The sequence below is a fragment of the Dinoroseobacter sp. S76 genome (assembly GCF_049801095.1).
Lineage (GTDB): Bacteria > Pseudomonadota > Alphaproteobacteria > Rhodobacterales > Rhodobacteraceae > Dinoroseobacter.
In genome coordinates this window covers 110,464-166,437 of sequence record NZ_JBNAGH010000002.1, presented here as the reverse complement: position 1 = coordinate 166,437, position 55,974 = coordinate 110,464, and the positions used below count along the sequence as shown (strand labels likewise).

The following is a 55,974-nucleotide window of genomic DNA, read 5'->3' as shown; positions in this document are numbered from 1 at the left end:
GCCGAAGTCAGGCCCAGCCCGTTCAGGGCGCGGAAATAGTGCTTGGTCGAGGTGATCTGCTGCTCGAAATCGAGCTTCGGCGCCATGTCGAGCAAGGCGTAGAGCGGCTGCGCATTGGGCCGCGCGAGCGCCAGCCCTGTGGGATTGCCCTGATCATCCCGTTCCAGACGACCGGACACGAAGGGCTCGTAGTAGTGGCCGTCGATCCCGAGGGCGCGCAGGGCCGCCTTGTTCAGCCAGGCGCGGTCATAAAGATGCAGGACATAGACCGGCACCTCGGGGGCGACGGCGTTGATCTCGTCGATCGTGGGCAGGCGCCGCTCGGCGAACTGATCGGCGGACCAGCCGCCCACCACGCGGATCCATTGCCCCACCGGGGTGCGCTGCGCTTGCGCCTTGAGCATGCGCAGCCCATCCGCAAGGGACGGCACATGGTCCCAGCGCAGTTCCATGGCGAAATTGTTGCCCTGGCGGATGATATGGGTGTGGCTGTCGATCAGGCCCGGGATGACGCGCTGGCCGCCCGCATCGATCATCTTGGTCTCGGGCCCCTTATGAGCGCGGATCTCGGCCTCCGTCCCGACGGCGAGGATCAGGCCGTCCTTGACCGCGATGGCGCTGGCCTCGGGATGCTCCGGGTCCATGGTGGTAACTTTGCCATGGGTCAGGATCAGGTCGGCAGTGGTCATGAGGCGCTCCTATGGGTCAGGGACCCGTGCGGGTTGTGTCTGGGGGAGAGGGCCGCGCCGCCCGGGCGTTTCCGGACGGCGCGGGCGATCCGCTATTCTGCGGCAATCGGGGCGAGGGTCTCGCCGCTATGGGCGGTGCGGGACGGGGCCTTGTGGACCATGGTATAGGCGTAATCCACGCCCATGCCGTAGGCGCCGGAATGCTCCTGCACCAGAGCGATGACCGCGTCATAGGTCTCCTTCCGGGCCCAGTCGCGCTGCCATTCGAGCAGAACCTGCTGCCATGTCACGGGGATCACCCCGGCCTGCACCATGCGGTCCATGGCGTATTTATGGGCGTCTTCGGAGGTGCCGCCGGAGGCATCGGCCACCATGTAGATCTCGTAATCCGTATCCGCGAGACAGCTCAGGGCGAAGGTCAGGTTGCAGACCTCGGTCCAGAGACCCGAGACCACTATCTTCTTGCGCCCTTCTGCGGCGCCCTTGGCCAGCGCATCCCGGACCTTCTGGTCGTCCCAGGAGTTCATGGAGCTGCGCTCCAGCAGCGGTGCGTCAGGCTGCACATCCAGAAGTTCGGGATAGGTGTGCCCGGAAAAGCTCTCGGTTTCGACGGTGGTGATCACGGTCGGGATGTCAAAGATCCTGGCCGCCTTGGCGAGGCCCACCGTGTTGTTCTTGAGCGTCTGGCGGTCGATGGATTGCACGCCAAAGGCCATTTGCGGCTGGTGATCGATAAAGATGATCTGACTGTTCTGCGGTGTCAGGACGTCGAGTTTGGACATGGGGGTCTCCTTCTTGTCAGGGGAACGGGTCTTGGGGTGAACGGGAGCGGTGGCTTGTTTTGCTCGGGTGGTTCTGCGGATCCGGGGTGAGGGTTTGTGATCGGTACGGGACGCTCAGCTTTTGTCGCTGGGCCCGTCCTCGGGGCGCTCCGGGATTTCAAAGGATTTGAGGTGCAGCGCATGGGCGATGGGCTGGGCATGGCCCTTGATCCACTGGACCGCGGCCTCGCCCGCCAGCATGCCTAGCAGACCGAGCAATGCGATGATCGGCGGAGCGGGCGAGCGGACGGAGACCAGCCCATAGATCACGCCCACGGCGATGCCGACCCCGAGTGACAGCAGGTACGGTGTCCAGCTCATGCGGCCTCCGCATCCGGGCGGGTTTCGAAAAGCGCGGCCAGCGCCAGCGCTTCCTCGCGGCGCAGCTCATGCCCGCCCTCATGGGCCACAAGGCGCAGATCCGCCCCCTGCTGCCGCATCCAGGTCTCCAGCCGCTCCGTCATCGGCCAGGGGCAGATCGGATCGCGATGGCCTGCAGTGATCAAGACGCGAGTTCCGGCGAGCCCCGGGGCCGGGTCCGGCTCCCAGGGGATCAGCGGATGCAGAAGCCCGACCCGGTCAAAGAGCTCGGGGTGCCGCATCACAACCGAGGCGAGGATGTTCGCGCCGTTGGAGTAGCCAAAACCATAGACCGGTCGGTCCGGGTGCTCGGCTTTCCAGGCGGCAATGAAGCCGGCCATCCTCTCTGTCGCTCGGGCGAGATCGGCCATGTCATAGACCCCCTCGGCGGTCCGGCGAAAAAACCGCGCCGCGAGGCCTTCGGAGACATCGCCCCGGGGCGAGACCACGCCCGCGCCGGGCACAAGCTCCTGGGCGAAGGCGAAGAACTGATGTTCGTCGCCGCCGGTTCCATGGAAGGCGAAGATCAGCGGGGCCGCGCCTTCCGGCGGCTTGGTGCGGGCGTGATAGGCGAGCATGGTCATGGCGCGCTCTCCTCAGGCAATCTCGGGGAGGCGCTTTTCGATTTGCGCGCGGTAGGGGCGGTAGCGCTCCGGCAGCTTGAGGGCCTCGCCCAGATGGGCCGTGTCCTCGTCCCGGTCAAAGCCCGGCTCGTTGGTGGCAATCTCGAAGAGAACCCCGCCGGGCGTGCGGAAATAGATCGCCCAGAAATAGTCCCGGTCGATCACGGGCGTGACCTGATACCCCGTGGCCATCAGCGCCTCGCGCACCTTGAGTTGTGCCGCGCGATCCTCGACCGCGAAAGCGATGTGGTGGACCGAGCCCGCTCCCTGATGGGCGTGCTGCGCGCCGGGCAATTCTTCGAGATCGATGGTTCGCGCCGCATTGCCGCCCTCGATGCGGTAGCGGGTGACCGCGCCTGCGCTGGCCTCTTTTTCATAGCCCATGAATTCCAGAAGCTCGCCGGTCGCCGCCGCATCCCGCAGCCGGAAGCGCGCCCCGTGAAAGCCGAGGATCCCCTCGCCGGAGCCGATCCCTGCAGCGGTCCAGGCGGCGCGGCCTTCGGGTTCGGCCTCGACAAGGGCAAACCCGTCTCCATCGGGGCCGTCAAAGGCAAGGCGCGCTTCGCCGAGGAAACTGTCGGATGTGAGGCCGGTGACCTGCTGTTTCTCAAGGTAGTCGCGCCAGAAAGGCAGCGCGCCCTTGGGCACCGCGAATTCGGTCACGCCGACCTCGCCCACGCCGCGCTGGCCCTTGGGCATGTTGCCAAAGGGGAAATAGGTCATGACCGAGCCGGGCGTGCCCTGGGCGTCGCCATAATAGAGGTGATAGACCTCCGGCGCGTCGAAATTCACCGTCTTCTTGACCCGGCGCAGCCCAAGCGAGTTGGTGAAGAACCGGTTGTTTTCATTGGCATCCGCCGCCATCGATGTGACGTGATGCAACCCTTGGATCAGCTTTTCCACTCTCTGGCTCCTGATGTGTTCTGGTGCGTTGTCCCAGAGCTAGGGCCTGGCATTGTGCATGACTATGGAAATGAATTTGCATATATTATTGCACCAGAGATAATGGTGACCCCATGCAGGATCTCAAACCCATTCGCGTATTCCTCGAGGTGGCCCGGCTCGAAAGCTTCGCCGCCGCCGCCAAGGCGCTGCGCATCACACCGGCCTCGGTCACCCGCATCATCGCCAAGCTTGAGGAGGAGTTCGGTCATCAGCTGCTGGTTCGCACGACCCGTCAGGTGGGCCTGACTTCCACCGGCGCGCTGGTGGCGGCGCGCTATCGCCCCTTGCTGGAGGCGTTCGACCGGGTGGAGCGGGATCTGGAGCGTGAGATGCAGCCCCATCGCGGCCGTCTGTCGGTCAATGCGCCCATGTCCCTCGGGCTGCGCGTTCTGCCGCGTCTGATCGACAGTTTCCGCATGGCCTATCCCAATATCGACCTGAACATGCGCCTCACGGATCAGCTGGTGGATATCGTATCGGAAAGCTGCGATCTGGCCATCCGGGTCTCCGCACCCCCGGTGGATAAATCAACAATCTGGCGCAAGCTCTGCAAGGTCCCGGTGCGCGCCGTCGCGGCCCCGGCCTTGTTCGAGCGCTATCCCAGACCGCGCACGCCCGAGGATCTCGACCCGCAGATTTGCCTCTCCTATGGCGAGGAGGATGTGCCGGAGGTCTGGAACTTCGAAAAAGGCGCGCTGAAGCGACCGGTTGCGACCGGTGCCAGGGTGCATAGCAACAATGGCGATCTGCTCTTTGAGCTGGCTCAGGCCGGGCTCGGCATCGTGGTGCTGCCGGAGTTCCATATGGGGCAGGGGCTGGCGGAGGGGCGCGTGGAAGAGGTGCTGCCGGATTGGTCTTTGCCGCCGCTCTGGCTGTCGCTCTACTATCCGCCCTACGAGGCGCTGCCCCCTTTGGTGGCGACTTTCGCGGATTTCTTCGAGGCGTTTCTTGCCGATATGGGCGGGTTCGATTTCTGAGCTAAGGCCCCCTAGCGCCAGAGCTGATCCTGCCGGTGCTGGCTGATCCGTTTTGACAGGTTCTCGAATTGCGACACGACAAAGGCCTTGAACCGGTCGGCGGCCGGGTTCCGGATCGCTGCTTCATTGGACAGCACCCCGAGCATCCGGTCCGGATGGCCGATTTCCAGCGGCAGGGCTGAAATCTGGTTCTGGGCCTTCATCTCGAACACCACAGAATAGGGCAGCACCGTCAGGTTGTCGGACCCGGCCAGCACGCTCACCACCGAGGCCAGCGAGCCGCCGGAGAAATTGATCCGAAAATCCTTGGCCCCGATCCGGGCGAGCGCGCGCTGCAGATCGCGGTAGAGCGGGCTGTCCGTGGGCGGCGCGATCCAGGCGTATTGCGAGATATCCGGCAGCGTCACGGATTTCTTGCGCAGAAGCGGATGCCCGGTCCGGCAGGCGATCACGTTCTGACCGGAGAGGATCGGCTGAAACCGCAAGTCATCGGGCACCTGTCCCTGCTGCAGCGGGACAATGGCCAGATCGAGCGTGCCATTGCGCAGCCGCTCGATCAGCGCGTCGGCATAGCCATAGCTCTGCTCCACCAGCACGTCGGGCATGTGCTGTTGAAACCGGGCGATCAGGGCGGCGATCACCCCGTCCATGAAGACCGGCGTTCCGCCCACGCGGACAAAGCCCGTATGCCCGGTGCGAAAGCGATCAACCTCCTGTCCTGCGGTGCGCGTGGCCTCGCGCACGGCCCGGCCCAGAACGGCGAGGGACATGCCGAGATCCGTGGGCTTCAGGGGGCGGCGTCCCGGATGAAAGAGCGGCGCGCCGATCCGGCTTTCGAGCTGCGAGACCGTGCGCGAGATCGAGGGCTGGGACTTGCCGAGCGCCTCGGCGCCTTCGGTCAGACCGCCATGGTCCACAATGGCCGCGAGGATCTCCAGATGGCGGGGATCAATCTTCATAACTTTGAGTTATATAGTCTGTCTGTAATTCGATCAAATTCGAAAACGGGCTCTGCTACCCCTGTCGTCACGCAAGGAGGTGGGGAGCGTCGATGTCTTTCTTTCAGCGCGAATTTGTCGCCAATAGTGCTCAGGTCCGGGTGCGGTTCGGGCCCGGCGTGCGCCATGAGCTCGGCGCAGAGATTGCCCGGATCGGCGCAAAGCGCGCCCTGATCCTGTCCACGCCGCAGCAATCCGAGACCGCGCTCGCCTTTGCCGAGCGGATTGGCGCGCGGGCCGCCGGCGTCTTCACCGGCGCCCGGATGCACACGCCGGTCTCGGTGACCGAAGAGGCGCTCCGGCAGGTGGCGGAGGCGCGGATCGATTGCCTTGTGGCCGTGGGCGGGGGCTCCACCACGGGGCTCGCCAAGGCCATCGCCTATCGCACGGACCTGCCGCAGATCGTGGTGCCCACGACCTATGCCGGCAGCGAGGCCACGCCGATCCTGGGTCAAACCGAGGCGGGGCGAAAGACGACCCTGAAGGACCCGAAGGTGCAGCCCGAGGTGATCCTCTATGATGCAGAACTGGTGGCGAGCCTGCCGGTGCCGATGACCGTCACCAGCGCGCTCAATGCCATCGCCCATGCGGCGGAGGGGCTATATGCGCAGGATCGCAACCCGCTTTCGACCGCGCTGGCGCTCGAGGGGGTGCGCGCCCTTGTGACGGCTCTGCCCCGGGTTCTGGAGGATCCCGCTGATCTCGATGCGCGGGGCGAGACGCTCTATGGCGCCTGGCTCTGCGGGACGGTTTTGGGGCAGGTGGGCATGGCCCTGCACCACAAGCTTTGCCACACGCTGGGCGGGTCCTTCGATCTGCCCCATGCGGAGACCCATGCGGTCATCCTGCCCCATGCCATCGCCTATAACGCCCAGGCTGCAGCGGCGGAACTGGCCCCCATGGCCGCGCTGTTCGGAGCCGAGAGCGCGGGAGCGGGCCTGCACGCGTTCGCCACGCGGATGGGCGCGCCCACGCGGCTTGCGGATCTGGGTCTTGCCGAGGCGGATCTGGGTGCCGCGGCCGAAATCGCGACGCAGAACGCCTATTGGAACCCGGCACCGCTGACGCAAGCGGGCCTGCACGCGCTGCTGGAGGCCGCGTTCCACGGCCATGCGCCAAACACATAACACACAGAATTCTGGGAGGATTTCACATGATTTCACGGAGGACCCTGCTGACCTCGACCGCCGCTTCGGGGGCCGCGCTGGCCATGGGTGGCCTGGCCGCGCCGGCCATCGCACGGGGCGCCAAGATCAAGATCGGCTATGTGACGCCGCAATCGGGGCCGTTGGCGGCCTTTGCCGAGGCCGATCCTTTCATCCTCGACGGGTTCGCAGCGAGCGAGGCCGGAGCGAACTTCGAAGTGATCGTCAAGGACAGCCAGTCCAACCCGAACCGCGCCGCCGAAGTGGCGCAGGAGCTGATCGTGGATGACGAGATCGACCTGATGCTCGTGGCCTCGACGCCCGAGACCACGAACCCGGTCACCACCACCTGCGAGAATGAGGAGATCCCCTGCATCTCGACCGTGGCGCCCTGGCAACCCTGGTTCATCGGGCAGCAGGGCAATCCCGGCAATCCCGAGAGCTGGCAGCCCTTCAACTACGCCTATCACTTCTTCTGGGGGCTGGAGGATGTGATCGCGGTCTTCACCAATATGTGGGCCCAGCTGGAGACCAACAAATCCGTGGGCGGGCTGTTTCCCAATGATGGCGATGGCAATGCCTGGGGCGATCCGAATGTGGGCTTCCCGCCGGTGCTCGCCGCGCAAGGCTACGGGCTGAGCGATCCGGGGCGGTACCAGAACCTGACCGATGACTTCTCGGCGCAGATCAACGCCTTCAAGGCCGCCAATGTGGAGATCGTGACAGGTGTGGTCATTCCGCCGGATTTCACGACCTTCTGGACCCAGGCCCGGCAACAGGGCTTTGCCCCCAAGGCCGCCTCGATCGGCAAGGCGATCCTCTTCCCGCAGGCTGTGGAGGCCCTCGGCGAGACCGGCCACAACCTGTCGTCGGAGGTCTGGTGGTCGCCGACGCACCCGTTTGCCTCCTCCCTGAACGGGATGAGCGCGGGCGATCTGGCGGCGGGATTCACGGCGGCCACGGGGCGGCCCTGGACCCAGCCGATCGGATTTGTCCACGCCCTGTTCGAGGTGGCCGCCGATGCCATGGGGCGGGTCAGCGACACCCGGGACCCGGATGAGGTGTCCGAGGCCATCGCGGCCACGCGGCTCGACACGATTGTCGGACCACTCGCCTGGGACGGGGCCGGTCTGCCGCCCTTTGCGGCCCGGAACGTGGCCAAGACACCCCTTGTGGGCGGCCAGTGGCGACTGAAGGAGGGCGGGGGTTATGACCTTGTTATCGTTGACAATCAGACCGCCCCGGATGTTCCGACCGGCGGGGTGATGGAACCTCTCCTCTGATCCGTAAACCGGTGCCGGGCCACGCGCCCGCACCCTTTCCCGTCACATGAGATCCCGACCCTGGTCGGGGCAGGTCTTTCGCATGAGCATGTTACATCTCGAAAACGTCTCGAAAAGCTTCGGCTCGCTCAAGGTGACCGATGGTGTCAGCTTCGATGTGCCCGAAGGGCAGGCGCTCGGCATCATCGGGCCCAACGGGGCCGGGAAATCGACCCTCTTCAACCTGATCACCGGCAACCTGATGTCCGATGCGGGACGCATCGCGTTTGATGGGCAGGATGTCACGCAAGCCCCGCCCATGCAGCGTTGTCTCGGCGGGGTAGGCCGGTCCTTTCAGATCCCGCAGCCCTTCGAAAAGCTCACGGTCTTCGAGAACCTTCTGGTGGCGGCGACCCATGGGCGGCGCGCCTCCGAGGCGGCGGTGACGCAGGATTGCGCCGATGTGCTGGATCGGACGGGCCTGATGCCCCGGGCCAACACGCAGGCGGGCGCTCTGACGCTGCTGGAGCGCAAGCGGCTGGAGCTCGCACGGGCCATGGCCACGGGGCCGAAGCTCCTGCTGCTCGACGAGATCGCGGGCGGGCTCACGGATGCGGAGTGCAAATCCCTCGTCCAGACCATTCGCGACATCCATTCCGAAGGGGTCACGATCATCTGGATCGAGCATGTCCTGCATGCGCTGACCAGTGTGGTGGAGCGGCTCCTGGTGCTCGATTTCGGGCGGGTCATCGGGATCGGCGATCCCGGCGAGATCATGGAGAGCCGCGCGGTCAAGGAAATCTATCTGGGGATCGACATCTGATGACACTGCTGGAGACATGCGGGCTCACGGCGCGCTACGGGGATTTTCAGGCCCTGTTCGGCGTGGATATCCGTCTGGAGCGCGGCGAGACCGTGGCGATCATCGGGGCCAATGGGGCGGGCAAGACCACGCTCATGCGGTCCATCACCGGGGTGCTGCGCAACGCGCCCGAGCAAATCCGCCACAAGGGGGTCGAGATCGGCCATCTGCCCGCGGACACGATCATGAAACGCGGTATCGCCATGGTGCCCGAGGGGCGCAGGCTTTTCCCGTCCCTCAGCGTCGAGGAAAATCTGATCATCGGCGGGCAGCACAAGGGCGGGCGCGATCTGGGTGACCGGATCGACAGTTTCCTGTCGCGGTTCACCGGCGGGCCGGACCCCATGGCGCTTGGCGGCGGGCATGACGGGCAGGGGTACTGGACCCTCGAGACCATCTTCGAGCTCTTTCCGATCCTGCGCGAGCGGCGCGACACGCCCGGCACGGCGCTCTCGGGCGGACAGCAGCAGATGGTGGCGATCGGGCGGGCGCTGATGTCGAACCCGGATGTGCTGCTCTGCGACGAGATCAGCCTCGGCCTTGCGCCCGTGGTGATCAAGGACATCTACGCGGCACTGCCCAAGATCAAGCAGAGCGGCGCCAGCGTCATCGTGGTCGAGCAGGATATCGGGCAGGCCATGGCCGTGGCCGACCGGGTCTATTGCGTCATGGAAGGCCGCGTGACGCTCGAGGGGCGTCCCTCGGAGATCAGTCGGGATGACATTCAAGCGGCCTATTTCGGAGCAGTTGCATGATCTGGATCGACACCCTTGTTCAAGGCGTCCTGCTGGGCGGGCTTTATGCGCTCTTTGCGGCGGGGCTGAGCCTCGTTTTCGGGATCATGCGCCTTGTGAACCTCGCCCATGGGGATCTCATCATCCTCGGGGCCTACATCATCCTGCTTTGCGTCAGCACGCTCGGGCTCAGCCCGTTTCTCGCAGTGATCATCGCGGCACCGCTGATGTTCGTGCTGGGCTGGGGTCTGCAGAAACTCGTGCTGAACCGCACCCTTGGCGAGGACATCCTGCCACCGCTTCTGGTGACCTTTGGTCTCTCCATAGTGATCCAGAACGGGCTGCTTGAGGGGTTTTCCGCGGACAGCCAGCGGATCTCCGTCGGGGCGCTGGAGATCGCCTCGGTCAGCGTCGGGCCGGTCAGCATGGGGGTGCTGCCGCTTCTGACCTTCGGCTCGGCCATCGCGGTGATCCTCGTGCTCAACCACATCTTCTACCGCACGGCGATTGGCCGGGCCTTTCGCGCCACTTCCGATGATGCGGTGACGGCGAGCCTGATGGGCATCAAGCCGGAGCGGGTCTTTGCCACGGCGACCGGGCTCGCCCTCGTGGTCACGACAATCGCCGCGCTCTATCTCGGGGTGCGGGCGAATTTCGACCCCTCCATCGGGCCCGTGCGGCTGATCTACGCCTTCGAGGCGGTGATCATCGGCGGCTTGGGCAGCCTCTGGGGCACCTTGCTGGGCGGGATCGTGATTGGCGTCGCCCAGACCGTAGGGGCCGCGATCAACCCGGAATGGCAGATCCTCGCAGGGCATGTGGCCTTTCTCATCGTTCTTCTGATCCGCCCGCGCGGGCTCTTTCCGAAGGGGAGCTGATCCATGCAGACCGCCTATACCCTCACCATTCGCACCCCCGCCTCGGGGATCGCAGGTCTGGCCGCCGCAGCGCTTCTGGTCGCTCTGATCTCGGCACCGTTTTTTGCCTCGCGGGGCATGATCCAGGATCTGTTCTTCATCCTGACGATGCTGACTCTGGCGCAATACTGGAACCTGCTTGCGGGCTATGGCGGGCTCGTCTCGGTTGGCCAGCAGGCCTTTGTCGGGATCGGGGCCTACGCGCTTTATGGCGCGGTGATCCTCGGTGGCGTGGATCCCATCGCGGCAATCCTGCTCGCCGGGGGTGCGGCACTCGTGATGTCCATCCCAACGGCCTTTTTCGCCTTCCGCCTGCACGGCGCCTATTTCGCCATCGGAACCTGGGTGATCGCCGAGATCGCGCGGCTTTCAGTGGCGCAATGGCAATCGGTGGGCGGCGGCACGGGCACCTCCTTGCCGAGGGACGCCCTGCGCGAGCTGGCCTTTGTCGAGACGATCCAGTCGCTCTTTGATGTGCGCGCCAGCGCGGCCCGGGACATCCTCGCCTATTGGCTGGCGCTCGCCCTGGCCGTGGCGACCATCGCCGGGATCTACTGGCTCTTGCGGACCAAGCGCGGGCTCGCGCTGGCGGCTGTGCGCGACAACACCGAGGCCGCGAAATCCGTCGGCGTCGATGCCGGGCGCATGAAATGGGTGGTGTTTCTCACCTCCGCCTTCGGGACCGGGCTGGCCGGAGGGTTGATCTATCTGCAAAAGGCACGGATCTCGCCCGACGCGGCCTTCAGCGTCACGGACTGGACCGCCTATGTGATCTTCATCGTGGTGATCGGGGGCATCGGCACGATCGAAGGCCCGATCCTCGGCGTTCTGGTCTTCTTCGTGCTCCAGAGCCTGCTGGCCGATTACGGCAGCTGGTATCTCATGATCCTCGGGCTGATCGGCATCGCCGTCATGCTCTTTGCGCCGCGCGGCCTCTGGGGGCTGATTTCCGAGCGCACGGGTCTGCAACTTTTTCCAATTCGGCGCCGTCTTGTCGGCAGCTCCAAAACCAAAGGGGAGGGCTAATCCATGGCCGATTTCACAACGGATGTCATGATCGTCGGAACGGGTCCTGCGGGATCCGCAACCGCCGCATTGCTGTCCAGCTACGGCATCGAGAACATGGCCGTGAACCGCTATCGCTGGCTGGCCAACACGCCGCGCGCCCATATCACCAATCAGCGCTGCATGGAGGTGCTGCGCGATCTGGGTCCCGAGGTCGAGGAAGAGGCCTATATGCATGGCGCGCATCAGGATCTGATGGGCGAGAATGTCTTCTGCGAGAGCCTTGCGGGCGAAGAGATCGGGCGCATGAAGAGCTGGGGCAAGCATCCGCTCTCCCGGGCCGAGCATCAGCTGGCCTCGCCCTGCCAGATGATCGACCTGCCGCAGACCTTCATGGAGCCGATCCTCTTTGGCACCGCGTGTCGGCGGGGCACGCAGGCCCGGATGTCGGTCGAGTATCTGCGCCATACGCAGGATGCCGAAGGGGTCACCACCACCTGTCTTGATCGGTTGTCGGGGCAGGAATTCACCGTCCGCTCGAAGTACCTGGTCGGTGCGGATGGTGGCAATTCACTGGTGGCCGAGCAGGAAAACCTGCCCTTTGAGGGGCAGATGGGCGTGGGCGGGTCCATGAACATCCTGTTCCGCGCGGATCTCTCCAGACATGTCGCGCATCGGCCTTCGGTCCTCTACTGGGTGATGCAGCCCGGCGCGGATGTGGGCGGGATCGGCATGGGGCTGGTGCGGATGGTGCGCCCCTGGAACGAGTGGCTGATCGTCTGGGGCTATGACATCAACCAGCCCGCGCCGGAGGTGGACGAGGCGCTCGCCACCGAGGTTGCGCGGCAGCTGGTCGGTGATCCCGAGCTCGAGATCGAGCTGATCAGCGCCAATACCTGGACCGTCAACAACATGTACGCCACCCATATGCAGAGCGACCGCGTCTTCATCATGGGCGACGCGGCGCACCGGCATCCGCCCTCGAACGGGTTGGGGTCGAACACCTCCATTCAGGATGGTTTCAACCTCGCATGGAAACTGGCCGCCGTACTGAAGGGGCAGGCGGGGCCGCGCCTTCTGGACAGCTATTCCGAGGAACGCGCGCCTGTGGCCAAGCAGATTGTCACCCGTGCCAATCAGTCGATCACCGAGTTCGGCCCGATCTTCGAGGCGCTTGGCATGGCCGAGGGGGTGAAGCCCGAGATCATGCAGCAGAACCTGGAGGCCCGCTGCGAGACGACCCCGGATGCGGAAAAACAGCGGGAGGCGATCCGCGAGGCCATCGCCTTCAAGAAATACGAGTTTGACGCCCATGGGGTCGAGATGAACCAGCGCTACAGCTCCGGTGCGATCGAGACCGATGGCCAACTTGAGCCTGCCTTCGAGCTGGATGCCGAGCTCCACTACCAGCCAACCACCTGGCCCGGGGCGCGCATGCCTCATGTCTGGCTCTTTGATCACAAGAGCGGCGAGCGGCACTCCACGCTCGATCTGAGCGGGCGGGGCAAGTTCACCCTCTTCACCGGGATCGGCGGCGAGGCCTGGGGGGAGGCCGTGGCGGCGCTCAACGCCGAGCTCGGGCTCGACATTCGCTGCCACCTCGTGGGGCCGCGGCGGGAGGTCGAGGATCTGACCGGGGACTGGGCCCGCGCGCGGGAGATCACGGATTCAGGCTGCATCCTCGTGCGCCCGGACCACCACGTGGCCTGGCGGGCCGACAGTCTCAGCGCGGATCCGCAGGCGGATCTGAAGCGCGTACTGACCCAGATCCTGGCATTGTGAGGGGTAAATCCGATGGAAGCGCATGAAAAAGGGTTTTTCACCGAGGCCGACAGTGTCGAGGTGGTCACCGGTCGCAATGCCAATACGGAGGATCCACGCCTCAAGGAGGTGATGGAGGTCATCACCCGCAAGCTCCACGAGGCCGTGAAGGAGATCGAACCCACCCAGGAGGAATGGTTCAAGGCGATCATGTTCCTCACCGAGACCGGCCATAAATGCGACGCCTGGCGGCAGGAGTTCATCCTGCTGAGCGATATTCTCGGCGTTTCCATGCTGGTGGATGCGATCAATTCGCGCCGCCCGAGCGGAGCGTCGGAGAACACCGTGCTCGGCCCGTTCCATGTGCCGGACGCGCCGGAATACCCGATGGGCACCAATATTTGTCTCGACCAGAAGGGCGAGGACATGGTCGTGCGCGGGCGGATCCTCGATACCGAGGGCAACCCGGTCGCCAATGCCAAGATCGATGTCTGGCAGACCAATGATGACGGGTTCTACGACGTCCAGCAGAAGGGGCTGCAGCCGGACTTCAACCTGCGCGGCGTGTTTCGCACCGGGGCCGATGGCAGCTACTGGTTCAAGGGGGTGAAGCCGCGCTTCTATCCGATCCCCGATGACGGCCCCGTGGGGCAGCTTCTGGGCCATCTCGGACGGCATCCGAACCGCCCGGCCCATCTCCATTTCATCGTGACCGCCGAAGGGTTTGACCCGCTCACCACCCATATCTTCGATCCCGATGATCCCTATATCAACACGGATGCGGTCTTCGGCGTGAAAGAGAGCCTTCTGGCCGATCTGCGCCAGGTGACAGATCCGGCGCGATCCGCCCAAGTGGGCTTTGACGGGCCCTATTGGGAGATCGAGTTCGACTTCGTTCTGGCGCAGGTGTGACCATGGGACAGCCTTGCATCATCTGCGTGGCCATCACCGGCTCCCTGCCCAGAAAGGCCCATAACCCGGCTGTGCCGATCAACGTCGCCGAGCAGGTCGAAAGCACTCAGGCCGCCTTTGAGGCCGGGGCCACGATCTGCCACGCCCATGTGCGCAATCCTGACGAGACGCCCTCCGCGGACCCCGAGGCATTCGCGCGGCTCAAGGAAGGGCTCGAGACCCATTGCCCGGGCATGATCCTGCAGTTCTCCACAGGGGGGCGGTCCGGCGCGGGCAAGAGCCGGGGCGGCATGCTGCCCCTGCGTCCGGATATGGCGTCCCTCTCGGTGGGGTCCAACAACTTCCCCACGCGGGTTTATGAGAACCCGCCGGACCTAGTGGCCTGGCTGGCCGCCGAGATGCGCACCCACGGGGTGAAGCCCGAGATCGAGGCCTTTGACCTCAGCCATATCCTGCAGGCCAAACGCATGGTCGATGAGGGCACCCTCGACGGCCCGCCTTATGTGCAATTCGTGATGGGCGTGAAGAACGCCATGCCAGCGGATAAGGCGGTGTTCGATTTCTATGTTGAAACCGTCGCGCGTCTCTTTGGCCCCGATGCCCCCTGGTGCGCGGCGGGGATCGGACGGCATCAGCTGGAGCTCAACGACTGGGCGATTGCGGCCGGGGGGCATGCGCGCACGGGTCTCGAAGACAACCTGCGGCTCGACCGAACCACTCTCGCCCCGTCCAACGCAGCCTTGGTGGCGCGCACCGCCGAGATCTGTGCGCAGCATGAGCGGCCCGTCGCGACGGTTCAGGAGGCACGGGCGATCCTCGGCCTTCGGGCGGCGTGAAAGGCGGTCGGTGATGGTGGGGCCCCCAAGGGCGCCCGCGTGATCTCGCCGCCCGGCAGCGGCGCATCGCTAGGATCGTGGCGGGTCCTTGGGGTCCGGGAAGGTAGGTTACCAAAAGTATACTAGTTGATTTCGGTTCACTGCTTGCGCAAGTCCTCTCCCGAAGCGGCGGGCGCAATGGCACCCGCGAGACACAAGCTAGGACCTTCAGATGAGCAAGATCTTCATTCTCAACGGCGCTCAACCCTATCCTTTTGCCCCCGGTGCACTGAACGCGGCCTTCGCGCAGCGGGCTAATGACGCTCTGGAAGGGGCCGGCCATACCCTGCGTTTGACCACGATCGCAGAGGGCTATGACGTCGAGGCCGAGATCGCGAACCATCAATGGGCGGACCGGATCCTGCTGCAATTCCCGGTCAATTGGATGGGGGTTCCGTGGTCCTTCAAGAAGTACATGGACGAGGTCTATACGGCGGGCATGGATGGGCGGCTCTGTCACGGGGATGGCCGCAGCCAAGAGGCGCCCAAGGCCAATTACGGCATGGGCGGTGCGCTCAGCGGGACGCGCTACATGATCTCGGCCACGCTGAACGCGCCGAGGGCGGCGTTCGACACGCCATCCGAGCCGTTCTTTGCAGGGGCGCGCATTGATGACCTGCTGCGACCCGTCCATCTGAACGCAAAGTTCTTTGGTATGGCTCCGCTGCCGACCTTCGCCGCCCATGACGTCATGAAGAACCCGGAGATCGCGCAGGATTTCGCCCGGTTCGATGCCCATATTGCGGAGCATTTCGGGGCGCTGACCCATGCCGAGGCTTGAGATGCGTGCGCGCAACCTCAGGGCGGCGCCTGGTTCGGGCGGCATATCTGACGCTCTGGGCTGCACCCCCGGGGAGTACTTTGCGGCCATGCCTTCGGTCGCTGGCCCTCTCCCAGAGAGGGCCGATTGATGCCCGTCACGCTGCTCGGATATCCCGTCTCGCCCTTCGTGCGTAAAGTGCGCGTCGCGTTGGAGACAAAGGGCATCCCCTACAAGCTCGACCCGGTCGTCCCCTATACGGAGCGGGAGAAGGTCTTGCGCCACAACCCGTCCGGGACCGTGCCGGTGCTTCTGCCCGGCGACGGCGCCGCCCCGATCACCGAGAGCGCCGAGATCATCGCCTGGAGCGAGAGCATCACCCCCGACCCGCCGCTGATCCCCGCCGCGCCTGCCGATCGGGCACGCGCCTTGCGGATCCAGAGCTTCGCCGACAGCCGCATGGCGCAGGTCTTTGGCGGGATGATGATCGGCCAGCGCATTATCGTGCCGTTCTATTTCGGTAAACCCCGGGGCAAGGAGGAGGTCGTGGCCAAGGCCATGACCACCGACGCACCGCCCTTGCTGGACGAGATCGCGGGCCTTCTGGGAGAGGCGGAGTTCGCTGCGGGCAGCTTCAGCATTGCCGATATCGCCATGGCCAGTTGGCTCCGCGGGGCGCAGATCACCGGGTTCCGCATTGATCCCGCGATCTGGCCCAGCCTGACCGCCTGGCTCGCGCGCTGCTATGCCCAGCCCGGTTTCGCCTCGGTGATCGCAGACGAAGAGACCACCGACCCGGTGATCTGGGCCCGCGCCCGCTACGGGCAGGTTTGACAGGACAGGAGCCGATCCCATGGCACTCCACGATCATCCCATGTGGCGCAAGCCGCAGCATCACCAGGATCTCGATCACGCCCATGAGCATGTCCACTGGACGGAGCTTTTCTACGATCTGATCCATGTGGTGACGATTTTCCTTCTGGGGAATTACCTGTCGCACCATCTGGATCCCCAGGGGTTTCTGGTCTTCGCCGGTCTCTTCATCGCGCTCTGGTATGCCTGGGGGGAGCTGAGCATTTTCAACTCCATCTATGTCAGCACGGATGTCTGGCACCGGGTGATCATGGCGGTGATGATCTGCACGCTGATGTTCATGGCCGCCGCCATTCCGGCCATCAATGGGGGCGGGTGGGCCTTCTTCGTGCTGGGGTTCGCGGCAAACCGCGCGATGCTGGCGGCGCTCTACCTGCGCGCCCGTCGGATCACCGCATCGAGCCAGTCCATGTGCACCGTCCAGATCCGCAACTTTGCCTGTTTCGCGCTCGTCTTCGCGATTATCGCCTTTCTGCCCAAGCCCTTGGCCTACTGGGCCTTTGCCGCGGCGATGGTGGCCACGCAGCTGGTCTACATGATCCCCAAGCTTTCGGTTCTGCGCTTTGAGCGCTTCGTGCCGCGGGCCGGGCATATGGCCGAGCGCTTTGCGCTTTTGACCTTGATCGTTCTGGGCGAGGGGTTCTTCAAGTTGGTCGTCACCCTGTCCGAGAAGGGGATCTACAAGGCCGCGCCGGATGTGCTGGTCAATTTCGTCATCGGCGGCGTGGCCATGTTCGTCATGTGCTGGATCTATTTCGACTTCGTTGGCAACGGGAAGCCGAAGAACACCCGGCCCGCAACGCTGATCACCTGGTGGCTGGCGCATCTCATCTTGATGCTCTGCGGTGTCATGGTGGGCGTGGCCCTGGCCGCGGAGGTGAAGGTCGGGTTCTGGGAGCCCTATCCGACCAAATATGCGGCCATCGGGTGCTTCGGATTGGCGGGCTATATCGCGATGCTCTGGGGGCTGAGCCACGTGATCGAGCACCGGGTCGCGTCAGAGTTCGGGCGCGGGGATGTGCGTCTCTTCGGGATCGTGCTGGCCATCGCGACCTTCTTCATCGTGCCCCATGTTCCGGCCCTTGTGGGCAACCTGCTCTGGGGCACGGCGCTGTTTTCGCAGATTGTCATCCCGGTCTTCCGCGCCTGGCGGAGGTTCCGGCATGAATGATACTGCATCGCTCCGGTCGCGGGTTCACTGGTGGCTCGAACGCCCCGACCGCGAGGCGCCGGGACCACGTCTGCTGGAACGCGCTCTGATCGCATTGATCACCCTCAATGTGGCGGCGGTGATCCTCGAGACGGTCGATGGGATCTATGCCCGTTGGCAGGGGGCGTTCGACCTCTTCGAGGGGATCTCGCTCGCCATCTTCATCCTCGAATATGTGGCGCGTCTTTGGAGCGCGCCGGAGGATCCGCGCTTCCGCTCGCACGGCAGATGGATGCTCTCCCCCGTGGCGATCATCGATCTGCTGGCGATCCTGCCCGCGCTGCTCGTGGTGCTGGTCCCCGTGGATCTGCGGATATTGCGCGCCTTCCGGCTGCTGCGCCTGCTCAAGCTCACGCGCTATTCTCCGGCGCTCGGGATGCTGCTCGCGGTCTTTGAGGAGGAAGCCGGGGCCTTCTTCGCCGGGTTCTTCATCCTGATGGTGATGCTCGTGCTTGCGGCAAGCGGTGCCTGGCTGGTGGAGCATCAGGCGCAGCCCGAGACCTTTGGGTCTATCCCCGCCGCGATGTGGTGGGCTGTCGCGACCCTGACCACCGTGGGGTATGGCGATGTCACGCCAGTGACTGTGGCGGGCAAGGTCTTTGGTGCCGTGATCACAGTGCTCGGGATCGGCATGGCCGCCTTGCCGGCGGGCATTCTGGCCAGTGGGTTGAATGAGCAGCTGCATCGCCGCCGGTCCAATATGCAAGCCCAATTCCGCGCGGCGCTCGCCGATGGGTTCATCTGCGACGCGGAGGAGCGCGAAATCGAGGCTCTGCGCCGGTCGCTCGGGTTGTCGCCCGGGGTGGCCTTGCAGATCCGACAGGAAGTGGAGGCCGAGTTGCATGCCCGGATGGGCCGCTGTCCGTCCTGTGGTCGTGCCGTGCCGGAGCCTTGGGAGAGTTGAGATGATGAGCGAGACCTCAATCCGCGTGGATATCATTTCCGATGTCGTCTGCCCCTGGTGCGTGATCGGGTTTTACCAGCTGCAGAAGGCCAGCGGCGTTACCGGGCTGGCCGTCGAGATCCATTGGCACCCGTTCGAGTTGAACCCCGAGATGGCCGAGGCGGGGGAGAACCTGCGTGCGCATCTGGCGGCGAAATACGGCACGACACGCGAAGGCTCGATCAAGTCCCGCGCGCGCCTGACCGCGCTGGGGGAGGCGTTGGGGTTTGCCTTCAACTATGCGGACGACATGCGGATGGTGAACACGTTCCGCGCCCATCAGCTGGTGGACTGGGCCAAAGACTACGGCAAGGCGCATGACGCGCAGCTGGCCCTGTTTGGCGCGTTTTTCACGCGCCGGGAGGATTTGAACGATCCAGAAGTGCTTGTCGGCGTTGCGGCGGAGATCGGTCTGGACCCGGAGGAGGCGCGCCGGGTCGTGGCAACCGGTGCCCGGGCCAAGGCCGTGCGGGATCATCAACTGATCTGGACCTCTCGCGGCGTGACCGGCGTTCCCGCCATGGTGTTTGACCGCCAGCATCTGGTCACAGGCGCTCAGGGCGAAGAGACCTATGCTCGCATCCTCCGCCATGTCGCAACGGAACGGGCGGAGGCACGTGGGGCGTAGGAGATCTGGCCGCTGCGTTGCGCGTCAGCGAGTTTGGCGCTCCCTCTGTGTTGTCAGCTGATTGCGCCGCCTCCGGCGATCGCGAGCGGAACGGGTTCGACCCTCAGCGCTGAGTTTCCGCGCGCCAGGCCGCCCAGTCCTCCGGCGTGTCGAGGTCGCGGCGCGCGCGGTTGCCGGGCAGGGGGACGAGATGGACGTGGTCCCGGTGGCGCGCGATCAGAGATTGCCCGCCTTCATCGCCCGTAAGATCCGCGAAATCTGGAAAGGTGGACGGGGCAAAGAGGATCGGGTGACCCGGCGCGCCGGTCCCCGTGGTCCCGCGCCAGATCCGGGCTTCGGGCGCGTCCTGTCGCGCCGCAAGCACGGCGCGCAGATCCTGTTCCGTGATGTCGGGCAAGTCGCCGAGGAGGAGCAAGAGACCCGTGCAGGTTTTCGGCAGCCGTGCGACCGCCCCCCGCAGGGTCCCGCCCATCCCCTCAGCGCTTTCGGGGACCGAAAGCGCGGTCACGCCCAGACCGTCAAGCGCCGCGTATCTGGCATGGGGGCGCGGGGGCAGAGCCACGAGGACATCCCGTGTGACCCGCGCGGCCAGCGCAGCTTGCCGCGCCACCAGCGGGCGGCCATCCACAAGCTCCATCAGTTTGTCGCGCCCGGCCATGCGACGCGACTGCCCGGCGGCAAGGATCAGGGTGATATCCGACATGGGCGCAAGACTGACCTTTGGTGGCGCGTTTGGCCAGTGGTGGGAGCCTCCGGTGCGGATATTTGGAGACTTAAGACAGGGGCGCTAGCCACGCATGCGCGCGCCATCCGGGTCAAAGAGCGGTGTCGTCAGCAGTTTTGCCGGGCAGTGGGTGCCGAGGATTTCGATGCTGGCCTCCACATCCGCGGCGATCCGGTCGGTGGGCAGAAAGCCCAGCGCGATCGACGTCTGCGAATGATGGGCATAGCCGCCTGAGGTGCAGAAACCGACCACATCGCCTGCGATTGAGATCGGCTCATAGGCCACCACATCCGCATCGGCGGTGTTGACCGCGAAGGCGCAAAGCTTGCGGGCCGGTCCTGCCGCGCGCTCCGCTTCGGCGGCGGCGCGCCCGATAAATTCTGCGCCTTTCTTGAAGCTGATGAAGCGGTCGAGCCCGGTTTCCGCCGCCGTGTAATCCGGTGAGTATTCCCGGCTCCAGGCGCCGAAGAACTTGTCGAGGCGCAGGGACATCATCGCGCGCATCCCGAAGGGCCGCATGCCCAGCGGCGCGCCCGCAGCCCAGAGCGTGTGGAAGAGGTGGCGCTCTTCGGCCTGGGAGCAGTAGATCTCGTAGCCCAGATCGCCCGTATAGCTCACCCTTTGGACGAGGCATTGGGCCATGCCGATGGTCATGGGGCGCAGATCGAGGAATTTGAACGCCTCTGCAGAGACATCCGCGCGGGTGCAGGCGGCCAGCACCTCTCGCGCCTTGGGGCCTGCGATCTGGAAGCCGGTCCGCGCATCCGAGATGTTCTCGACGGTGACGCCGGCCTCCAGATGGGTCTCAAACCAGCGCAGGTGCTGATCCTGCGCGCCATAGGAGGCGGTGAGCTGATACTCCGTCTCGTGCAGGCAGGAGACGGTGAAATCCCCGATCAGTTTGCCGGACGGGGCCAGCATCGGGGTGAGTGAAAGGCGGCCGGGCTCCGGGATCCGTCCGGCCATGATCCGGTCGAGCCAGGCGCGGGCGCGCGGTCCCGTCACCCGGAACTTGCCGAAATTCTGCAACTCGTTGATGCCCACCGCGCCGCGCACGGCGGCGACTTCGGCCTTGACGGCCTCCCAGGCGTTGGAGCGGCGAAAGCTCGGCGTCTCGTAACGCGGCTCCCCGGGCAGGGCGAAATAGTTCACCACTTCGAGCCCATAGGTCTGGCCGAAGACGGCCCCTTTCTCGGACCAGATGTCATACATGGCCGTGGTGCGGAACGGGCGCGCGGCGGGCAGTTCCTCGTTCGGATAGCTCACGGAAAAGCGGTTCTGGTAGTTCTCGATCACCTTGGGCACCGTGTAGCCCGGGGTCGTCCAGCGCCCGAACCGGGCGACATCCATAGCCCGTGGATCGCGCTCGGTCTCACCCTCGATCATCCATTGCGCCAGCGCGAGGCCAACACCGCCCCCCTGGCTGAACCCGGCCATGACCGCGCAGGCGGACCAGTAATTGCGCAGCCCCGGCACGGGCCCGACCAGGGGGTTCCCGTCAGGCGCAAAGGTGAAGGGCCCGTGGATCACGGATTTGACGCCTGCGGTCTCGAGCACCGGGAACCGCCTATAGGCGAAGGCGATGCTGTCCTCGATCTTTTCGAACTGGTCGTTCAGCAACTCATGGCCGAAATCCCAGGGGGTGCCGTCGACGGACCAGGCCTCGCAGGGTTTCTCGTAGAACCCGATGCAGAGCCCGCGCCCTTCCTGACGCAGATAGCTTTCGCCACCGGGATCGATCACATGGGGGAACTCGCTGTCGCGCTCATAGATCGCCGGGATGTCATCGGTGACGATGTATTGGTGCGCCATGGGCAGCAGCGGCAAATAGATCCCTGCCATGGCCGCAACCTCCCGCGCCCAGAGGCCGCCCGCATTCACCACATGCTCGGCCATCACCGTGCCCTTGTCGGTCTCAACGGTCCAGGTCCCATCCTGGTTCGGCCTTGTCGCGGTCACCTTGGTGTGGGTGTGGATCTGCGCGCCCCCCATCTTGGCGGCACGGGCATAGGCATGCGTGGTGCCGGACGGGTCCAGATGGCCATCCAGCGGATCATAGAGCCCACCGAGAATGTCATCGGTGTTCACAAGCTCAGCCATCTCCTTGATCTCATCGGGCCCGAGGATCTCCGTATGCAGGCCCATATAGCGGTGCTTGGCGCGCTCGGCCTTGAGCATGTCAAACCGCTCCGGCGTGTCGGCCAAGGTGATCCCGCCCACATGGTGGAGACCGCAGGACATGCCCGTGATCTCTTCCAACTCCTTGTAGAGTCCGATCGTATAGCCCTGCAACGCGGCCATATTCGTGTCGCCATTGAGCGTGTGGAACCCGCCCGCCGCATGCCATGTGGAGCCCGAGGTCAGCTCGGAGCGCTCCAGTAGCATCACGTCCGACCAGCCGAGCTTGGTCAGGTGGTAAAGGACCGAGCATCCGACGACGCCGCCTCCGATGACGCAGACCCGCGTATGAGTTTCCATGTCCTGCCTCCTTGCCGTGCCCCCAGAGGGTCGGGGGCGAGGAGGGGCTTGGTCACGTCCGTTCCCGACATGAAGCGTCGGTTTCTGCGCGGATGCGGGCGGAGAGGTCAGAGGATCGCACGCGATCGCGCTCCGCCTCTGGCGCATGCGCCCGTGTCCCAGCGCTCTGGCGGGCAGTGGGGCGAGCTGCCGCACGGAGGCTTCCTCGCCATGCGGGATGCGATGTGCTGCGCGCAGCGAACAGCTTTGCAGGCAGAGCGAAGCGATTGCTCCACGGCGTGATCGCGGGCAGGGTGTCCAAGATCACCAATCTACCAGACCCCATGTCCAACCCGGCGCGCGCCTATATCCTTTGTACCTCGCCGCGCAGCGGAAGCACGCTGCTGTGCCGGATGCTGACAGCAACCGGTGTGGCCGGGCACCCAAACTCCCATTTCCACACCCCGTCGCTCACTCGGTGGCTGGAGGTTTACGGGCTGGCAGACACGACGTTCCCATCAAGGCGCGCGGCCCTGCAGGCTGTTCTCGATGCAGGGATCGCACGAGGTCGCGGCGAGACCGCGTGCTTCGGCCTGCGGATGCAGCGCGGAAGTTTCCCCTATTTTATGGACCAGCTCGCGCAGCTTCTCCCGGATCAACCTTCGGACCATGCGCGGCTTGAGGCGGCTTTCGGCCCGCTCAGCTTTTTACATCTCAGCCGGGAGGACAAGCTCGCCCAAGCCGTCTCGCGCGTCCGGGCGGAGCAGAGCGGGCTCTGGCACGCCCATGCGGACGGCCGGGAGCTTGAGCGCACCGCACCGCCGGCACCCCCGCGTTATGATCACGACGCGATCGCGGCGCATCTGGCGGAGCTGTCCCGGTTCGAAGAAGACTGGCGCCTATGGTTCGCACGCGAAGGCATCATGCCCCTACGGCTCACCTATGAGAGCCTGGCGCAGGACCCTCAGGGCGTTCTGGCGCAGGTGCTCGCCCATCTGGGGCGCGATCCTGCTGCCGCGGAACAGGTCGCGATCCCCACTGCGCGCTTGGCGGATGCAGAGAGCGCTGATTGGATCGCTCGCTTTCGCGCGGAAAGCGCCGGGTCTACTCCGCCGCGATCTTGATCACCGGGGTCATGCGCGCCAGCACCGCCTCCGAGAGGTGACATTTGATCTGATGCCCTGTCTCGGAGATCCGGGTCGGGGGCACCTCCCGGTCGCATTTCCCCTCCGGCACCTCGGTCTTCCAGCGGCAGCGCGTCTGGAACGGGCAGCCCGGCGGCGGGTTCATGGCCGAGGGAATGTCGCCCTCCAGCACGATCCGTTCCTTCTCCACCGTCGTGTCCGCAATGGGCACCGCCGATAGCAGGGCCTCCGTATAAGGGTGATAGGGCGGGGCGAAGACCTCTTCCGTCGTGCCGAGCTCCACCACATGGCCGAGATACATCACCATCACCCGGTCGCTGAGATAGCGCACGATGCTGAGATCATGGGAGATAAAGAGCAGCGTGGTCTTGTTCTCGCGCTGGATCTCCATCAGCAAGTCTGTCACCGCCGCCTGCACCGAGACATCGAGCGCGCTGACCGGCTCATCGGCCACCACAATCCGGGCATCCCCGGCAAAGGCGCGGGCAATGCCCACGCGCTGCTTCTGACCGCCCGAGAGCTGCCGTGGCATCCGGTCCGCAAAGGCCCGGGGCAGCTTCACCAGATCAAGCAGGCGGAGCATCCGCTCCTCCCGGGCGGCATCACTGTCCCCGACGCCAAAGATCTCAAGCGCCCGGATGATCTGCCGCCCGACCGTCATGGAAGGGTTCAACGTGTCAAAGGGGTTTTGAAACACCATCTGCACATCTGCCACGGTCCCGGTATCGCGCTGCTCGATCTCGGTGTTCTGGATCTCGCAATTGTCCAGCAGGATCCGCCCCTCGGTCGCGGTCTCGAGCCCCATGAGCAGCTTGGCAAAGGTGGACTTGCCACAGCCGGACTCGCCGACAATCGCCAGGGTCTCGCTCTCCCGCGCTTCGAAGGTCAGGTCCTCATTGGCCTTGACCACCTTCGTGTTGGACCCACCAAAGAGCGCGGAGGCCGCGACCTCGTAGTATTTCTTGAGGTTCTCCATTTTCAGCACCACCGGCCCCGGAGCGGGCTTGGCGCTCTGCGCCGTGGTCTCGATCGGGGCAGTCCAGTCGATCTCATCGAACCGCACACAGCGCGTGTCATGGCGGTCATCGCCAAGGATCTCCGCCATAGGCACCGCGCCCGTATCGCAGCGCCCAGCTTCGAAATAGGCGCAACGCGGCCCGAAATTGCAGCCCTTGGGCCGCTCATGGGGCAGGGGGAAGTTCCCCGGGATCGCCACGAGCGGGCGCGCGGTCTTGTCCGCGCCCGGCAGCGGGATCGACCGGAAAAGCGCCTGCGTGTAAGGGTGCTGCATCCGGTCAAACACATCCGCGATCGAGCCGGTCTCCACGGCCTCGCCGGAATACATCACGCAAAGCCGGTCGCAGGTCTCCAGCACCAGCCCGAGATTGTGGGAGATAAAGAGCATCGAGGTGCCGTATTTCTTGCCCAGATCCTTGACCAGATCGACCACGGCAGCCTCGACCGTCACATCCAGCGCCGTGGTCGGCTCGTCGAGGATCAAAAGCGCCGGGTTCGCCATGAGCGCCATGGCGATCACGATGCGCTGCTGTTGCCCCCCGCTGAGCTGGTGAGGAAAGCTGTTCAGCATGCGCTCCGGGTCCGGCAGGCGCACATCCGTCACCACCTCCAGCGCGCGCACGTAGGCCTCGGCCTCCGACACTCCTTCATGGATCATCGGCACTTCCATGAGCTGCTTGCCGATCCGCATGGCCGGGTTCAGGCTCGCCATGGGCTCCTGGTAGATCATGGCGATGTCCTTGCCCCGGATCCAGCGCAACTCCTCGGACGACATGCTGTTCAGGTCCCGCCCCTTGAACTTGATCGTCCCCCCAACAATCCGCCCGTTCACGCCCAGGTCCTGCATCACGCCCAGCGCCACGGTGGATTTTCCGCAGCCGCTCTCGCCCACGAGGCCCATGGCCTCTCCGGGCATGACCGTGCAGGAGAAATCCATCACCGCCGGGATCTCGCGCAGCCGTGTGAAAAAGGAAATCGACAGGTTCTCGATCTCGAGAATGGGGCCGTCATAGGGCTCGGTCATCTCTTCCACCTGTCTTTCATTGTTCCTGAAATACTCCGGGGGTGCGGGGGCTGGCCCCCGCGGGTCGCCTCACGCCCGGCATCCGGTCCAGAAAGGGCACGCGTTCCCATCCGCCTCAATCCTTCAGGCTTTCTTCGCGCAGCCCATCGGCCAGCAGGTTCAGGCCCAGCACAAGGCTCATCAGCGCGAGCGCCGGGGCCAGCGCCGGATGGGCATAGACCGACAGCAGGCGGCGCCCCTCATTGATCGTGGAGCCCCAATCGGGACTTTCGGGGCTCACGCCCAACCCAAAGAACCCAAGTGTGCCCAGAAGGATCGTCGTATAGCCGATCCGCAGGCAGAAATCGACAATCAGAGGGCCGCGGGCATTGGGCAGGATCTCCCAGAGCATGATGTACCACGGACCCTCGCCCCGGGTCTGGGCGGCGGCTACGTAGTCCCGGGTCTGGATGTCCAGAACAATGCCTCGCACGATCCGGAACACCGTGGGCGAGTTCACGAAGACCACCGAGACAAAGACGATCAGCACATTGGGCGGCATGGAGATCAGACCCAGCGGATCCGCGTCAAAGGCCAGTCCGAGATAGAGCCACCCGCCGATCAGCACCGTCAGACCCACATAGAGGTTCCGCTTGCCCGGCTGGGTGAAATAGCGCGAATGCCAGAGCACCAGCAGAAACAGGATCGGAAAGAGAAACAGCACCGCTGCCATATAGACCGGGATGCCCGTGGCGACGATTTCCGGCGTGACCAGCAGGTAAAAGAGCAGGATCACTGGGAAAGCCAGCACCAGATTGGCGACAAAGCTCAGCACCGTATCGAGCCGCCCGCCAAAATACCCTGCGGGTAAGCCGAGCACGATCCCGACCATGAAGGCAAAGAGAGTCGCCGCCGGTGCGATCTTGAGGACCTCGCGCGCGCCCATCACCATGCGGCTGAACACGTCCCGGGCGAGATTGTCGCCGCCAAAGATATAGTGGCTGAACCCGTCCGAGCCCGAGGGCAGGGGCGTTCCCGGCGCCTTGTTCTTCATCCCCGACACCACGTCGAGCGGGTCATGAGTCACGATCAGATCCGCAAAGAGCGCGGTAAAGACCCAGAACATGACAATCCCGAAACCGACCATGCCGATCGGGCTGTCAAAGAGCTTGCCGTAAAGCCCGAGCCGCCGCTTATAGGCGGTCGAGAGCAGGAAGGTTGAGGTCAGCGCGACCCAGACCGGCATGAATTGCACAAAGGCCTTGGTCCAGATCTCGAGTGTGGTCATGGGGTCCATATCCTTCTCTCCTCACGCGATCCGAATGCGGGGGTTGAGGAAGACGTAGCCGATATCGGAAATCAGCTGAGTCACCAGCACCACGACCACGGCCACCACCGAGCAGGACAAGAGCAGCTCGATATCGTTGTTCGAGGCCGCCTGCACCAGGGTCCAGCCGAAGCCTTTGTAGTTGAACAGGGTTTCGACGATTACGACCCCGGTCAGCAGCCAGGGGAATTGCAGCATGATCACGGTAAAGGGCGCGATCAGCGCATTGCGCAGGGCGTGCTTCACCACGATGTTGCGAAAGCTCACGCCCTTGAGCCGCGCGGTGCGGATGTATTGCGCGGTCATCACCTCGGCCATGGAAGCACGGGTCATCCGCGCGATATAGCCCATGCCATAAAGCGCCATGGTCATCACCGGCAGGGTGAAGTTTTCCAACGTGGCATCCTCCGCTGCCGAGGACGCGGAGCCCTTGAGCATGGTGCGCCCGTCGATCCAGCCCCATTCGGCGAGGATTGGCGACAGCCCCGAGGTCGAGGAGGCAAAGAGCACCACCAGCACCACGCCCGAGACATATTCCGGCGTCGCCGTGGTCGCGATGGAGAAGGTCGACAGGGTCCGGTCGGTGCGCGACCCCTCCCGCATTCCGGCCAGAACCCCGACCAGCAAAGCCGAAGGCACCATGACCACCATCACCCAGAACATCAGCTTGCCCGTGAGCGCCAACCGCTCCGCGATCACCCCGCCCACATCGGCGCGAAACACGGTGGAGGTGCCGAAATCGCCCTGCAGGATCCCGCAGCGGGTCTGGTCGGGGGCTTCACCCGCAGGCAGCGTGCCTTCGATGCAGCGCCCGCGCGTACCACCCTCCGCATCGGTCTGGGTCCAGCCGGGCACCAGCCCCAGCCATTCGCCATAGCGCATGAGCATGGGCGCGTCATAGCCGTTCCGGGTCAGCCAGCTCTCGACCTCCGCATCGGTCATGCGGACCGAGCCCTGGCTTTTGGCGACCTTCTCCAGATTGGGCTGCAGATTGGTCATCGCAAAGACGATGAAGGTCACACAGAGGGCGGTGAGCGCGACCACGCCAGTCCTGCGCAGAATGAAGGCGAGCATGAGCCGGACCTCTCTTTCGTGCTGTGGTCAAGACCCCGGACGGGCCCGCTCAAGGGCATCGGGGCCGCGCACGGGCGGCCCCGGATCTGTCGGGATGAACCGGATCTGCGCCTAGGCGCTGAAGCCGATCTTGTGGAGGTGGATCTCGTGGCTCGGATGCTTTTCGGCATTCACCACATCGCCCCGGTGGTGGTTGTAGAGCGACCGCCAGAAGGGCTGGATGATCACCCCTTCATCGCGCAGGATCTGCTGGATCACCGCCATCTTCTCGCGGCGGGCATCGGCGTCCGAGATCGCCATGGCCTCGGCAAGCGCTTCGTCAAACGCAGCATTGCTGAAGGCGGTTTCGTTCCAGGCCTCGCCGCTGCGATAGGCCAGCGCCAGGATCTGTACGCCGAGCGGGCGATGGTTCCAGGAGGTTGTCGAGAAGGCATGCTTGGTCCAGTCGCCCCAGAAGGTGGCGCCGGGTTGGATGCGATGCTCGATATTCAGCCCGGCATCCCGGAACTGCGCGGTAAGGGCGGCGCCGGTGCTCGACAGCCACTCTTCATCCGGAGTGATCAGAACATGCTCAAAATCGCCGAGCCCCGCGGCCTCCATCGCCGCCTTGGCACTAGCCGGGTCATAGACCGGGGCCGGGATCTCGGCATATTCCGGGTGGATCGGGCAGACATGGTGGTTCTCGGCCACCGTGCCCAGATTGTTATAGCCCAGCTCCAGCAGCACGTTGTTGTCCACGGCTTGCGCCATGGCGCGGCGCACGGCGGCATCGGCATAGGGGGTCACGCCGTCAACCTCGGCTGCCTGGTTCGGGCGCAGCACGACCGTCGCGCCGGTCACGGCCTCGGTCCCGGTCCATCCAATGGCGTCGAAGAGGTCGACGAAATCGCCTGTTGTCTCGTAGGTCAGATCCACCTCTTCGGCCTCGGCCCCGGCGAACCATGTGGCCGGATCCGTGCCGTAGTCGATGAACTCGACCCGATCGAGATAGGGGCCGCCATAGACCTCGGTGCCCCACCAGGTGTGGTCCGTGGCGCGCTCCAGCACGGCGCGGACATTGGTCTCGAAACTCACCGGGCGGAACGGACCCGTCCCGATGCCGTGATCGAACGGGTTGCCACCATCATAGCTCGCATGGGTGATCGCCGCCGGGTAGTCCGACATGTTCGCGATCACCGTGATATCCGGCGCCGAGAGGTTTAGGGTGACGGTCAGATCCCCATCAACAGTGATTGCCCCGTCGCGCGCCTGTCCGGTCTCCGCATCGATCAGCCCGGAGAAGCGCGCGGCCATGGAGTTGCCCTCGAGGCTCGTGTCGCACCAACCGGCGATGTTGCGAGCCACATCCTCGGCAGTGAAGGGGTCGCCATTGTTCCAGGTCGCGTTCGGGCGCACGTTCAGGACATAGACCGTGGCGTCCTCGTTTACCTCCCAGCTTTCCAGAAGCATGGGGCTGAAGGTCCCGTCCGCGTTGTAGGACACCAGATATTCGAGAAAGCCGCGGGTCTGGTTGCCCAGTTCGGACCAGTCATAGGTCCGTGGTTCCTTCATGGCCTTGACCAGATGCTGAATGCGCAGCGTGCCGCCCATGGCCGGGGTCGCGCCATGCCCGGCAGCCTCGGCTGGGGTGACACCGATCAAGGCATAGGCCGCGGCGGAGGTCGCGCCCAAAGCCGAGGCCCGGGTCAGGAACTCCCGCCGGGACATGGTGCCCTGGCGGCAGTCCTCGGCATACATCTCCACCGCCGGGTGCATGGCATTCCCGTGGATTGTCGTGAGTGTCATCTTGTCAGTTCCCCCTGAGACACAATCATTTTTATGGCGCGAGCATCGTCCCGGGGCGCGCGAATGCACTCCGTTCAGGAGCGCTTTGGGCGGCAGGTCCCCAAGGGCGATATTTGCGTGTGCCGCCATGACGCCCCATTCTCCGGAGCCGGTCAACACCCGGAAACGGGTTTAGAGGGTAAAAAAACGACATTGACACTGCACAAAAACGACATGGCCGAACCAAGCCCGGCGAATCCGAAGCGCTTTGACCTAGGGTCACCTTGCGGGATGCGTTACCCGCGCCGCAGGGCGAGGCGATCCGCGCTGGGGGGCTGGCCCATGCGCGCGCCATAGCTGCGCGCGAAATAGGCCGCCGAACCATAGCCCAGCGCGTCGGCGATCTGATGCACGGGGTTGGGCGTGTCCGCGAGGCGCCAGCGTGCCTCGGACAGTACCCGATCCTGAAGCAGTGCCGAGGCGCCTGTACCCGCCACAGACTGGCAGACCCGGGTCAGATGTGTGGGCGTGATCCCCAAGCGCTCCGCATAGCCCGCCACCGAGGGTTGGTTTGAGGGGCGTTCGGCCAGATCCGCCTCGATCAACCCCATGAACTCGGCCACGAGCCGTTCGGATTTGCTCGTGGCCCAAAGCGGCGCGCCGTCCTGCCGGTGCAGCCGCGCGATCTCGAGGGCCAGAAGGCGGCCACAGGCGCTGATCGCGTCGCTGGCATCCTCGGTTCCGCTGCGCCCTTCCGCCTCGATCCGCGCCAGCATCCAGGCGAGATCGGCCTGTACGGCGCCAGTCGGGTTGCGCAAGAGCAGCGCGGTTTGCGGCAGCGCCTCGGCGATCTCGGGGGTAAAGCTCAGCTTGGTGCCGAAGACCTGTACCGGAAAGGCAAAGCGTGTGGTCGCGCGGGCCGGGATATAGAGGTAGCAGGGCCCGGTCAGTCCCCGCGTCTTGCCATCGACAAAGACGCGCCCCTGGCCCCTGGTGAACACATAAAGCGCCGGATTCGGGTCCGCATGCAGATCCCTCAGCCGCCAGCGCCCGCGCTGCAGGATCGCGGCCAAGGGTGTGACAGAGACGGGTAGATCAGGCGCAGTCATGGCAAAAGGTTAACCATTGCGCGGGACTAGGGCTAGAGCGCTCTGCGCCATGGGCGGGATTATGCGGGCAGCTGTGTCCAGGCCTTCATGCGCGCCCGAAACCAGGTGCGTTGCCGCTTGGCATATTGTCGTGTGGCGATGATCGCCGCTTCGCGCGCCTCGTCGAGGCTTATCTCGCCGCGCAGATGGGCGATCAGCTCTGGCGCACCGATCGCGCGGGCCCAGGGCGCGGTGGGGTCCCAATGGGGCAGGGCGGCGCGCGCCTCGTCCAGGGCGCCATCGGCGAGCATCTGCTCAAAACGCAGCGCGATGCGCGGGGTGAGCCAGTCCTTGGGCGCGTCGATCACGTAAGCCGCCGCCTCAGCAAGGGGCAGATCAGGCGCAGGGGTCTCGTCCTGCCAGGTGGCCAGGGGTTTGTCTGTTGCCGCCAAGACCTCCCAGGCGCGCTGCACCCGCATCGGGTTGGCCATGTCGATCCGGGCGCTGGTTGCCGGGTCGCGCGCCCGCAATTCCGCCGCCATAGCCGCCGGATCCTCCAGGCGCAGCGCATCCGCTTGTGCCCGAATCTCCGCCGGGACCTCTGGAATCGGGCTCAAACCTTGGGTGAGAGCCGTTAGGTAAAGCCCTGTGCCTCCGACAATAATCAACCTTGCACCGCCATGATTCTGCAACTGCGCCACCTCACGCAGCCAATGACCTACGGAATAGGGCGCACCAAGCGGGACATGGCCATAGAGCTTGTGTTCGGCTGCGGCCAGATCCTCCGCGCCCGGGCGCGCGCTCAGCACGCGCCAGGCGTCATGGACCTGCAACGCATCGGCATTCACGATCATCCCGCCTTGCCGCGCGGCGATCTCCAGCGCGAGGGCAGACTTGCCCGAGGCCGTCGGGCCCGCGATCAGCACGGGCTGCTCTGCGGAGAGCTGCGAGAGATCGAGATGCGGCATCTGGGAACCGGGTTTGGGCAATCACGCGGGGCGCGGCGGTTTCGCCGTTGATCCCGGCGCGGAATAGGATCATTTTGCGCGCAATTCCGCTCCGGAGACAAGACAGAGGTCACCCCATGGACGATGCCGCCCCAAACGCGACGAAATACAAGCGCGTTATGCTCAAGATCTCGGGGGAGGCGCTGATGGGGCCTCAGGGGTTCGGGTTGCATCCGCCGACGGTCGAGCGCATCGCGCAAGAGGTGAAGTCGGTCCATGATCTGGGCGTCGAGATCTGCATGGTGATCGGCGGCGGCAACATCTTCCGCGGCCTTCAGGGCAGCGCCCAGGGGATGGAGCGGACGACCGCGGACTATATGGGCATGCTCGCCACGGTCATGAACGCGCTTGGCATGCAGGCCGCGCTCGAGGGGCTGGGCATCCATACGCGGGTGATCAGCGCGATCCCCATGGATCAGGTCTGTGAGCCCTATATCCGCCGCCGTGCGGTCCGCCACTTGGAGAAGGCGCGCGTCTGCATCTTCGCGGCCGGGACCGGCAACCCCTATTTCACCACCGACACGGCCGCGACCTTGCGCGCCAACGAGATGTCCTGTGAGGCCATCTTCAAGGGCACCAAGGTGGATGGCGTCTATAACAAGGACCCTGTCAAACACGCGGATGCGGTGCGGTTTGACCAGATCAGCTATGACGATTGCCTTGCCCAGCATCTGGGCGTGATGGATGCCTCCGCGATTGCCCTGGCGCGGGACAACAAGCTGCCGATCATCGTGTTTTCCCTTGATGAGCCCGGCGGGTTCCGAGGTATTCTGGCGGGCGAGGGCACCTATACGGTGGTCAATGCCGGCTGAAATCGGCCCATCTGTTAGCGACACCGCAACACTTGTCATGATTGGTTGCTATACATCTGCGCGTCGCCGGGTATACAAAGCCCTTGGCAGATGACAGCGACACGAACCAAGAGACTTACATGTCCGACGAAGACTTCGACCTTGATATTGACGATCTGGCCCGCCGGATGGACGGCGCCATTGGCAGCCTGCGCACGGAATTCGCTTCCCTGCGCACCGGGCGGGCCTCGGCCTCCATGCTGGAGCCGGTGATGGTGGATGCCTATGGCCAGAAGACCCCGATCAACCAGGTCGGCACCGTGAACGTGCCCGAACCGCGCATGGTGACGGTGAATGTCTGGGACAAGGGTCTTGTCGGCAAGGTCGAGAAGGCCATCCGCGAGAGCGGGCTGGGCATCAACCCGCAGCTCAATGGCACGATCATCATGCTGCCGATTCCGGAGCTCAACGAAGAGCGTCGTCGCGAGTTGACCAAGGTGGCCGCGCAATACGCCGAGAATGCCCGGATCTCGATCCGCAATGTCCGCCGGGACGGGATGGATCAGCTCAAGAAATTCAAAGCCGACGGGATGAGCGAGGACGACCACAAGATCTGGTCCGACGAGGTTCAGGCCTTGACCGATACCGAGATCAAGAAAGTCGATGACGCCCTGGAGACCAAGCAAGCGGAGATCATGCAGGTCTGATCGGGCGACGGTCCGCCTCCGGGCGGGCTCTGGATCAAATCGGGAGGCAGCGAAAGCGAGACGAAGATGCAAAAGGCAGCACAGACACAGCTTAAGGCCTCTGGTGGCGATGGCGGCCCCCGCCATGTCGCGATCATCATGGATGGCAATGGCCGCTGGGCACAGGAGCGCGGACGCCCGCGGCTCTTCGGGCACCAGGCCGGGGCGCGCCGGGTGCGCGCGGTGGTCGAGGCCTGCCCGGATCTCGGGATCGAGTATCTGACGATCTTTGCCTTCTCGACCGAGAACTGGAAGCGGACGCAGAGCGAGGTTTCGGGCCTCATGAGCCTCTTCCGGCGCTATATCAGCAAGGAAATGCAGGGCTTTCTGCGCGAAGGCGTGCGGGTGCGCTTCATCGGCGACCGCGTGCGGCTCGATGAGAAACTGCGCGACCTGATGGATGAGGTCGAGGAACTGACCGCCCATAACACGCGGGTCAACCTGACCATCGCGCTGAACTATGGCGGGCGGGACGAGGTGGCCCGTGCCACCAAGCGCCTCGCGCAAGAGGTGGCCGCCGGACGGCTCGACGCCGAGAGCGTAGATGAGACCACGCTGACCCATTACCTCGATACTTGCGTGCTGCCGGACCCGGATCTGGTGATCCGCACCTCGGGCGAAGCGCGCATCTCGAACTTCCTGCTCTGGCAGTCGGCCTATGCGGAATATGAGTTCATCGACACGCTCTGGCCCGACTTCACGCCCGAGATCTTTGCCGAAGTGGTCGACCGCTTCGGAGGCCGCTCGCGTCGCTTCGGCGCGATTGCCTGAGCCTGCGGACCCCGCCTGAATGCCAGCCAAGGCCAGCTTCGACGACCTCTTGCCGCGCCTCGGCTCGGCAGTGGTCATGGTCGCGGTGGGCGTGACGGCGATCTGGGTCGGCGGGACGCTCTTTCTTCTTCTGCTCGCATTGGTGGTCGGGGCCATGGTCTGGGAACTGGCCCGGATGATCGCCCCCGAAGACCAACGCGGGGCGGTGGTCGTGGCCACGGCTGCCGGGGCGGCGCTGGCCTCCTGCGCGGTGCTGCCCTTGGGCTTTGCGCTCCCGCTCTTACTGCTGCCGGCGATGATCGGGGTCGGGAGGTTCGAAAGCTCCCGCCGGGTCTTTGCCCTCTACACCGCCTTTATCGGCGTGGCCGGTCTGGGTCTCTGGGTGCTGCGGCAGGATTTCGGCATGATCTGGATGCTCTGGCTCGTGCTCGTTGTCGTGGTCACGGATGTGGCCGGGTATTTCGCGGGCCGGATCATCGGCGGGCCGAAATTCTGGCCCAAGGTCAGCCCCAAGAAAACCTGGTCGGGCACGGGCGCGGGCTGGATCGGGGCCGGGATCGTCGGCTGGATCTTCATGACCCAGACCATTGCGGGCTCCGAGTTGATCGGGATTTCCATCGCGCTCGCCATGGCAAGCCAGATGGGCGATGTCACGGAAAGCGCGCTCAAGCGCCGGGCCGGGGTCAAGGACAGTTCTGCCCTGATCCCGGGGCATGGCGGCTTGCTGGACCGGTTCGACGGAATGCTTGGCGCCTCGGTTCTTCTGCTGCTGGTCGAACAGATCATCGATTTCCCGCCGCTCCCCCTGTAACAAGACGCGGGGGGGAGACGACAGCATGGCACGACGCATCTCAATCTTTGGGTCCACCGGCTCCATCGGCCAGAACACGGTTGATCTGATCGAGCGGGATCCTGCGGCCTATGATGTCGTGGCCCTGTCCGGTGGCGGCAATATCGCGCTTCTGGCCGAACAGGCCCGCAAATTGCAGGCGGATATCGCCATCACCGCCTATGAGGACCGGCTCGAGGATCTGCGCGCGGCGCTCGCAGGCTCAGGGGTGGAGGTTGCCGCCGGGGCCCAAGCGCTCTGTGATGCGGCGGATCGGCCTGCGGAATGGGTGATGAGCGCGATTGTCGGGGCGGCCGGTCTCTATCCCGGCTTTGCGGCCTTGCGCCATGGCGGGTCCCTGGCGCTGGCGAACAAGGAAAGTCTTGTGACCGCCGGTCCGCTCCTACTGGCCGAGGCGCGCGCCCATGACGCCCGGATCCTGCCCGTGGATAGCGAGCATTCGGCCGTGTTTCAGGCGCTGGTGGGCGAGGATATGGAGGCGGTCGAACGGATCGTCATCACGGCCAGCGGGGGCCCGTTCCGCGACTGGCCTCTCGATGCGATTGCCAAGGCGACCTTGGCCGAGGCCGTGGCGCATCCGAACTGGGATATGGGTCAACGGATCAGCATCGACAGTGCCTCCATGTTCAACAAGGCGCTGGAGCTCATTGAAACACGAGAGTTTTTCGGGATCGACCCTGAGCGGATCGAGGCCGTGGTGCATCCCGGATCCATTGTCCATGCGTTGGTCGGCTTCAAGGATGGCGCCTTGATGGCCCATCTCGGTGCGCCCGATATGCGCCACGCGATCGGCTATGCGCTCCACTGGCCGGAGCGGCGCGATCTGCCCGTGGCACGGCTGGATCTCGCAGCCATTGGCAATCTCAGCTTTGAGCGTCCGGATGAACTGCGCTTCCCGGCCCTGCGTCTCGCGCGCGAGGTCATGGCTACGGGCGGGCGCGCGGGTGCGGTGTTCAACGCCGCGAAAGAGGCCGCGCTCGATGCGTTTATCGCCGAACAGATCGGATTTCTCGACATGGCCGCGGTGGTCGAGGCGACACTGGAGGGGATGGACCGGGACACAAGTCTGTCGATTCCACCACAAAGCCTTGATTGCGTCGCGGAAGTGGACCATCTCGCAAGGAATATGGCCGCACGCGAGGCTGCGGCCCGCGCGTCAAACCGCTGAAGACAGCATCTAGCGAAGGACATCTCTTGGACCTTGTCGGACTGATCCCCTCCTTTGGCGGGCTCGCTTTCACCGTGATCGCCTTCGTGGTCGCCCTCAGCATCATCGTCGCCATTCACGAATACGGCCATTACATCGTCGGGCGCTGGTGCGGGATCCATGCGGAGGTGTTTTCCCTGGGCTTTGGGCCGGTGCTCTATAGCCGGGTCGACAAGCGCGGCACCCAGTGGCAGGTCGCAGCACTGCCCTTCGGCGGCTATGTGAAGTTTCTCGGGGATAGCGACGCGGCCAGCGGCAAGGATGGCGAGGCGATGGGCGCCCTGTCGGAGGCGGAGTTGTCGCGGACCATGCATGGCGCGAAGCTCTGGAAGCGGGCGGCGACCGTGGCGGCCGGGCCGGTCTTCAACTTCATTCTGTCGATTGTGGTCTTTGGCTCCATGATCTTCTGGCAGGGCACCGCGACCGAGCGTCCGACGATTGGCGCGCTGGTAGATGTGCCCGTGGCCAATTCCGAGCTGCGCAGCGGCGATGTCATCACCGCGATCGAAGGGCAGGCGACGCCTGATTATGTCGCGCTGAATGCCCTGCGGGAGACCCTGCCACGTCAGCCGGAGTTGACCTACACGGTGGATCGCGACGGATCGACCCGCGATGTGACGGGGCCGTACCTGATGCCGCCGCTGGTCTCCGGGCTGCAGCCGCGCAGCGCGGCGATGGATGAGGGCTTCGAGGTGGGCGATGTGATCATCGCCATCGATGGCACGCCGGTCTATGCGTTCGAAGATCTGCGCGAGGCGGTCGAGGCCTCTGCCGGAGCGGAACTTGCAATGCAGGTCTGGCGCAGTGGCACGGAGCTGACGATTGCCGTCGCACCGCGCCGCATGGATCTGCCCCTGCCCGAAGGCGGGTTTGAGACCCGCTGGCTGATCGGGATCACCGGGGGCATGTTCTTTGAGCCCGAGACAGTAACGCCGGGTCCCTTCGCCGCCCTGTGGCAGGGGGTGGAGCAGATGATCTTCATCATCCGCTCGTCGCTCTCGGGGCTCTGGCACATGATCACGGGCGCGATCAGCACCTGCAATATCTCCGGCCCGATCGGGATCGCCGAAACCTCGGGTGCTGTGGCGTCCCAAGGGCTCGACCAGTTCATCTGGTTCATCGCGGTGTTGTCCACGGCGGTGGGTATGTTGAACCTCTTCCCGGTGCCAGTTCTGGATGGCGGCCATCTGGTCTTTCATGCCTATGAGGCCGTCACCGGACGTCCGCCCAGCGACAAGGCGCTCCGGGTGATGATGACCGCAGGGCTCGCCATGTTGTTGACCTTGATGGTCTTTGCGCTGAGCAACGATCTCTTCTGCCCCTAACGCGGTGGCCTGCCGCCCCGAGCGGGGCCAGGCCGCGCGGCAGAAGGACACGCGAAAACTCGCAAGAAAGCCCGGCGTTTTTTTGACAATCCCCGCTGTTCCGGCTACGGGACAAGGACAGGCAAGGTGCGGGGCAGATTCTATGATTAGCTGGATTCCGAGGTTGGGCACGTCCGCGTTACGCGTCCTGATGGCTACATTCCTTGGTATGATGCTGAGCGTCAGCGCCCCAAATATGGGTGCGGCGCAAGATTTTCGCTTTGACCGGGTTGAGATTAACGGCAACCAGCGGATCGAGGCCGCGACGATCCTGAGCTTTGCGCAGATCGACCGGGGCCAGACTGTGACCGCGGGCGAGTTGAACGACGCGTTCAACCGCATCCAGGCCTCGGGCCTCTTCGAATCCGTCGAGATCACGCCCCGGGGTGGCACGCTGGTGATTGACGTGGTCGAGTACCCCACGATCAACCAGATCGCGGTTGAGGGGAACCGGCGTCTGGACGACGATGTTCTGCTCCCCTTGATCGAGGCGGGCCCACGCCAAGTGTACAACCCAGCCATAGCCGAAGCCGGGGCGGCCGCGATTGTCGAGGCCTACCGTGTGAGCGGTCGACTGGCCGCCACGGTGACCCCGGTCATCATCCGCCGCAGCGACAACCGCGTCGATCTGGTTTTTGAAGTCACCGAGGGCGCGGTCGTTGAGAACGAGCGGATCAGTTTCGTCGGCAACCGGGTCTATTCGGATCGACGCCTGCGCCGGGTTCTCGCCACGAAGGAAGCCAGCTTCCTGCGCCAGGTCATTCGCGCGGACAGCTTCATCGAAGACCGGATCGAGTTTGACCGACAGCTTCTGACGGATTTCTACACGTCACGCGGCTATGTGGATTTCCAGGTGCTCTCCGTGGCGCCCGAGCTGTCCCGTGAGCGGGATGCAGTGCTCGTCACCTTCACCCTACGCGAAGGCCAGCAGTTTCGCATAGGGGAGCTGACGGCCAGTAGCGATCTGCGCGAGGTGGATATCGACTCCTATATCGCGGCCATCGATCTGGATCCGGGAGAGATCTATTCGCCTGCCAAGGTTGATCGGACGATCACGCGCCTGGAGCGGCTCGCCTTGCAGCAAGGGCTGAACTTTGTACGGGTCTCGCCGCGCGTGAGCCGCAATGATCTCGAAGGCACGCTCGATGTGAATTTCGTGCTGGAACGCGGGCCGCGGGTCTTCGTTGAACGCATCGACATCGAAGGAAATGCCACAACGCTCGACCGCGTGATCCGTCGCCAGTTCGACACTGTGGAAGGGGATCCGTTCAACCCGCGGGAGATCCGGCAAGCGGCGGACAGGATCCGGGCGCTCGGATACTTTGCCAACGCGGATGTGGACACCCGCCCCGGCTCATCTGATGACACGGTCATTGTGGATGTGAATGTTGAAGAGGCGCCCACGGGGTCGCTCTCCTTCGGCGGGTCGTTCTCGGTCGAGGACGGGTTTGGCCTCGTCGTCGCACTTACTGAGCGGAACTTTCTGGGGCGCGGCCAGACAGTGTCCCTCAGCTTTGATGGGACCTCTGGCGATCAGAATGTGAGCTTCAACTTTGTGGAGCCGTCCTTCCTCTCGCGGGATCTGCGCTTTTCGACAACGATCGGCGTCACCAGCTCCGATAACTCGAACCGCGAGTTTGACATTGACCGGGCGGGTATTGATTTCGGTCTGTCCTTCCCGGTGAGCGAAAACGGTCGTCTCGGCTTGAATGTCGGTTATTTCGAGACGGAACTTTCGGATCTAGATGAGGAGCTGTCGTCGCCCATCCTGCTCCGTGAGATCGGCAAGGAAACCGGCGCCCGTATCGGCTACACCTATAGTTTCGACACACGCCGGTCGGGCCTCAACCCGACGGCGGGCGTGCTCCTGAGTTTCGGGCAGAGCCTGGAAGGTGTTGGGGGTGACAACAGCTTCGTGGTCACCGAGGCCCGCGCCATCGCGGAGCGGCGTTTCTTCAACGAAGACATCTTGCTGCGCGCCGCAATCGAGGGTGGGACGATCACGCCGATCGGCGATAGTGCACCGAATGTGACGGACCGTTTCTTCCTGTCACGGTCGCAGCTGCGCGGGTTCGCTTCCAACGGTACCGGACCGCGCGACCTCGCGGCCCCGAACGAAGACGCTCTGGGCGGCAATCACTATGCAGTTGCGCGATTTGAGGCTGAGTTCCCGCTGGGTCTGCCCGAGGAATACGGGATCGAATTCGGGGCCTTCTTCGATGTTGGCTCTGTCTGGGATCTGGATGATACGGTTGGTTTTGATGGCGTCGAAGTCGATGACAGCCTGCGATTTCGGTCATCCATCGGGATCTCGGTCTTCTGGGACACCGCAATCGGTCCCCTGCGCTTCAACTTCTCGCGTGCGGTGAAGAAAGAAGACTTCGACGAAGAGAACAATTTCGACTTCACTATCTCGACCCGCTTCTGAGGTGGCGCGCATGCGTCCTTCGCATCGTCGCGCGACCTTTGGCGTCCTGACCGGGCTGATGCTGGCATGGGCCGGTGGGAGTGCCGCGCAGCAAGACATCCGCAGCAGTGTTCTGGTCCTCGATCAGGATCGTCTCTTTGCGGAAAGCACCTTTGGGGTGGAACTCAACCGCGCGCTCGAGGAGGCGTCCCGCCAACTGGCGCGCGAAAACCGGCAGATCGAGGCGGATCTCGTGGAGAAGGAGCGCGCACTGACCGAGGCGCGCCCGACCATGACGCCCGAGGCCTTTCGGGAAGCTGCCGACGCGTTCGATACCCAGGTGTCCCGCTTCCGCGAAGAGCAGGACGCCAAGTCCCAGCAGCTCGTGGCCGAGAGCGACCGCCAGCGGCAGCGGTTTCTGGAACTTGTGCTGCCGGTCCTTGGTGGGCTTCTGTCCGAATACGGGGCCTACGTATTCCTCGATCAGCGCCAGGTGTTTCTCTCAGATGACCGGATCAACGTGACCGACGAGGCGATCGCCCGGGTCAATGCCGCTCTGGCGGAGATGGAAGCCCAGGCGGGCACGGCCCTGCCGCCCGACGCGCTGGAGACGGATCCGCCCGCGCCAGAGGCTGAGACCCCCACCGCGGAGTAGCCTGCGCCACCGGCTCCCTTGTCACAGGGCGCGGGGCTTGCTAGGCGAAACCTCACCAGACGACCCAAGACATCGAGGAGAGCAGGCATGACTGACACGGCGACACCGGAGCCGCAGATCGTCCGAACCGCGGATATTGATTTGATCCAACGGATCCTGCCCCATCGCTATCCGTTCCTGCTGGTGGACAAGGTCGTCGCCATGGATCCGTTCAAATCGGCTACGGGCATCAAGAATGTCACCTTCAACGAGCCGCATTTTCAGGGCCATTTCCCGGGTGAGCCGATCATGCCGGGCGTGCTGATCATCGAAGCTCTGGCCCAAACCTCAGCCCTGCTGGTGGGGATCTCCATGGATATCGCGGATCAGGACATGCTGGTCTATTTCATGGGAATCGATAAGTGCAAGTTCCGCCGCAAGGTGGTGCCCGGCGATGTGGTCGAGCTGTCGGTCGAGGCCCTGCGCGGCAAGCCCGGGGGCAAGGTCTGGAAGTTCGCGGGCAAGGCCACGGTGGATGGGGAGCTGGCCGCCGAGGCCGAGTTCACCGCCATGATGGATCTGCCGAAGGACGCCGCATGAGCGGGATCGATCCCAGCGCTCAGATCCACCCGAGCGCGGTCATCGAGGGCGGCGCCACGATCGGCCCCGACTGCAAGATCGGCCCGCTCTGCGTGATCGGACCCGAGGTTACGCTTGGCCGCGCGGTTGAGATCAAGAGCCATGCGGTGGTCACAGGCTGGACCGAGATCGGCGATGAGACGGTCATCTTCCCCTTCGCCACCATCGGCGAGATCCCTCAGGACCTGAAATTCGCGGGCGAACGCTCACGCCTCGTGGTGGGGGAGCGTAACCGGATCCGCGAGCATGTGACCATGAATACCGGCACCGAGGGTGGCGGCGGCGTCACACAGATCGGCAATGACGGGCTCTTCATGGCGGGCTGCCACGTAGCCCATGACGCGATCATCGGCGACCGGGTGATCCTGGTGAACAACTCGGCCGTCGCAGGTCACTGCAATATCGGCGATGACGTGATCGTCGGCGGCCTTTCCGGGATCCACCAATGGGTGCGGATCGGACGGGGCGCCATTATCGGCGCGGTTTCCATGGTGACCAATGACGTGATGCCTTACGGCCTCGTGCAAGGGCCGCGCGGCGAGTTGGACGGGCTCAACCTCGTGGGGCTGAAGCGCCGTGGTGTCGCGCGCAAGGACATCACCGCCCTGCGGGCCGCCTTTCAGATGCTCGCCCAGGGCGAAGGCGCCTTCATGGATCGCGCGGCGAGGCTCGGCGACGAAACCGAGAGCGATTATGTGCGCGAGATCGTGGCCTTCATCCTCGCCGATAGCGACCGCTCCTTCCTGACGCCGCGCTGATGCTGGCGCTGGTCGCGGGACGCGGCGGGTTACCGCTGGCTTTGGCCGAGACGCTCGGCCAGGCCGGGCGCCCGTTCCGGGTCTATGCGCTGGAAGGCTTTGCGCCGGATTTGCCGGATGTCACCTTGTTTCGGGTCGAGGCTTTGGGCCGTCTTCTGCGGGACATGCGCAAGGCCGGGATCACCGAGGTCTGTTTTGCAGGTGCCATGCAACGCCCGCCGGTAGATATGGCCAAACTGCATCCGCTCAGCCTGAAGCTGGTGCCGCGCCTGATGAAGGTGATCGGGCAGGGGGATGACCGGCTCCTCCGGGAAGTGATCGCGATCTTCGAGGAGGCGGGGCTTGCGGTGCGCGGAGCCCACGACCTGGCGCCGGAACTTCTGGCCGATGGTCCTGTGACGCGCGCGCCGACTGAGGCAGAGCGCACTGATGCCCGCCGGGGCACCGAGATCCTCACGACGCTCGGCCCGCTCGATCTGGGGCAGGGCTGCGTTGTGGCGGGCGGGTTGTGTCTGGGGATCGAGACGCTCCAGGGCACGGACGCGATGCTCGGCTTTGTTGCCCAGAGTCGCGCTCAGCTTGCAAAACTGCCGGGGGTCTTTGTCAAGCGCGCAAAGCCGGGCCAGGACCTGCGCGTTGATATGCCGACCATCGGGCCCGACACGATCACTGCTGCCGCCGCAGCGGGTCTGAGCGGGATCGCCCTGGAAGCGGGGGCCGTGCTCCTCCTCGACCGGGACGAGGTCACGCGCCGGGCAGAGGCCGCCGGGATCGCCGTCTGGACACAGCCATGAGCTTGCACGTTTTCCTCATCGCCGGGGAGCCTTCGGGCGACAAGCTGGGTGCGGCCTTGATGGCCGGTCTGAAAACTCTCGCGTCGGATGTGCGGTTCTCTGGCGTGGGCGGACCTCTGATGGAGGCCGAAGGGCTTACCAGCCTCTTTCCCATGGACGAGCTGAGTGTCATGGGCATTGCCGAGGTCCTGCCGAAATACCGTGCCCTCAAGCGCCGGATCGCGGAAACCGCGCAGTCGGTGATCGACACCGCACCAGATGTGCTCGTCACCATCGACAGCCCGGATTTCTGCCTGCGCGTGGCCAAGATCGTCAAAGCGGCGCGGGCGCAGAAGATCGTGCATTACGTGGCCCCCTCCGTCTGGGCCTGGCGGCCTGGGCGGGCGGATAAGATGGCCAAGGTGGTGGATGAGGTGCTCTGCCTGCTGCCCTTCGAGCCGCCCCATATGACCCGCGCGGGCATGAAGGCGCATTTCGTGGGGCACCCGGTCGTGGCCGAGCCCGAAGCCAGCGCGGGGGAGGCTGCCGCCTTTCGCGCCGCCCATGGGGTGGCGCCGGAGACGCCCCTGATCCTCGCGCTGCCCGGCTCGCGACGGGGAGAGGTCTCTCGATTGGCGGAGCGGTTCGGCGCGGGGCTCCGACCGGTTCTGGAGACCCATCCGGACGCGCGGGTGCTGGTTGTGCCGGCCACACCTGTCCGGGACATGGTTGAAGAGGCCCTGCGCGACTGGCCCGGCGATCCGATCCTCACAACTGGCGCAGATCCGGTCGAGAAACGCGCAGCCTTTCGGGCCGCAGATGTTGCGCTCGCTGCCTCGGGGACGGTTTCGCTGGAGCTTGCTGCGGCCGCCACGCCCATGGTGATCGCCTATGACATGAACTGGCTGTCGCGCTTTCTGATCGGGCGGATGCTGCGAATCGATACGGTGACGCTGGTCAATCTGGTGAGCGAAACGAGAACGATTCCCGAATGCCTCGGTAAGGACTGTACGCCCGATGCGATCTCTGCGGCGTTGCTTGGGCTCATGGATGGGACTGAAGCGCGCGCTGCTCAGGTGGCGGCCATGTTGGACACAATGTCGCGGTTGGGGCGTGGCGGTGAGGCCCCGGGCCTGCGTGCCGCCCGGGCCGTTCTCGAGGCTGTTGCCCGCTAGTCCGCTAGTGCCGAACCGCCTCAAGCGCCGCGCCAGATCCAGCCACCGCCCAGAACCCGCGTGCCCTCCGGGTCGTAGAACACGCAAGCCTGTCCCGGCGAGACGCCTTCCTCGGGCGTCAGCAGCTCGACGGTTGCCTCAGTCTCGGAGATCGGGCGTAGGATCGCCTCCCGCGGGGGGCGGGTGGAGCGGACCTTGACCGCAAGCGGCCATTCCGACCGGCTCATGAGGGGCGCATCGCCCAGCCAGTTGATCTCCCGCAGGGGCACGGTGCGCGTGCTCAGCGCTTCCTTCGGGCCGACGACCACGCGGCGCAAATCCGGGTCGAGCTTGACCACATAGAGCGGTGTCTCCAACCCGCCGATCCCGAGACCGCGACGCTGGCCGATCGTGTAGTGGATCACGCCGTTATGCTGCCCGCGCACGCGGCCTTCCATATCCACGATCTCCCCGGGCTCGCCTGCGCCTGGACGCAGCTTTTCGATCACTGCGGCGTAGTTGCCATTGGGCACGAAACAGATGTCCTGGCTGTCCGGCTTGTCGGCCACGCTCAGCCCGTGCCGGGCCGCAAGGGCGCGGGTTTCGGCCTTGGAGGTCAAATGCCCGAGCGGGAAGCGCAAGTAGTCAAGCTGCTCCTGCGTGGTGGAGAACAGGAAATAGGACTGGTCGCGATTGGCATCCGCCGCACTGTGCAGCTCGGCCTTCTGCGTGCCCATTTTCCTTTGAATATAATGGCCTGTGGCCATGCAGTCTGCGTCGAGATCCTTGGCGGTCTCCAGAAGGTCGCGGAACTTCACCCGCTCATTGCAACGGATGCAGGGCACCGGCGTGGCCCCCGCCAGGTAGCTGTCTGCGAACTCATCTATGACGGCTTCCCGGAAGGTGTTCTCATAGTCGAGCACGTAATGGGGAAAGCCCATCTCCTCGGCCACCCGGCGCGCGTCGTGGATGTCTCGCCCGGCGCAGCAGGCCCCTTTTTTGGCCAGCGCAGCCCCGTGGTCATAGAGCTGCAAAGTCACGCCGACCACATCATAGCCCTCCTGAGCGAGCTCGGCGGCCACAACGGAGCTGTCCACGCCTCCGGACATCGCCACGACCACCCGGGTTTCGGCGGGCGGCTTGGCAAATCCGAGCGAGTTGAGGCCGGTCGCAGTATCGACCGCGGCAGAGACAGGGGAGGCTGTCATGGGGGATCTCCTGAGGAATGCTCGGAATATAGTTAAATGCTGAATACTCTCAAGAGCCCGCTTCACCCTCGCTTAACGCTGCTGGCCGAAATTGACCTTGTCTGAGGGACAAGAGGGATTTTGGTACGATGTATATGAGAAAAGACAAGGGTCCTGCCTCCGTGACCCTGCCGGATGGCAGTATCATGACGCGGTCGGATCTGCCGGATCGGGAAACCCGGCGTTGGGTGGCGAGCCGAAAAGCGGCGGTCGTCAAGGGTGTGATGTCCGGACTGATCTCGCAGGAAGAAGCCTGTAAGTTGTATGGGTTGTCGGAGGAAGAGTTCGGCTCTTGGATCTCCGCAATCGAAAGCTTCGGTTTAAAAGGGCTCAAAGCGACAAAGTTACAAGAGTATAGACAACCTTAGGTTGTTTTGCTTAAGTTCCCGTTATCGGTAACTCGCAGTTAACCATTTACCTCCACAGTGTGCGTTAACCAATGCGAGCCGAAGCGGAGAAATGGCAAATGCGCATCCTAATCATCGAAGACGACCCGACCACGGCGAAAAGTATCGAATTGATGCTGACCCACGCCAATCTGAACGTGTACTGCACGGCGATGGGCGAAGAAGGCATCGATCTGGCCAAGCTGTATGACTATGATCTCATCCTGCTTGACCTCGGTCTGCCGGATATGACCGGGCATGAGGTGCTGCGTCAGATCCGCCTTGCGCGGATCGAAACGCCGATCCTGATCCTGTCGGGTGCCGATGATACGGAAAGCAAGATCAAGGGCTTCGGCTTTGGGGCGGATGACTATCTGACCAAGCCGTTCCACCGGGAAGAATTGGTTGCGCGGATCCACGCGATCATCCGCCGCTCCAAGGGGCACTCGCAGTCCGTGATCAAGACCGGCGATATCCTCGTCAATCTCGATGCCAAAACGGTTGAGGTCGAGGGGATGCAGGTGCATTTGACCGGCAAGGAGTACCAGATCCTCGAGCTGCTTTCCCTGCGCAAGGGCACCACGCTGACAAAAGAAATGTTCCTCAACCATCTCTACGGCGGGATGGATGAGCCGGAACTGAAAATCATCGACGTCTTCATCTGCAAGCTGCGCAAGAAGCTCAGCCAGGCAACAGGCGGCGAAAACCATATCGAGACCGTTTGGGGCCGCGGCTATGTTCTGCGCGACCCGGATCCGGTCGAGGCACCGACACCGCAACTGGCCACTGGCTGAAGTCCATCACTCCGCGTCGTCGTGATCTGGACCGCGTCTCGGGTATCCGTGGCGCGGTCTTTTCTGTGCAGGGCACGCTTTGCGGCAAACCCGTCTGGACCTCGGACACGGCCCTGCTATTCCTTTTCTCCAAGTGAGCGGACGAGAGGGGGAAGAGATGGCGCAAGCGTCACCTCAGATTGCGGAGCTGAGCGAAGAGGAAGCGCGCGCGGAACTGGCGCGCCTCGCCGAGACGCTGGCCGCCGCGAACAAGGCCTATCACCAGGACGATGCGCCCGAGATTTCCGATGCCGATTACGACGCGCTCAAGCGTCGTAATTCCGAAATCGAGGCCCGCTTCCCCGCGCTCAAACGGTCCGACAGCCCCAGCGACCAAATCGGCGCCCCGGTGTCCGAGACCTTCTCCAAGGTTCAGCATGCGGTCCGAATGCTGTCGCTCTCCAACGGGTTTTCGGACGATGACATCACCGAATTTGATCAGCGCGTCCGGCGGTTTCTGGACTTGGCCGAGGATGCGCCCTTGGCCTATACGGCTGAGCCGAAGATTGATGGGCTTTCCCTCTCGCTCCGGTATGAAAAAGGTCATCTGGTTCAGGCCGCGACCCGGGGTGATGGCAGCACCGGCGAGAATGTCACCGCCAATGCCCGCACGATTGACGATATCCCCGAAGAGATTTCGGGCGCGCCGGACATTCTCGAAGTGCGCGGCGAGGTCTATATGAGCCATGCGGATTTTGAGGATCTCAACGAACGCCAAGAGGCGGCTGGTGCCAAGCGTTTTGCCAATCCGCGCAATGCGGCGGCGGGCTCGCTCCGGCAACTCGACGCCGAGATTACCCGGGCGCGGCCGCTGCGCTTCTTCGCTTATGCTTGGGGCGAGACCTCCGCGCCTTTGGCTGACACTCAAAGCGATGCCATCGCGCGGTTCGAAACCCTCGGGTTCAGCACCAATCCCTTGACCAAGCGCTGTCTCGGACCGGCGGAGATGCTTGCCCACTACGCCGGGATCGAAGCGCGCCGCGCCACGCTCGGCTATGACATCGACGGCGTTGTCTACAAGGTGGACGACCTCGCGTTGCAAGGCCGTCTGGGGTTTCGCTCGACAACACCCCGCTGGGCGATCGCCCATAAATTTCCGGCGGAACTGGCCTGGACGCGCCTCGACGGGATCGACATCCAGGTGGGCCGCACGGGCGCCCTGAGCCCCGTGGCCCGGTTGACGCCGGTGACCGTGGGCGGGGTCGTCGTCTCAAACGCGACCCTTCATAACGAGGACTACATCGCAGGGCGTGACAATACAGGTGCCGACATCCGCGGCGGCGTCGATATCCGTGTTGGCGACTGGGTTCAGGTCTATCGCGCGGGCGATGTCATCCCGAAGATCAAGGATGTGGATCTTAAGCGGCGCCCCGAAGACGCAGTTCCCTTCGCGTTTCCCACCACTTGTCCCGATTGCGGATCGGATGCGCCGCGCGAGCCTGGAGACGCGGTCCGGCGTTGCAGCGGCGGCTTGATCTGCCCGGCCCAAGCAGTTGAAAAACTGAAACACTTCGTGTCACGCGGCGCGCTGGACATCGAAGGCCTCGGCGCCAAGCAAGTGGAACAGTTCTACCTTGATGGCTGGATCCGCGAACCGGCCGAGATTTTCACCCTCCGCGCGCGATTTGGCGAGGGGCTGCAGCAGCTCAAAAACCGCGAAGGCTGGGGCGCGAAGAGCGCCGAGAACCTGTTCAACGCGATTGATGTGGCGCGGACCGCGCCTCTGGCCAAGGTGCTCTTCGGCCTCGGGATCCGCCATATCGGCGAGAGCGCTTCGGGGCTTCTGGCCAACCACTATGGCACGATGGAGGCCGTTCTGGCCGCCGCCGATGCGGCACAGGACGAAGACAGCGAGGCCTGGGCGGATCTCTTGAACATCGATGGGGTGGGGGAGGTGATGGCGCGCGCCCTTGTCACGACCCTGACCCAGGAGGCGGAGCGCGCCTCGATTGACCGGTTGCTGGCGGAAGTATCTCCAGCCCCTGCCGCGCCTCGGGACGTGCAGGATTCTCCCGTTGCCGGCAAGACGCTGGTCTTCACCGGTACGCTCGAAACCATGTCCCGGGCTGAAGCCAAGGTCACTGCCGAGGCGCTTGGCGCGAAGGTTGCTGGCTCTGTCTCCAAGAAGACCGATCTGCTGATCGCGGGGCCGGGGGCTGGATCCAAGGCCACCAAAGCGGCGGATCTGGGGGTCGAGGTGATTGACGAGACGGCCTGGCGCGCTTTGGCGGGGCTCGCGTGAGCGGCAGGCCCGACGCGCTTTTCCCGCTCTTTGCGGAGCTGGAGACACTGCCCGGGGTCGGCAAGAAAACCGCCCAGACCTTCGCGCAGATGGATGTGGCGCGCCCCCGCGACCTCGTCTTCACCTTGCCCCATACGGGGATCGAACGTCGCCCTGTCGAGACGGTTCAGGAAGGGCCATTTCCCAGCGTGATGACGGTGCCCGTCACGGTCCTGCGGCACCTGCCGCCCACCGGGCACGGGCGCCCTTACCGGGTTGAGGTGCAGGATACGGCCACGACGATCACGCTGGTTTACTTCCACGCGCGGGCTGCGTTTCTGCAGTCCTTGCTCCCCGTGGGCGAAGTCCGGATCATTTCAGGGCGGGTCGAGCTCTATGACGGGCAGGCGCAAATGCCCCATCCCGATCACGTCCTTACGCCCGAGGAGGCCGATACGCTGGGCGGTTTCGAGCCGGTCTACCCCCTGACCGCGGGGATCACCCAGAAGACCATGCAAAAGGCGGTAACGGGCGCGCTTGAGAGGGTGCCCGAGGTTGCGGAATGGGCCGATCCCGCGCTGGTCTCGCAGGAGAGTTGGCCGAGCTTTGCAGAGGCGCTCGCCACGGCGCACACGCCCCAGAGCATGCGGGACCTGACCGCAGAGACCCCGGCCCGGCGGCGGCTGGCCTATGACGAACTGCTCGCGCATCAGACCACGCTGGCCCTGGCGCGCGCCCATCGACGCCGCAAACCCGGGCGCGTGTTGGAGGGCACCGGACGTCGCGTGCGCCCGGTTCTGGACGCACTGCCCTATACGCCCACCGGCGCGCAGCAGCGCGTGATCGCCGAGATCACCGAGGATCTGGCCGGGCCGCACCGGATGAACCGCCTCCTGCAAGGCGATGTGGGCGCAGGAAAAACCCTTGTGGCGCTGGTCGCGATGCTTCTGGCGGTGGAGGCGGGCGCGCAGGCGGTGATGATGGCCCCGACCGAGATCCTCGCGCGCCAGCATCTCAGCGCCCTGCGCCCTTTGGCCGAGGCAGCCGGAGTGGTGGTCGATGTGCTGACCGGACGGGACAAGGGCAAGGACCGGGCCGCGAAGCTTGCAGCGCTCGAGGCCGGGGATATCCACATCCTCGTCGGCACCCATGCTGTGTTCCAGGACGATGTCGCCTTCCACGATCTGGGTCTTGCCGTGATCGACGAGCAGCACCGGTTTGGCGTGCGTGAGCGCATGCGGCTCGGGGCCAAAGGGGCCGCGGTGAACGTGTTGGTGATGACGGCCACACCGATCCCGCGCTCCCTGGCGCTGGTGACCTATGGCGATATGGATGTCTCGATCCTTGACGAAAAACCGCCCGGGCGCACGCCGGTCAAGACGGCGCTGGCCTCGGCGGCGCGGCTGGATGAGTTGGTCGATCATCTGGGCCGCGCCATGGAGGACGGGCGGCAGGCCTATTGGGTTTGCCCGCTGGTGGAGGAAAGCGAGACCCTGTCGCTCACAGCGGCGGAGGAGCGGTTCAAACGCTTGCGCGCGCGCTTCGGCGAGGAACAGGTCGGGTTGGTCCATGGCCAGATGCCCGTGGCCGAAAAGGATGCTGCCATGGCGCGCTTCGTGGCGGGTGAGACCCGATTGCTCGTGGCGACGACCGTCATCGAAGTGGGCGTGGATGTGCCCAATGCTTCCATCATGGTGATCGAGGGGGCGGAGCATTTCGGCCTCGCGCAGCTCCACCAGTTGCGGGGCCGGGTGGGGCGAGGGAGCGCGGCCTCCACCTGCCTGCTGCTTTATGCGCCGCCCTTGGGCGAGACGGCGGAGCGGCGCCTCAAACTGATGCGGGAGACCGAGGACGGGTTCCGGATCTCGGAGGCTGACCTTGAGATGCGCGGAGCAGGCGATCTGATCGGGACCGCCCAATCCGGCCTGCCACGGTTTCGCATTGCGGATCCGGAGCGGCAGGCGGGTCTGATGGCCATGGCGCAAAGCGATGCGCGCGCCTTTCTGGTCCAGGACCCCAAGCTGCAGACCCCACGCGGCGAGGCTCTGCGCATGCTGCTTTGGCTGACCGGACAGGACGAAGCGATCCGTTTAATTTCCGTGGGTTAGACGTCTCCGACTCATTTTGTTCACACCTGTTCTTAAAAAGTTCTTTACTTTGAGGGCGGGAAATGAGAACAAAAGGTCAACAACGGAACATATGGAGGCAAAGATGCTCGCAGAGATTAAGACAATCATTACCCGCGCACCGGTGTCTCTGGCTCAGGATGCCACTGGCGCTCTGGCGATCACGGTCGTCTTTGCCACCCTCCTGCACGTGCCCGTTCTGTTCTGATCTGCCTGCGGTCCGCCGTGTTTGGTTCCCCGGCGTTCGGGCCCCCACCCGACGCCCTGATCCCGTGCCGCCTGCCTGCGTTGCTGGATCCGAGATTGCCTGTCTCGCACCAACACTCTTGATCCGCTGCCTGGCCGCCGCCTCTCCCCAGAGTGCGGCGGCTTTTTTCTTAGAGCCGGTAGATCTCGGCGAATTTCGCGTCGAGATAGTCGAGAAGCGGCGCCTCGCTCGGCGCGTGGCCGCAGGCCGCCTCGATGGTCTCGGCCGGCATGCGCAGGGCGCCATGCTGCTGCAGCGCGTCGCGCAACCAAGCGGTGCATGCCGTGGCATCGCCCGCCGCCAAGCCGGCCTCCCAGTCGGGCAGATCCCGCTTCATCGCGTCGAACAGGCAGCCCGCATAGAGATTGCCCAGCGAATATGTCGGGAAGTAGCCAAAGAGGCCCACGGACCAATGCACATCCTGCAGGACACCATTGGACGGCTTGTCCACGGCCACGCCGAAATCGGCCTCAAACCGCGTGTTCCAGGCTTCCTCCAGATCCGCCACATCCAGTCGACCTGAGATCAGCTCCCGCTCCAGATCAAAGCGCAGCATGACATGGAGGTTGTATTGCACCTCATCCGCTTCGGTGCGGATATAGCCGGGGGTGACGCGGTTGACCGCGCCATAGAAGGCCTCCGCATCGCCGATCCCGAGATCGCCAAAGCGCTCCGTCATCTGATCGAACAGCCAACCTGTGAAGGCACGACCGCGGCCCAGCTGGTTCTCATAGATCCGGCTTTGGCTCTCATGCACCCCCATGGAGGCGCCGCGCCCGATCGGCGTCAGCAGATGGGCCGCATCTACCCCCTGCTCATAGGTGGCATGGCCGACCTCGTGGATCGTCGAATAGAAACAGTTGAACGGATCGGTCTCGGCCACGCGCGTTGTGATCCGCACATCGCGGCCCGAGCCCGAGCTGAAGGGATGCACCGCCAGATCGATGCGCCCGATATCGAGGTCATACCCAAAGGCCAGCGCGAGGGATTTCGACAGCGCCAGCTGGCCGTCCTCCGCAAAGCTTCCCTGCAGCGGGGCAGGGGCGTGATCCGTGCCCAGCACCCGGTCGCGCAAGGACACGAGACGCGGGCGCATCCTGTCGAACAGTGCTGCGATCCCGTCCTCGGTCGCGCCGGGCTCGTAATCTTCCAGCAGTGCGTCATAGAGCGCGCCATCGGTGGCGAGGGCTGCAGCTTCCTCCCGGCGCAGATCCACGACCTCGCGCAGAACGGGCAGGAAGGCAGCCACGTCATCAGCGGCGCGCGCCGCGGCCCATTTGCCTTGGGCCAGGGACGTCACACGCGCCAGCTCGGCTGCGAGCCGCGCGGGCACCTTGGTGTTGCGCGCATAGCTGCGGGAGATCTCGCGCAGATTGGCCGCGTCCACGTCGGTCTCGGGCTTGGCCGCTTCCAACCACGCCCCAATGCGCGGATCGGTGCGGCGGGCATGGAGCACCCCCTCCATCGCGGCCATCTCGGCGCTGCGCTGCTCGGCGGCACCTCGGGGCATCACCGTTTCCTGATCCCAGCCGAGGCGACCTGCGACCTCGCTCAGGGCTTCGGTGTCGCGCTGGAACGCCATCAGCTCGGTCAGGGCGGTCATGCGGTGCTCCCCCGGATGGATGTGGCAATGGGATAGCGTGCCCGGAACCGCGCGCGCAGGATGAGGCAGATCGTGACGACGGCGCCGAACTGGTGGGCGATGGCCCAGGTCCAGGGCGCCGCGTTCAGTACGGTGACGATGCCGAGGGTCATCTGACCAAAGAGGATCACGGCCACCCAGTCAAAGGCGTTGCGCGTGGTGGGATGGGCGCTGCGCCGCGACCGCCACCAGACAAAGAGCCCCACGAGCAGAAGCAGATAGCCCACCATCCGGTGGTTGAATTGCACGAGCCCCGGGCTTTCGAAGAAGTTGCGCCAACCGGGCGTGAACTCCCACATATCGATGGGCAGAAACCCTCCGGCCATGAGCGGCCAATCGGTATAGCTGCGCCCGGCATCGATCCCGGCCACGAGCGCGCCGAGCAGGATCTGGATCGCGGCGAGGCCCAGCACCCAGCTTGCCCCGGTCACCAACCCAGCCTCACCCGAGCGACGCGCCTGCAGAAGGTCCCGCTCAGGTCGCCCCAGCGCCATGACGTACCAGGCGATCATCCCGAGGATCAGGAACGCGAGGCCGAGATGGGTCGCCAACCGGTAGGAGGCCACGTCGAGCATGGTGCCGGTCAGACCGCTGGAGACCATCCACCAGCCGATCGCGCCCTGCAGACCACCGAGGATGCCGAGGCCAAAAAGGCGCCCAGTCCAGCCCGGCGGGATCTGGCGAAAGACGAGAAAGCCGAAGAACCCGAGCGCCCAGACAAGGCCAATCACCCGGCCCAATTGCCGATGACCCCATTCCCACCAATAGATGAACTGGAATTCGGTCAGGCTCATACCCTTGTTTTGCAACTGGTATTCCGGGATCGCGCGGTAGCGTTCGAACTCCCGCGCCCAGTCCTCGGCGTTGAGCGGCGGGATCGCACCGCTGAGCGGGGCCCATTCGGTGATCGACAGGCCACTGTCGGTCAGGCGGGTCAGCCCGCCCACAGCGATCATGATCACGACCAGCGCAAAGAGCAGCATCAGCCAGACACGCACCGCCCCGCGCGCACCGGTCCGGGCCGCGCGGTCGATCACCCCGGGCGAGACCGGAGCCGGGGCCGCCTGAGCATCGGTGCCGACCTCTTCGAAAATGCTGCGTTTCTTACTCATGCGTCGCCTTTCTCGTAGCTGCTGCGGAGAGTATGCGCGGGGTTTGCGGGCTTCAAGATGACCCGCCCGACTTGTCCTTCCAGCGCGCGAGTTGCCGCAGCATCCCGTGGAAGGTCTGCACATCCACAAGGGTCAGCGGCAGGCGCGACAGCATGTTGCGCAGGTTGAGCTTCATATGGGCGGCCTTGTGGGGCGGGAAGAAGAACCCGGCCTCTTCGAGCCGTTCCTCGAAATGGTCGCCGAGCTTCTCGACTTCCTGCCCATTGGCAAAGCGCGTGCCCGCGAATTCCAGCACTTCGGGGGGCGTCTCGGTGACCTGACGTTCCCACTCATAGGCCGTTAGCAGCACGCATTGGGCGAGGTTGAGCGACGGAAAGGCCGGGTTGACGGGCACCGAGACAATGGCATTGGCGAGGGCGATATCGTCATTCTCAAGCCCGGCACGCTCCGGCCCGAACATCACCGCCACCCGCTGACCACTGGCAATCAGGGCGCGGGCCTGGGTCATCGCGTGCTCCGGCGTGACCACGGGCTTGGTCAGATCCCGGGACCGGGCCGTGGTGGCAAAGACATAGTCCACATCCCGGAGCGCCTCTGCCGTGCTGTCATAAAGCCCGGCCTCATCCAGGAGCCGCCCCGCACCGCTCGCCATGGCCACGGCCTTCTCACTGGGCCAGCCGTCGCGCGGGGCGACGACGCGCATCCGGTCGAGCCCGAAATTCCACATCGCGCGCGCAGCCCCCCCGATATTCTCGCCCATTTGCGGGCGCACGAGGACAAAGGCGGGTTGTGTGGGTGCGGTGCTCATGGCCCGCGTGATAGGGCTGGCCGTGCCGGGGGGCAAGTGCTGACAGGTATTGGTCATTTCCCGCGGCTGGGTCTATACGGGGGCGACAAGAACAGGAGCCTGTCATGGCCGACGCCCCCGAGCAGCCGCAGCTTTATCTCATCACCCCGCCAGAGGTGGAGCTTTCGAGCTTTCCGGGCCGATTGGCGGCGCTTTTGGACGCGGTCGAGATTGCCTGCCTGCGCCTCTCGCTGGCGACGCGGGATGAGGACCGGATCGCGCGCGCAGCCGATGCCTGCCGCGAGGTGGCCCATGCCCGGGATGTGCCGCTCGTGATCGACAGTCATTTCCTGATGGTGGAGCGATTGGGGCTCGATGGGGTGCATCTGAGCGACGGGGCACGCTCGGTCCGCAAGGTCCGCAAGGAAATAGGGGCCGAGGCCGTGGTTGGCGCCTGGTGCTGCGCCTCCCAACATGACGGGATGAGCGCGGGCGAGGCGGGGGCGGATTACATCGCCTTTGGCCCCGTGGCGGCGGGACTGACCGGGGCGGGCGAGGTGGCTGAGGCGGATCTTTTTGCCTGGTGGTCGCAGATGATCGAATTGCCCGTGGTGGCCGAGGGCGGCTTGACCCCGGAGGTTGTGGAGGCTCTGGCCCCTGTGACGGATTTCTTTGCCATCGGGGAAGAGATTTGGGGCGCCGAGGATCCGCTCGGCGCGCTCAAGGCCCTGACGGTCGCGCTCTGACGCGCGGCAGGCTCACGCCATCGGCGCCATCTTCTCGACCTCGACCCCGTCCTCAACCGCCGTGTAAAAGCAGCTCCGCCGGTTCGTGTGACAGGCAGCCCCGACCTGATCGACCATGACCAACAGGCAGTCGCGGTCGCAATCCACGCGGAAATCGCGCAGGGTTTGGATATGGCCCGAGGTCTCGCCCTTGATCCAGAAGGACTGGCGCGAGCGGGACCAATAGGTGACGCGGCCGGTCTCCAGCGTTTTGGCCACGGCCTCGGCATTCATCCAGGCCATCATGAGAACTTCGCCGCTTGTCGCGTCCTGGGCGATGGCGGGTATCAGACCTTTGTCGTTATAGCGCAGGCTTGCGGGATCGAATTTCATATGCTCCTCCTTAACAGAGCCGATTTGCGGTCTATCTACGACGGGACCCGGAGGAAATACCATGTCTGATACGGACCTGATCAAACTCTATTCCCAGCGCATCCTGGGACTGGCCGCCGCCATTCCCCATACGGAACGGCTGAGCAATCCGGATGCCTCCGCCAAGAAGCGCTCGCCGCTTTGCGGGTCCACCGTGACCGTGGATGTGCAAGTGGCGGATGGCCGTGTGGCGGCTTTCGGGCAGGATGTGAAGGC

The 55,974-nt window shown here is 64.6% G+C and carries 54 protein-coding genes (2 of these 54 cut by a window edge); 35 read left to right on the top strand and 19 right to left on the bottom strand.

Annotated features, from left to right (window positions below; translation table 11 throughout):
* From ACP153_RS06580 to ACP153_RS06560, 5 genes are all read right to left on the bottom strand, one after another.
* Positions 1-689 carry the 5' end (the start) of an amidohydrolase gene (locus ACP153_RS06580; protein ID WP_424970184.1) on the bottom strand. It extends 1,030 nt beyond the left edge of the window, so the window shows 689 of its 1,719 coding nt (coding positions 1-689); its start codon is at positions 687-689; the stop codon falls past the left edge of the window.
* 92 nt (positions 690-781) lie between these two features.
* A complete protein-coding gene (locus ACP153_RS06575) occupies positions 782-1,471 on the bottom strand; it encodes a hydrolase (protein ID WP_424970183.1) in 690 nt (229 codons plus the stop codon).
* A 114-nt stretch (positions 1,472-1,585) separates the two neighbouring features.
* Complete coding sequence (locus tag ACP153_RS06570) at positions 1,586-1,831, bottom strand: DUF1427 family protein (RefSeq protein ID WP_424970182.1); 246 nt, start codon at positions 1,829-1,831, stop codon at positions 1,586-1,588.
* Positions 1,828-2,454 carry an alpha/beta hydrolase gene (locus ACP153_RS06565; RefSeq protein WP_424970181.1) on the bottom strand — a complete coding sequence of 209 codons (627 nt, stop codon included), beginning with the start codon at positions 2,452-2,454 and terminating at the stop codon, positions 1,828-1,830. Before ACP153_RS06565 ends, ACP153_RS06570 begins: the two co-directional genes overlap by 4 nt.
* A gap of 12 nt (positions 2,455-2,466) precedes the next feature.
* Positions 2,467-3,357, bottom strand: a complete 891-nt coding sequence (locus ACP153_RS06560; RefSeq protein ID WP_424970760.1) for a ring-cleaving dioxygenase — start codon at positions 3,355-3,357, stop codon at positions 2,467-2,469.
* A 152-nt stretch (positions 3,358-3,509) separates the two neighbouring features.
* On the opposite strand from ACP153_RS06560, the gene ACP153_RS06555 reads away from it, so the two are divergent.
* On the top strand, positions 3,510-4,415 hold the full coding sequence (locus ACP153_RS06555) for a LysR family transcriptional regulator (protein WP_424970180.1): 906 nt from the start codon (positions 3,510-3,512) through the stop codon (positions 4,413-4,415).
* A gap of 11 nt (positions 4,416-4,426) precedes the next feature.
* Here the strand turns inward: ACP153_RS06555 and ACP153_RS06550 are convergent, their stop codons facing one another.
* Positions 4,427-5,374, bottom strand: coding sequence for a LysR family transcriptional regulator (locus ACP153_RS06550; protein WP_424970179.1), 948 nt, complete (start codon positions 5,372-5,374; stop codon positions 4,427-4,429).
* A 92-nt stretch (positions 5,375-5,466) separates the two neighbouring features.
* On the opposite strand from ACP153_RS06550, the gene ACP153_RS06545 reads away from it, so the two are divergent.
* From ACP153_RS06545 to ACP153_RS06480, 14 genes are all read left to right on the top strand, one after another.
* Positions 5,467-6,540 carry a maleylacetate reductase gene (locus ACP153_RS06545; protein ID WP_424970178.1) on the top strand — a complete coding sequence of 358 codons (1,074 nt, stop codon included), beginning with the start codon at positions 5,467-5,469 and terminating at the stop codon, positions 6,538-6,540.
* Positions 6,541-6,566: 26 nt separating this feature from the next.
* The gene (locus ACP153_RS06540; RefSeq protein ID WP_424970177.1) at positions 6,567-7,841 is read left to right on the top strand and encodes an ABC transporter substrate-binding protein; all 1,275 of its coding nucleotides are present in this window, start codon (positions 6,567-6,569) and stop codon (positions 7,839-7,841) included.
* 82 nt (positions 7,842-7,923) lie between these two features.
* Positions 7,924-8,643 carry an ABC transporter ATP-binding protein gene (locus ACP153_RS06535; RefSeq protein WP_424970176.1) on the top strand — a complete coding sequence of 240 codons (720 nt, stop codon included), beginning with the start codon at positions 7,924-7,926 and terminating at the stop codon, positions 8,641-8,643.
* Positions 8,643-9,437, top strand: coding sequence for an ABC transporter ATP-binding protein (locus tag ACP153_RS06530; RefSeq protein ID WP_424970175.1), 795 nt, complete (start codon positions 8,643-8,645; stop codon positions 9,435-9,437). The genes ACP153_RS06535 and ACP153_RS06530 overlap by 1 nt, the downstream gene beginning before the upstream one ends.
* A complete protein-coding gene (locus tag ACP153_RS06525; protein ID WP_424970174.1) occupies positions 9,434-10,294 on the top strand; it encodes a branched-chain amino acid ABC transporter permease in 861 nt (286 codons plus the stop codon). Before ACP153_RS06530 ends, ACP153_RS06525 begins: the two co-directional genes overlap by 4 nt.
* Positions 10,295-10,297: 3 nt before the next feature.
* The gene (locus tag ACP153_RS06520) at positions 10,298-11,359 is read left to right on the top strand and encodes a branched-chain amino acid ABC transporter permease (RefSeq protein ID WP_424970173.1); all 1,062 of its coding nucleotides are present in this window, start codon (positions 10,298-10,300) and stop codon (positions 11,357-11,359) included.
* 3 nt (positions 11,360-11,362) lie between these two features.
* Complete coding sequence (locus ACP153_RS06515) at positions 11,363-13,120, top strand: FAD-dependent oxidoreductase (protein WP_424970172.1); 1,758 nt, start codon at positions 11,363-11,365, stop codon at positions 13,118-13,120.
* 12 nt (positions 13,121-13,132) lie between these two features.
* Positions 13,133-14,011: an intradiol ring-cleavage dioxygenase gene (locus ACP153_RS06510; protein WP_424970171.1), complete on the top strand. Its 879-nt coding sequence runs from the start codon at positions 13,133-13,135 to the stop codon at positions 14,009-14,011.
* 2 nt (positions 14,012-14,013) lie between these two features.
* A complete protein-coding gene (locus ACP153_RS06505) occupies positions 14,014-14,847 on the top strand; it encodes a 3-keto-5-aminohexanoate cleavage protein (protein ID WP_424970170.1) in 834 nt (277 codons plus the stop codon).
* 211 nt (positions 14,848-15,058) lie between these two features.
* Complete coding sequence (locus ACP153_RS06500; protein WP_424970169.1) at positions 15,059-15,667, top strand: NAD(P)H-dependent oxidoreductase; 609 nt, start codon at positions 15,059-15,061, stop codon at positions 15,665-15,667.
* A 129-nt stretch (positions 15,668-15,796) separates the two neighbouring features.
* Positions 15,797-16,480: a glutathione S-transferase family protein gene (locus ACP153_RS06495; RefSeq protein WP_424970168.1), complete on the top strand. Its 684-nt coding sequence runs from the start codon at positions 15,797-15,799 to the stop codon at positions 16,478-16,480.
* Positions 16,481-16,499: 19 nt separating this feature from the next.
* Entirely contained in the window at positions 16,500-17,690 is a 1,191-nt protein-coding gene (locus ACP153_RS06490) for a low temperature requirement protein A (protein WP_424970167.1), read from the top strand.
* A complete protein-coding gene (locus ACP153_RS06485) occupies positions 17,683-18,633 on the top strand; it encodes a potassium channel family protein (protein WP_424970166.1) in 951 nt (316 codons plus the stop codon). The genes ACP153_RS06490 and ACP153_RS06485 overlap by 8 nt, the downstream gene beginning before the upstream one ends.
* 4 nt (positions 18,634-18,637) lie before the next feature.
* Positions 18,638-19,300, top strand: coding sequence for a DsbA family oxidoreductase (locus ACP153_RS06480; RefSeq protein ID WP_424970165.1), 663 nt, complete (start codon positions 18,638-18,640; stop codon positions 19,298-19,300).
* 103 nt (positions 19,301-19,403) lie between these two features.
* Here ACP153_RS06480 and ACP153_RS06475 read toward each other — a convergent pair whose 3' ends face one another.
* A complete protein-coding gene (locus ACP153_RS06475; RefSeq protein WP_424970164.1) occupies positions 19,404-20,003 on the bottom strand; it encodes a nucleotidyltransferase family protein in 600 nt (199 codons plus the stop codon).
* A gap of 84 nt (positions 20,004-20,087) precedes the next feature.
* A complete protein-coding gene (locus tag ACP153_RS06470) occupies positions 20,088-22,502 on the bottom strand; it encodes a GcvT family protein (RefSeq protein WP_424970163.1) in 2,415 nt (804 codons plus the stop codon).
* A 293-nt stretch (positions 22,503-22,795) separates the two neighbouring features.
* Between ACP153_RS06470 and ACP153_RS06465 the strand changes: the two genes are divergently transcribed.
* A complete protein-coding gene (locus ACP153_RS06465; protein ID WP_424970162.1) occupies positions 22,796-23,605 on the top strand; it encodes a Stf0 family sulfotransferase in 810 nt (269 codons plus the stop codon).
* Here the strand turns inward: ACP153_RS06465 and ACP153_RS06460 are convergent.
* The 6 genes from ACP153_RS06460 to miaA form a co-directional block, all read right to left on the bottom strand.
* A complete protein-coding gene (locus ACP153_RS06460; protein WP_424970161.1) occupies positions 23,586-25,667 on the bottom strand; it encodes a dipeptide ABC transporter ATP-binding protein in 2,082 nt (693 codons plus the stop codon). The two genes, ACP153_RS06465 and ACP153_RS06460, sit on opposite strands and share 20 nt — an antisense overlap.
* A gap of 115 nt (positions 25,668-25,782) precedes the next feature.
* Complete coding sequence (locus ACP153_RS06455; protein ID WP_424970160.1) at positions 25,783-26,943, bottom strand: ABC transporter permease; 1,161 nt, start codon at positions 26,941-26,943, stop codon at positions 25,783-25,785.
* A gap of 12 nt (positions 26,944-26,955) precedes the next feature.
* Positions 26,956-28,047 (bottom strand): ABC transporter permease, encoded by a 1,092-nt coding sequence (locus ACP153_RS06450; protein ID WP_424970159.1) that lies wholly within the window; start codon positions 28,045-28,047, stop codon positions 26,956-26,958.
* Between the two features lie 111 nt (positions 28,048-28,158).
* Positions 28,159-29,832: an ABC transporter substrate-binding protein gene (locus ACP153_RS06445; RefSeq protein WP_424970158.1), complete on the bottom strand. Its 1,674-nt coding sequence runs from the start codon at positions 29,830-29,832 to the stop codon at positions 28,159-28,161.
* A 275-nt stretch (positions 29,833-30,107) separates the two neighbouring features.
* Positions 30,108-30,920 carry an AraC family transcriptional regulator gene (locus tag ACP153_RS06440; protein WP_424970157.1) on the bottom strand — a complete coding sequence of 271 codons (813 nt, stop codon included), beginning with the start codon at positions 30,918-30,920 and terminating at the stop codon, positions 30,108-30,110.
* Between the two features lie 59 nt (positions 30,921-30,979).
* Positions 30,980-31,867, bottom strand: coding sequence for a tRNA (adenosine(37)-N6)-dimethylallyltransferase MiaA (gene miaA / locus ACP153_RS06435; protein ID WP_424970156.1), 888 nt, complete (start codon positions 31,865-31,867; stop codon positions 30,980-30,982).
* A 116-nt stretch (positions 31,868-31,983) separates the two neighbouring features.
* On the opposite strand from miaA, the gene pyrH reads away from it, so the two are divergent.
* The 12 genes from pyrH (at position 31,984) to lpxB (ending at position 44,021) form a co-directional block, all read left to right on the top strand.
* A complete protein-coding gene (pyrH, locus tag ACP153_RS06430; protein WP_424970155.1) occupies positions 31,984-32,718 on the top strand; it encodes a UMP kinase in 735 nt (244 codons plus the stop codon).
* A 119-nt stretch (positions 32,719-32,837) separates the two neighbouring features.
* The gene (gene frr / locus ACP153_RS06425; protein WP_424970154.1) at positions 32,838-33,404 is read left to right on the top strand and encodes a ribosome recycling factor; all 567 of its coding nucleotides are present in this window, start codon (positions 32,838-32,840) and stop codon (positions 33,402-33,404) included.
* A 66-nt stretch (positions 33,405-33,470) separates the two neighbouring features.
* Positions 33,471-34,214, top strand: coding sequence for a polyprenyl diphosphate synthase (uppS, locus tag ACP153_RS06420; RefSeq protein WP_424970153.1), 744 nt, complete (start codon positions 33,471-33,473; stop codon positions 34,212-34,214).
* Positions 34,215-34,233: 19 nt separating this feature from the next.
* On the top strand, positions 34,234-35,025 hold the full coding sequence (locus ACP153_RS06415; protein WP_424970152.1) for a phosphatidate cytidylyltransferase: 792 nt from the start codon (positions 34,234-34,236) through the stop codon (positions 35,023-35,025).
* Between the two features lie 25 nt (positions 35,026-35,050).
* Complete coding sequence (gene dxr / locus ACP153_RS06410; protein WP_424970151.1) at positions 35,051-36,232, top strand: 1-deoxy-D-xylulose-5-phosphate reductoisomerase; 1,182 nt, start codon at positions 35,051-35,053, stop codon at positions 36,230-36,232.
* 26 nt (positions 36,233-36,258) lie between these two features.
* Positions 36,259-37,596 (top strand): RIP metalloprotease RseP, encoded by a 1,338-nt coding sequence (gene rseP / locus ACP153_RS06405; RefSeq protein ID WP_424970150.1) that lies wholly within the window; start codon positions 36,259-36,261, stop codon positions 37,594-37,596.
* 190 nt (positions 37,597-37,786) lie between these two features.
* Positions 37,787-40,063, top strand: coding sequence for an outer membrane protein assembly factor BamA (gene bamA / locus ACP153_RS06400; protein WP_424970149.1), 2,277 nt, complete (start codon positions 37,787-37,789; stop codon positions 40,061-40,063).
* 10 nt (positions 40,064-40,073) lie between these two features.
* Complete coding sequence (locus tag ACP153_RS06395; RefSeq protein WP_424970148.1) at positions 40,074-40,697, top strand: OmpH family outer membrane protein; 624 nt, start codon at positions 40,074-40,076, stop codon at positions 40,695-40,697.
* Positions 40,698-40,784: 87 nt separating this feature from the next.
* Positions 40,785-41,276, top strand: a complete 492-nt coding sequence (gene fabZ, locus ACP153_RS06390; RefSeq protein WP_424967372.1) for a 3-hydroxyacyl-ACP dehydratase FabZ — start codon at positions 40,785-40,787, stop codon at positions 41,274-41,276.
* Positions 41,273-42,073: an acyl-ACP--UDP-N-acetylglucosamine O-acyltransferase gene (gene lpxA / locus ACP153_RS06385; protein WP_424970147.1), complete on the top strand. Its 801-nt coding sequence runs from the start codon at positions 41,273-41,275 to the stop codon at positions 42,071-42,073. Before fabZ ends, lpxA begins: the two co-directional genes overlap by 4 nt.
* The gene (locus ACP153_RS06380) at positions 42,073-42,867 is read left to right on the top strand and encodes an LpxI family protein (RefSeq protein ID WP_424970146.1); all 795 of its coding nucleotides are present in this window, start codon (positions 42,073-42,075) and stop codon (positions 42,865-42,867) included. The genes lpxA and ACP153_RS06380 overlap by 1 nt, the downstream gene beginning before the upstream one ends.
* A gap of 2 nt (positions 42,868-42,869) precedes the next feature.
* Positions 42,870-44,021: a lipid-A-disaccharide synthase gene (gene lpxB, locus ACP153_RS06375; RefSeq protein WP_424970759.1), complete on the top strand. Its 1,152-nt coding sequence runs from the start codon at positions 42,870-42,872 to the stop codon at positions 44,019-44,021.
* A 20-nt stretch (positions 44,022-44,041) separates the two neighbouring features.
* Here the strand turns inward: lpxB and mnmA are convergent, their stop codons facing one another.
* Positions 44,042-45,208 carry a tRNA 2-thiouridine(34) synthase MnmA gene (gene mnmA, locus ACP153_RS06370; RefSeq protein WP_424970145.1) on the bottom strand — a complete coding sequence of 389 codons (1,167 nt, stop codon included), beginning with the start codon at positions 45,206-45,208 and terminating at the stop codon, positions 44,042-44,044.
* Between the two features lie 128 nt (positions 45,209-45,336).
* On the opposite strand from mnmA, the gene ACP153_RS06365 reads away from it, so the two are divergent.
* The 5 genes from ACP153_RS06365 (at position 45,337) to ACP153_RS06345 (ending at position 51,021) form a co-directional block, all read left to right on the top strand.
* Positions 45,337-45,615: a DUF1153 domain-containing protein gene (locus ACP153_RS06365; RefSeq protein WP_424970144.1), complete on the top strand. Its 279-nt coding sequence runs from the start codon at positions 45,337-45,339 to the stop codon at positions 45,613-45,615.
* A 98-nt stretch (positions 45,616-45,713) separates the two neighbouring features.
* The gene (gene ctrA, locus ACP153_RS06360) at positions 45,714-46,427 is read left to right on the top strand and encodes a response regulator transcription factor CtrA (protein WP_424970143.1); all 714 of its coding nucleotides are present in this window, start codon (positions 45,714-45,716) and stop codon (positions 46,425-46,427) included.
* A 157-nt stretch (positions 46,428-46,584) separates the two neighbouring features.
* A complete protein-coding gene (gene ligA, locus ACP153_RS06355) occupies positions 46,585-48,708 on the top strand; it encodes an NAD-dependent DNA ligase LigA (protein WP_424970142.1) in 2,124 nt (707 codons plus the stop codon).
* The gene (recG, locus tag ACP153_RS06350) at positions 48,705-50,795 is read left to right on the top strand and encodes an ATP-dependent DNA helicase RecG (RefSeq protein ID WP_424970141.1); all 2,091 of its coding nucleotides are present in this window, start codon (positions 48,705-48,707) and stop codon (positions 50,793-50,795) included. Before ligA ends, recG begins: the two co-directional genes overlap by 4 nt.
* Positions 50,796-50,898: 103 nt before the next feature.
* Positions 50,899-51,021, top strand: a complete 123-nt coding sequence (locus ACP153_RS06345) for a hypothetical protein (protein ID WP_424967381.1) — start codon at positions 50,899-50,901, stop codon at positions 51,019-51,021.
* Between the two features lie 169 nt (positions 51,022-51,190).
* On the opposite strand, the gene ACP153_RS06340 is transcribed toward ACP153_RS06345, so the two are convergent.
* From ACP153_RS06340 to ACP153_RS06330, 3 genes are read right to left on the bottom strand one after another with little or no spacing between them, the layout of a single operon-like run.
* A complete protein-coding gene (locus tag ACP153_RS06340) occupies positions 51,191-52,663 on the bottom strand; it encodes a carboxypeptidase M32 (RefSeq protein WP_424970140.1) in 1,473 nt (490 codons plus the stop codon).
* Positions 52,660-53,814: a heme A synthase gene (gene ctaA / locus ACP153_RS06335; RefSeq protein WP_424970139.1), complete on the bottom strand. Its 1,155-nt coding sequence runs from the start codon at positions 53,812-53,814 to the stop codon at positions 52,660-52,662. The genes ACP153_RS06340 and ctaA overlap by 4 nt, the downstream gene beginning before the upstream one ends.
* Before the next feature lie 52 nt (positions 53,815-53,866).
* The gene (locus ACP153_RS06330) at positions 53,867-54,622 is read right to left on the bottom strand and encodes an RNA methyltransferase (protein WP_424970138.1); all 756 of its coding nucleotides are present in this window, start codon (positions 54,620-54,622) and stop codon (positions 53,867-53,869) included.
* A 104-nt stretch (positions 54,623-54,726) separates the two neighbouring features.
* Between ACP153_RS06330 and ACP153_RS06325 the strand changes: the two genes are divergently transcribed.
* Positions 54,727-55,347 carry a thiamine phosphate synthase gene (locus ACP153_RS06325; RefSeq protein WP_424970137.1) on the top strand — a complete coding sequence of 207 codons (621 nt, stop codon included), beginning with the start codon at positions 54,727-54,729 and terminating at the stop codon, positions 55,345-55,347.
* 12 nt (positions 55,348-55,359) lie between these two features.
* Here ACP153_RS06325 and hisI read toward each other — a convergent pair whose 3' ends face one another.
* Positions 55,360-55,719 carry a phosphoribosyl-AMP cyclohydrolase gene (hisI, locus tag ACP153_RS06320; protein ID WP_424970136.1) on the bottom strand — a complete coding sequence of 120 codons (360 nt, stop codon included), beginning with the start codon at positions 55,717-55,719 and terminating at the stop codon, positions 55,360-55,362.
* 61 nt (positions 55,720-55,780) lie between these two features.
* Here hisI and ACP153_RS06315 point away from each other — a divergent pair, with 61 nt between their 5' ends.
* Positions 55,781-55,974, top strand: partial view of an iron-sulfur cluster assembly scaffold protein gene (locus ACP153_RS06315; protein ID WP_424970135.1) — the start only. The gene runs 256 nt beyond the window's last position; 194 of the gene's 450 nt are visible here — the first part of the coding sequence; the start codon lies at positions 55,781-55,783; its stop codon lies off the right edge, out of view.

Excerpts from the sequence above, each read along its gene's own strand:
- ACP153_RS06575 (WP_424970183.1), bottom strand. The coding sequence starts at position 1,471 with ATGTCCAAACTCGACGTCCTGACACCGCAGAACAGTCAGATCATCTTT.
- ACP153_RS06570 (WP_424970182.1), bottom strand. The coding sequence starts at position 1,831 with ATGAGCTGGACACCGTACCTGCTGTCACTCGGGGTCGGCATCGCCGTG.
- ACP153_RS06565 (WP_424970181.1), bottom strand. The coding sequence starts at position 2,454 with ATGACCATGCTCGCCTATCACGCCCGCACCAAGCCGCCGGAAGGCGCG.
- ACP153_RS06560 (WP_424970760.1), bottom strand. The coding sequence starts at position 3,357 with ATGGCGGCGGATGCCAATGAAAACAACCGGTTCTTCACCAACTCGCTT.
- ACP153_RS06555 (WP_424970180.1), top strand. The coding sequence starts at position 3,510 with ATGCAGGATCTCAAACCCATTCGCGTATTCCTCGAGGTGGCCCGGCTC.
- ACP153_RS06550 (WP_424970179.1), bottom strand. The coding sequence starts at position 5,374 with ATGAAGATTGATCCCCGCCATCTGGAGATCCTCGCGGCCATTGTGGAC.
- ACP153_RS06545 (WP_424970178.1), top strand. The coding sequence starts at position 5,467 with ATGTCTTTCTTTCAGCGCGAATTTGTCGCCAATAGTGCTCAGGTCCGG.
- ACP153_RS06540 (WP_424970177.1), top strand. The coding sequence starts at position 6,567 with ATGATTTCACGGAGGACCCTGCTGACCTCGACCGCCGCTTCGGGGGCC.
- ACP153_RS06535 (WP_424970176.1), top strand. The coding sequence starts at position 7,924 with ATGAGCATGTTACATCTCGAAAACGTCTCGAAAAGCTTCGGCTCGCTC.
- ACP153_RS06530 (WP_424970175.1), top strand. The coding sequence starts at position 8,643 with ATGACACTGCTGGAGACATGCGGGCTCACGGCGCGCTACGGGGATTTT.
- ACP153_RS06525 (WP_424970174.1), top strand. The coding sequence starts at position 9,434 with ATGATCTGGATCGACACCCTTGTTCAAGGCGTCCTGCTGGGCGGGCTT.
- ACP153_RS06520 (WP_424970173.1), top strand. The coding sequence starts at position 10,298 with ATGCAGACCGCCTATACCCTCACCATTCGCACCCCCGCCTCGGGGATC.
- ACP153_RS06515 (WP_424970172.1), top strand. The coding sequence starts at position 11,363 with ATGGCCGATTTCACAACGGATGTCATGATCGTCGGAACGGGTCCTGCG.
- ACP153_RS06510 (WP_424970171.1), top strand. The coding sequence starts at position 13,133 with ATGGAAGCGCATGAAAAAGGGTTTTTCACCGAGGCCGACAGTGTCGAG.
- ACP153_RS06505 (WP_424970170.1), top strand. The coding sequence starts at position 14,014 with ATGGGACAGCCTTGCATCATCTGCGTGGCCATCACCGGCTCCCTGCCC.
- ACP153_RS06500 (WP_424970169.1), top strand. The coding sequence starts at position 15,059 with ATGAGCAAGATCTTCATTCTCAACGGCGCTCAACCCTATCCTTTTGCC.
- ACP153_RS06495 (WP_424970168.1), top strand. The coding sequence starts at position 15,797 with ATGCCCGTCACGCTGCTCGGATATCCCGTCTCGCCCTTCGTGCGTAAA.
- ACP153_RS06490 (WP_424970167.1), top strand. The coding sequence starts at position 16,500 with ATGGCACTCCACGATCATCCCATGTGGCGCAAGCCGCAGCATCACCAG.
- ACP153_RS06485 (WP_424970166.1), top strand. The coding sequence starts at position 17,683 with ATGAATGATACTGCATCGCTCCGGTCGCGGGTTCACTGGTGGCTCGAA.
- ACP153_RS06480 (WP_424970165.1), top strand. The coding sequence starts at position 18,638 with ATGAGCGAGACCTCAATCCGCGTGGATATCATTTCCGATGTCGTCTGC.
- ACP153_RS06475 (WP_424970164.1), bottom strand. The coding sequence starts at position 20,003 with ATGTCGGATATCACCCTGATCCTTGCCGCCGGGCAGTCGCGTCGCATG.
- ACP153_RS06470 (WP_424970163.1), bottom strand. The coding sequence starts at position 22,502 with ATGGAAACTCATACGCGGGTCTGCGTCATCGGAGGCGGCGTCGTCGGA.
- ACP153_RS06460 (WP_424970161.1), bottom strand. The coding sequence starts at position 25,667 with ATGACCGAGCCCTATGACGGCCCCATTCTCGAGATCGAGAACCTGTCG.
- ACP153_RS06455 (WP_424970160.1), bottom strand. The coding sequence starts at position 26,943 with ATGGACCCCATGACCACACTCGAGATCTGGACCAAGGCCTTTGTGCAA.
- ACP153_RS06450 (WP_424970159.1), bottom strand. The coding sequence starts at position 28,047 with ATGCTCGCCTTCATTCTGCGCAGGACTGGCGTGGTCGCGCTCACCGCC.
- ACP153_RS06445 (WP_424970158.1), bottom strand. The coding sequence starts at position 29,832 with ATGACACTCACGACAATCCACGGGAATGCCATGCACCCGGCGGTGGAG.
- ACP153_RS06440 (WP_424970157.1), bottom strand. The coding sequence starts at position 30,920 with ATGACTGCGCCTGATCTACCCGTCTCTGTCACACCCTTGGCCGCGATC.
- miaA (WP_424970156.1), bottom strand. The coding sequence starts at position 31,867 with ATGCCGCATCTCGATCTCTCGCAGCTCTCCGCAGAGCAGCCCGTGCTG.
- pyrH (WP_424970155.1), top strand. The coding sequence starts at position 31,984 with ATGGACGATGCCGCCCCAAACGCGACGAAATACAAGCGCGTTATGCTC.
- frr (WP_424970154.1), top strand. The coding sequence starts at position 32,838 with ATGTCCGACGAAGACTTCGACCTTGATATTGACGATCTGGCCCGCCGG.
- uppS (WP_424970153.1), top strand. The coding sequence starts at position 33,471 with ATGCAAAAGGCAGCACAGACACAGCTTAAGGCCTCTGGTGGCGATGGC.
- ACP153_RS06415 (WP_424970152.1), top strand. The coding sequence starts at position 34,234 with ATGCCAGCCAAGGCCAGCTTCGACGACCTCTTGCCGCGCCTCGGCTCG.
- dxr (WP_424970151.1), top strand. The coding sequence starts at position 35,051 with ATGGCACGACGCATCTCAATCTTTGGGTCCACCGGCTCCATCGGCCAG.
- bamA (WP_424970149.1), top strand. The coding sequence starts at position 37,787 with ATGGCTACATTCCTTGGTATGATGCTGAGCGTCAGCGCCCCAAATATG.
- ACP153_RS06395 (WP_424970148.1), top strand. The coding sequence starts at position 40,074 with ATGCGTCCTTCGCATCGTCGCGCGACCTTTGGCGTCCTGACCGGGCTG.
- fabZ (WP_424967372.1), top strand. The coding sequence starts at position 40,785 with ATGACTGACACGGCGACACCGGAGCCGCAGATCGTCCGAACCGCGGAT.
- lpxA (WP_424970147.1), top strand. The coding sequence starts at position 41,273 with ATGAGCGGGATCGATCCCAGCGCTCAGATCCACCCGAGCGCGGTCATC.
- ACP153_RS06380 (WP_424970146.1), top strand. The coding sequence starts at position 42,073 with ATGCTGGCGCTGGTCGCGGGACGCGGCGGGTTACCGCTGGCTTTGGCC.
- mnmA (WP_424970145.1), bottom strand. The coding sequence starts at position 45,208 with ATGACAGCCTCCCCTGTCTCTGCCGCGGTCGATACTGCGACCGGCCTC.
- ACP153_RS06365 (WP_424970144.1), top strand. The coding sequence starts at position 45,337 with ATGTATATGAGAAAAGACAAGGGTCCTGCCTCCGTGACCCTGCCGGAT.
- ctrA (WP_424970143.1), top strand. The coding sequence starts at position 45,714 with ATGCGCATCCTAATCATCGAAGACGACCCGACCACGGCGAAAAGTATC.
- ligA (WP_424970142.1), top strand. The coding sequence starts at position 46,585 with ATGGCGCAAGCGTCACCTCAGATTGCGGAGCTGAGCGAAGAGGAAGCG.
- ACP153_RS06345 (WP_424967381.1), top strand. The coding sequence starts at position 50,899 with ATGCTCGCAGAGATTAAGACAATCATTACCCGCGCACCGGTGTCTCTG.
- ACP153_RS06340 (WP_424970140.1), bottom strand. The coding sequence starts at position 52,663 with ATGACCGCCCTGACCGAGCTGATGGCGTTCCAGCGCGACACCGAAGCC.
- ctaA (WP_424970139.1), bottom strand. The coding sequence starts at position 53,814 with ATGAGTAAGAAACGCAGCATTTTCGAAGAGGTCGGCACCGATGCTCAG.
- ACP153_RS06330 (WP_424970138.1), bottom strand. The coding sequence starts at position 54,622 with ATGAGCACCGCACCCACACAACCCGCCTTTGTCCTCGTGCGCCCGCAA.
- ACP153_RS06325 (WP_424970137.1), top strand. The coding sequence starts at position 54,727 with ATGGCCGACGCCCCCGAGCAGCCGCAGCTTTATCTCATCACCCCGCCA.
- hisI (WP_424970136.1), bottom strand. The coding sequence starts at position 55,719 with ATGAAATTCGATCCCGCAAGCCTGCGCTATAACGACAAAGGTCTGATA.